Annotated in this window: 58 protein-coding genes and 2 pseudogenes (1 of these 60 only partly in view); 23 read left to right on the forward strand and 37 right to left on the reverse strand. The window is 63.1% G+C overall.

The window, feature by feature from the left end; genetic code table 11:
• Together AWB67_RS16630 and AWB67_RS16635 are read left to right on the forward strand one after the other, a co-directional pair.
• A pseudogene (locus tag AWB67_RS16630) lies at positions 1-276 on the forward strand (dihydroxy-acid dehydratase domain-containing protein); the annotation flags it as partial.
• Between the two features lie 26 nt (positions 277-302).
• Positions 303-1,232 carry a dihydrodipicolinate synthase family protein gene (locus tag AWB67_RS16635; protein ID WP_235025194.1) on the forward strand — a complete coding sequence of 310 codons (930 nt, stop codon included), beginning with the start codon at positions 303-305 and terminating at the stop codon, positions 1,230-1,232.
• Positions 1,233-1,521: 289 nt separating this feature from the next.
• Here AWB67_RS16635 and AWB67_RS16645 read toward each other — a convergent pair whose 3' ends face one another.
• From AWB67_RS16645 to AWB67_RS16670, 6 genes are all read right to left on the reverse strand, one after another.
• Positions 1,522-2,202, reverse strand: a complete 681-nt coding sequence (locus AWB67_RS16645) for an alpha/beta fold hydrolase (RefSeq protein WP_087657358.1) — start codon at positions 2,200-2,202, stop codon at positions 1,522-1,524.
• Between the two features lie 88 nt (positions 2,203-2,290).
• The gene (locus tag AWB67_RS16650; RefSeq protein ID WP_087657460.1) at positions 2,291-3,544 is read right to left on the reverse strand and encodes an MFS transporter; all 1,254 of its coding nucleotides are present in this window, start codon (positions 3,542-3,544) and stop codon (positions 2,291-2,293) included.
• Positions 3,545-3,616: 72 nt separating this feature from the next.
• Positions 3,617-4,717, reverse strand: a complete 1,101-nt coding sequence (locus tag AWB67_RS16655; RefSeq protein WP_087657359.1) for a porin — start codon at positions 4,715-4,717, stop codon at positions 3,617-3,619.
• A 22-nt stretch (positions 4,718-4,739) separates the two neighbouring features.
• Positions 4,740-6,356 (reverse strand): bifunctional 3-(3-hydroxy-phenyl)propionate/3-hydroxycinnamic acid hydroxylase MhpA, encoded by a 1,617-nt coding sequence (gene mhpA / locus AWB67_RS16660; protein ID WP_087657360.1) that lies wholly within the window; start codon positions 6,354-6,356, stop codon positions 4,740-4,742.
• Positions 6,357-6,445: 89 nt separating this feature from the next.
• Positions 6,446-7,384: a VOC family protein gene (locus AWB67_RS16665; RefSeq protein WP_087657361.1), complete on the reverse strand. Its 939-nt coding sequence runs from the start codon at positions 7,382-7,384 to the stop codon at positions 6,446-6,448.
• A gap of 58 nt (positions 7,385-7,442) precedes the next feature.
• Positions 7,443-8,291, reverse strand: coding sequence for a fumarylacetoacetate hydrolase family protein (locus AWB67_RS16670; RefSeq protein WP_087657362.1), 849 nt, complete (start codon positions 8,289-8,291; stop codon positions 7,443-7,445).
• 175 nt (positions 8,292-8,466) lie between these two features.
• On the opposite strand from AWB67_RS16670, the gene AWB67_RS16675 reads away from it, so the two are divergent.
• From AWB67_RS16675 to AWB67_RS16685, 3 genes are all read left to right on the forward strand, one after another.
• Positions 8,467-9,186, forward strand: coding sequence for a TetR/AcrR family transcriptional regulator (locus AWB67_RS16675; RefSeq protein ID WP_087657363.1), 720 nt, complete (start codon positions 8,467-8,469; stop codon positions 9,184-9,186).
• A 664-nt stretch (positions 9,187-9,850) separates the two neighbouring features.
• Positions 9,851-10,903, forward strand: a complete 1,053-nt coding sequence (locus AWB67_RS16680) for a sugar-transfer associated ATP-grasp domain-containing protein (protein WP_235025196.1) — start codon at positions 9,851-9,853, stop codon at positions 10,901-10,903.
• Between the two features lie 49 nt (positions 10,904-10,952).
• Positions 10,953-12,221, forward strand: coding sequence for a flippase (locus AWB67_RS16685; protein ID WP_087657364.1), 1,269 nt, complete (start codon positions 10,953-10,955; stop codon positions 12,219-12,221).
• Between the two features lie 8 nt (positions 12,222-12,229).
• On the opposite strand, the gene AWB67_RS16690 is transcribed toward AWB67_RS16685, so the two are convergent.
• Entirely contained in the window at positions 12,230-13,348 is a 1,119-nt protein-coding gene (locus AWB67_RS16690) for a succinylglutamate desuccinylase/aspartoacylase family protein (RefSeq protein ID WP_087657365.1), read from the reverse strand.
• 23 nt (positions 13,349-13,371) lie between these two features.
• Positions 13,372-14,157, reverse strand: coding sequence for a transporter substrate-binding domain-containing protein (locus AWB67_RS16695; RefSeq protein ID WP_087657366.1), 786 nt, complete (start codon positions 14,155-14,157; stop codon positions 13,372-13,374).
• Between the two features lie 126 nt (positions 14,158-14,283).
• On the opposite strand from AWB67_RS16695, the gene AWB67_RS16700 reads away from it, so the two are divergent.
• Positions 14,284-15,219: a LysR substrate-binding domain-containing protein gene (locus AWB67_RS16700; protein ID WP_087657367.1), complete on the forward strand. Its 936-nt coding sequence runs from the start codon at positions 14,284-14,286 to the stop codon at positions 15,217-15,219.
• Here the strand turns inward: AWB67_RS16700 and AWB67_RS16705 are convergent.
• The 15 genes from AWB67_RS16705 to AWB67_RS16775 form a co-directional block, all read right to left on the reverse strand.
• Positions 15,193-15,702, reverse strand: a complete 510-nt coding sequence (locus tag AWB67_RS16705; RefSeq protein WP_087657368.1) for a DUF6496 domain-containing protein — start codon at positions 15,700-15,702, stop codon at positions 15,193-15,195. The two genes, AWB67_RS16700 and AWB67_RS16705, sit on opposite strands and share 27 nt — an antisense overlap.
• Before the next feature lie 88 nt (positions 15,703-15,790).
• Positions 15,791-17,551: a TadE/TadG family type IV pilus assembly protein gene (locus AWB67_RS16710; RefSeq protein WP_235025197.1), complete on the reverse strand. Its 1,761-nt coding sequence runs from the start codon at positions 17,549-17,551 to the stop codon at positions 15,791-15,793.
• Positions 17,548-18,222: a TadE/TadG family type IV pilus assembly protein gene (locus AWB67_RS16715; RefSeq protein ID WP_087657369.1), complete on the reverse strand. Its 675-nt coding sequence runs from the start codon at positions 18,220-18,222 to the stop codon at positions 17,548-17,550. Before AWB67_RS16715 ends, AWB67_RS16710 begins: the two co-directional genes overlap by 4 nt.
• A complete protein-coding gene (locus AWB67_RS16720) occupies positions 18,219-18,716 on the reverse strand; it encodes a TadE/TadG family type IV pilus assembly protein (RefSeq protein ID WP_235025198.1) in 498 nt (165 codons plus the stop codon). The genes AWB67_RS16715 and AWB67_RS16720 overlap by 4 nt, the downstream gene beginning before the upstream one ends.
• Positions 18,713-19,570 (reverse strand): tetratricopeptide repeat protein, encoded by an 858-nt coding sequence (locus AWB67_RS16725; protein ID WP_087657370.1) that lies wholly within the window; start codon positions 19,568-19,570, stop codon positions 18,713-18,715. Before AWB67_RS16725 ends, AWB67_RS16720 begins: the two co-directional genes overlap by 4 nt.
• A 2-nt stretch (positions 19,571-19,572) precedes the next feature.
• On the reverse strand, positions 19,573-20,535 hold the full coding sequence (locus AWB67_RS16730; RefSeq protein WP_087657371.1) for a type II secretion system F family protein: 963 nt from the start codon (positions 20,533-20,535) through the stop codon (positions 19,573-19,575).
• A 7-nt stretch (positions 20,536-20,542) separates the two neighbouring features.
• Positions 20,543-21,517 (reverse strand): type II secretion system F family protein, encoded by a 975-nt coding sequence (locus tag AWB67_RS16735; protein ID WP_087657372.1) that lies wholly within the window; start codon positions 21,515-21,517, stop codon positions 20,543-20,545.
• Positions 21,514-22,938 carry a TadA family conjugal transfer-associated ATPase gene (locus tag AWB67_RS16740; RefSeq protein WP_087657373.1) on the reverse strand — a complete coding sequence of 475 codons (1,425 nt, stop codon included), beginning with the start codon at positions 22,936-22,938 and terminating at the stop codon, positions 21,514-21,516. Before AWB67_RS16740 ends, AWB67_RS16735 begins: the two co-directional genes overlap by 4 nt.
• A complete protein-coding gene (locus AWB67_RS16745; protein WP_087657374.1) occupies positions 22,938-24,158 on the reverse strand; it encodes a CpaE/TadZ family protein in 1,221 nt (406 codons plus the stop codon). The genes AWB67_RS16740 and AWB67_RS16745 overlap by 1 nt, the downstream gene beginning before the upstream one ends.
• A gap of 28 nt (positions 24,159-24,186) precedes the next feature.
• Complete coding sequence (locus tag AWB67_RS16750) at positions 24,187-24,561, reverse strand: CpaD family pilus assembly lipoprotein (protein WP_087657375.1); 375 nt, start codon at positions 24,559-24,561, stop codon at positions 24,187-24,189.
• 10 nt (positions 24,562-24,571) lie between these two features.
• Entirely contained in the window at positions 24,572-26,137 is a 1,566-nt protein-coding gene (locus AWB67_RS16755) for a type II and III secretion system protein family protein (RefSeq protein ID WP_235025199.1), read from the reverse strand.
• Positions 26,138-26,173: 36 nt separating this feature from the next.
• Positions 26,174-27,130 (reverse strand): Flp pilus assembly protein CpaB, encoded by a 957-nt coding sequence (cpaB, locus tag AWB67_RS16760; RefSeq protein ID WP_087657376.1) that lies wholly within the window; start codon positions 27,128-27,130, stop codon positions 26,174-26,176.
• A gap of 12 nt (positions 27,131-27,142) precedes the next feature.
• Positions 27,143-27,652, reverse strand: a complete 510-nt coding sequence (locus AWB67_RS16765; protein WP_087657377.1) for an A24 family peptidase — start codon at positions 27,650-27,652, stop codon at positions 27,143-27,145.
• A gap of 75 nt (positions 27,653-27,727) precedes the next feature.
• On the reverse strand, positions 27,728-27,913 hold the full coding sequence (locus AWB67_RS16770; protein ID WP_087657378.1) for a Flp family type IVb pilin: 186 nt from the start codon (positions 27,911-27,913) through the stop codon (positions 27,728-27,730).
• Positions 27,914-28,411: 498 nt separating this feature from the next.
• Positions 28,412-28,834 (reverse strand): low affinity iron permease family protein, encoded by a 423-nt coding sequence (locus AWB67_RS16775; protein WP_087657379.1) that lies wholly within the window; start codon positions 28,832-28,834, stop codon positions 28,412-28,414.
• A 15-nt stretch (positions 28,835-28,849) separates the two neighbouring features.
• On the opposite strand from AWB67_RS16775, the gene AWB67_RS16780 reads away from it, so the two are divergent.
• Positions 28,850-29,449, forward strand: coding sequence for a DNA-3-methyladenine glycosylase (locus tag AWB67_RS16780; RefSeq protein WP_087657380.1), 600 nt, complete (start codon positions 28,850-28,852; stop codon positions 29,447-29,449).
• Here the strand turns inward: AWB67_RS16780 and AWB67_RS16785 are convergent.
• Genes AWB67_RS16785 through AWB67_RS16800 form a run of 4 tightly spaced genes read right to left on the reverse strand, consistent with a single transcriptional unit; the run spans position 29,446 to position 34,072 of the window.
• Positions 29,446-30,648, reverse strand: a complete 1,203-nt coding sequence (locus AWB67_RS16785; RefSeq protein WP_087657381.1) for an ABC transporter substrate-binding protein — start codon at positions 30,646-30,648, stop codon at positions 29,446-29,448. The genes AWB67_RS16780 and AWB67_RS16785 overlap by 4 nt on opposite strands.
• A 48-nt stretch (positions 30,649-30,696) precedes the next feature.
• The gene (locus AWB67_RS16790) at positions 30,697-31,416 is read right to left on the reverse strand and encodes an ABC transporter ATP-binding protein (protein ID WP_087657382.1); all 720 of its coding nucleotides are present in this window, start codon (positions 31,414-31,416) and stop codon (positions 30,697-30,699) included.
• Complete coding sequence (locus AWB67_RS16795) at positions 31,413-32,198, reverse strand: ABC transporter ATP-binding protein (RefSeq protein WP_087657383.1); 786 nt, start codon at positions 32,196-32,198, stop codon at positions 31,413-31,415. The genes AWB67_RS16790 and AWB67_RS16795 overlap by 4 nt, the downstream gene beginning before the upstream one ends.
• The gene (locus AWB67_RS16800) at positions 32,195-34,072 is read right to left on the reverse strand and encodes an ABC transporter permease (protein WP_087657384.1); all 1,878 of its coding nucleotides are present in this window, start codon (positions 34,070-34,072) and stop codon (positions 32,195-32,197) included. Before AWB67_RS16800 ends, AWB67_RS16795 begins: the two co-directional genes overlap by 4 nt.
• 581 nt (positions 34,073-34,653) lie before the next feature.
• Between AWB67_RS16800 and AWB67_RS16810 the strand changes: the two genes are divergently transcribed.
• Genes AWB67_RS16810 through AWB67_RS16820 form a run of 3 tightly spaced genes read left to right on the forward strand, consistent with a single transcriptional unit; the run spans position 34,654 to position 38,136 of the window.
• On the forward strand, positions 34,654-35,391 hold the full coding sequence (locus tag AWB67_RS16810; RefSeq protein ID WP_087657386.1) for a gamma-glutamyl-gamma-aminobutyrate hydrolase family protein: 738 nt from the start codon (positions 34,654-34,656) through the stop codon (positions 35,389-35,391).
• 4 nt (positions 35,392-35,395) lie between these two features.
• The gene (locus AWB67_RS16815) at positions 35,396-36,730 is read left to right on the forward strand and encodes a glutamine synthetase family protein (RefSeq protein WP_087657387.1); all 1,335 of its coding nucleotides are present in this window, start codon (positions 35,396-35,398) and stop codon (positions 36,728-36,730) included.
• Positions 36,731-36,747: 17 nt separating this feature from the next.
• Positions 36,748-38,136: an aspartate aminotransferase family protein gene (locus AWB67_RS16820; RefSeq protein ID WP_087657388.1), complete on the forward strand. Its 1,389-nt coding sequence runs from the start codon at positions 36,748-36,750 to the stop codon at positions 38,134-38,136.
• Positions 38,137-38,140: 4 nt separating this feature from the next.
• Here AWB67_RS16820 and AWB67_RS16825 read toward each other — a convergent pair whose 3' ends face one another.
• Complete coding sequence (locus tag AWB67_RS16825) at positions 38,141-38,773, reverse strand: TetR/AcrR family transcriptional regulator (protein WP_087657389.1); 633 nt, start codon at positions 38,771-38,773, stop codon at positions 38,141-38,143.
• Between the two features lie 118 nt (positions 38,774-38,891).
• Between AWB67_RS16825 and AWB67_RS16830 the strand changes: the two genes are divergently transcribed.
• The 4 genes from AWB67_RS16830 to folE all read left to right on the forward strand — a co-directional run bounded on the left by AWB67_RS16830 (position 38,892) and on the right by folE (position 40,752).
• Positions 38,892-39,314 (forward strand): YybH family protein, encoded by a 423-nt coding sequence (locus AWB67_RS16830; protein WP_087657390.1) that lies wholly within the window; start codon positions 38,892-38,894, stop codon positions 39,312-39,314.
• A gap of 14 nt (positions 39,315-39,328) precedes the next feature.
• Positions 39,329-39,760, forward strand: coding sequence for a VOC family protein (locus tag AWB67_RS16835; RefSeq protein ID WP_087657391.1), 432 nt, complete (start codon positions 39,329-39,331; stop codon positions 39,758-39,760).
• Entirely contained in the window at positions 39,729-40,034 is a 306-nt protein-coding gene (locus AWB67_RS16840) for a hypothetical protein (RefSeq protein ID WP_235025202.1), read from the forward strand. Before AWB67_RS16835 ends, AWB67_RS16840 begins: the two co-directional genes overlap by 32 nt.
• A gap of 67 nt (positions 40,035-40,101) precedes the next feature.
• Positions 40,102-40,752: a GTP cyclohydrolase I FolE gene (gene folE, locus AWB67_RS16845; RefSeq protein WP_087657466.1), complete on the forward strand. Its 651-nt coding sequence runs from the start codon at positions 40,102-40,104 to the stop codon at positions 40,750-40,752.
• A 1-nt stretch (position 40,753) separates the two neighbouring features.
• Here folE and epsC read toward each other — a convergent pair whose 3' ends face one another.
• Both epsC and AWB67_RS16855 read right to left on the reverse strand, forming a co-directional pair.
• A complete protein-coding gene (gene epsC / locus AWB67_RS16850; protein ID WP_087657392.1) occupies positions 40,754-41,722 on the reverse strand; it encodes a serine O-acetyltransferase EpsC in 969 nt (322 codons plus the stop codon).
• A 184-nt stretch (positions 41,723-41,906) separates the two neighbouring features.
• Positions 41,907-42,140, reverse strand: coding sequence for a hypothetical protein (locus tag AWB67_RS16855; protein WP_087657393.1), 234 nt, complete (start codon positions 42,138-42,140; stop codon positions 41,907-41,909).
• A gap of 288 nt (positions 42,141-42,428) precedes the next feature.
• Here AWB67_RS16855 and AWB67_RS16860 point away from each other — a divergent pair, with 288 nt between their 5' ends.
• Positions 42,429-43,043, forward strand: coding sequence for a DUF3005 domain-containing protein (locus AWB67_RS16860; RefSeq protein ID WP_235025200.1), 615 nt, complete (start codon positions 42,429-42,431; stop codon positions 43,041-43,043).
• A 65-nt stretch (positions 43,044-43,108) separates the two neighbouring features.
• Here the strand turns inward: AWB67_RS16860 and AWB67_RS41445 are convergent, their stop codons facing one another.
• On the reverse strand, positions 43,109-43,264 hold the full coding sequence (locus AWB67_RS41445; RefSeq protein ID WP_200822247.1) for a hypothetical protein: 156 nt from the start codon (positions 43,262-43,264) through the stop codon (positions 43,109-43,111).
• Between the two features lie 147 nt (positions 43,265-43,411).
• Between AWB67_RS41445 and AWB67_RS16865 the strand changes: the two genes are divergently transcribed.
• The 3 genes from AWB67_RS16865 (at position 43,412) to AWB67_RS16875 (ending at position 45,034) form a co-directional block, all read left to right on the forward strand.
• Positions 43,412-43,870, forward strand: coding sequence for a hypothetical protein (locus AWB67_RS16865; protein ID WP_200822248.1), 459 nt, complete (start codon positions 43,412-43,414; stop codon positions 43,868-43,870).
• Positions 43,871-43,972: 102 nt separating this feature from the next.
• The gene (locus AWB67_RS16870) at positions 43,973-44,572 is read left to right on the forward strand and encodes a short chain dehydrogenase (RefSeq protein ID WP_087657394.1); all 600 of its coding nucleotides are present in this window, start codon (positions 43,973-43,975) and stop codon (positions 44,570-44,572) included.
• 42 nt (positions 44,573-44,614) lie between these two features.
• A complete protein-coding gene (locus tag AWB67_RS16875; RefSeq protein ID WP_087657395.1) occupies positions 44,615-45,034 on the forward strand; it encodes a GNAT family N-acetyltransferase in 420 nt (139 codons plus the stop codon).
• A gap of 7 nt (positions 45,035-45,041) precedes the next feature.
• Here AWB67_RS16875 and AWB67_RS16880 read toward each other — a convergent pair whose 3' ends face one another.
• Positions 45,042-45,362: a YnfA family protein gene (locus AWB67_RS16880; RefSeq protein ID WP_087657396.1), complete on the reverse strand. Its 321-nt coding sequence runs from the start codon at positions 45,360-45,362 to the stop codon at positions 45,042-45,044.
• Between the two features lie 133 nt (positions 45,363-45,495).
• Between AWB67_RS16880 and AWB67_RS16885 the strand changes: the two genes are divergently transcribed.
• Positions 45,496-46,779, forward strand: a complete 1,284-nt coding sequence (locus tag AWB67_RS16885; protein WP_087657469.1) for an MATE family efflux transporter — start codon at positions 45,496-45,498, stop codon at positions 46,777-46,779.
• A 75-nt stretch (positions 46,780-46,854) separates the two neighbouring features.
• On the opposite strand, the gene yfcF is transcribed toward AWB67_RS16885, so the two are convergent.
• Positions 46,855-47,487, reverse strand: coding sequence for a glutathione transferase (gene yfcF, locus AWB67_RS16890; protein WP_087657397.1), 633 nt, complete (start codon positions 47,485-47,487; stop codon positions 46,855-46,857).
• 185 nt (positions 47,488-47,672) lie between these two features.
• Positions 47,673-48,716, reverse strand: a pseudogene (locus AWB67_RS16895) (alpha/beta fold hydrolase).
• Positions 48,717-48,850: 134 nt separating this feature from the next.
• Here AWB67_RS16895 and AWB67_RS16900 point away from each other — a divergent pair.
• The 3 genes from AWB67_RS16900 to AWB67_RS16910 are packed head-to-tail and all read left to right on the forward strand — an operon-like array spanning position 48,851 to position 50,409.
• Positions 48,851-49,612: a DNA/RNA non-specific endonuclease gene (locus AWB67_RS16900; protein WP_087657398.1), complete on the forward strand. Its 762-nt coding sequence runs from the start codon at positions 48,851-48,853 to the stop codon at positions 49,610-49,612.
• A complete protein-coding gene (locus AWB67_RS16905; protein WP_087657399.1) occupies positions 49,605-49,865 on the forward strand; it encodes a hypothetical protein in 261 nt (86 codons plus the stop codon). The genes AWB67_RS16900 and AWB67_RS16905 overlap by 8 nt, the downstream gene beginning before the upstream one ends.
• Before the next feature lie 28 nt (positions 49,866-49,893).
• Positions 49,894-50,409, forward strand: a complete 516-nt coding sequence (locus AWB67_RS16910; protein WP_087657400.1) for a methylated-DNA--[protein]-cysteine S-methyltransferase — start codon at positions 49,894-49,896, stop codon at positions 50,407-50,409.
• A 91-nt stretch (positions 50,410-50,500) separates the two neighbouring features.
• On the opposite strand, the gene AWB67_RS16915 is transcribed toward AWB67_RS16910, so the two are convergent.
• From AWB67_RS16915 to AWB67_RS16925, 3 genes are all read right to left on the reverse strand, one after another.
• Positions 50,501-51,208 (reverse strand): OmpA family protein, encoded by a 708-nt coding sequence (locus AWB67_RS16915; RefSeq protein ID WP_087657401.1) that lies wholly within the window; start codon positions 51,206-51,208, stop codon positions 50,501-50,503.
• Between the two features lie 300 nt (positions 51,209-51,508).
• Positions 51,509-52,180: a DUF2968 domain-containing protein gene (locus AWB67_RS16920; RefSeq protein WP_087657402.1), complete on the reverse strand. Its 672-nt coding sequence runs from the start codon at positions 52,178-52,180 to the stop codon at positions 51,509-51,511.
• Positions 52,181-52,314: 134 nt separating this feature from the next.
• The gene (locus tag AWB67_RS16925; RefSeq protein WP_087657403.1) at positions 52,315-52,599 is read right to left on the reverse strand and encodes a hypothetical protein; all 285 of its coding nucleotides are present in this window, start codon (positions 52,597-52,599) and stop codon (positions 52,315-52,317) included.
• A gap of 376 nt (positions 52,600-52,975) precedes the next feature.
• On the opposite strand from AWB67_RS16925, the gene AWB67_RS16930 reads away from it, so the two are divergent.
• Positions 52,976-54,462 carry the 5' portion of an ATPase domain-containing protein gene (locus AWB67_RS16930; RefSeq protein ID WP_087657404.1) on the forward strand. Its footprint extends 25 nt past the window's final position, so the window shows 1,487 of its 1,512 coding nt (coding positions 1-1,487); it begins with the start codon at positions 52,976-52,978; the stop codon falls past the right edge of the window.

A 54,462-nucleotide genomic window follows, 5' to 3' on the forward strand; every position in this document is an offset into this window, starting at 1 on the left:
GTGCTGCACGTCTCGCCGGAAGCGGCGGCGGGCGGACCGCTCGCGTTCGTGCAGACCGGCGACATGATCGAACTCGACGTCGACGCGCGCCGTCTGCATCTGGAAGTCACCGACGAAGAACTCGCGCGTCGCCGTGCTGCCTGGCAGCCGCCGACGCCGCCCGCCCGCGGTTACTACAAGCTCTACGTCGAACACGTGTTGCAAGCGGATCAGGGCGCGGACCTCGACTTTCTGGTCGGATCGAGCGGCGCTCCGGTGCCGCGCGACTCCCACTGAACCAAACTTGACGGCAAATGACATCAATGGCACCTGACACCCATTCTTCCCCGAGCGGGATCTGGCCCGTACTCTATGCATATTTCGACGCCCGTAACCAATTGGATCGCCAGGCACTGCGCACGCAGATCGATGCGACGATCGCGGCTGGCGCGCGGAGCATCGTCATACTCGGTCTCGCGACAGAAGTACATCGGCTCACGCTCGATGAGAAACATCAACTGATCGACTGGACCAGCGCAGACCTCGCAGCACGCGTACCGCTCGTCGTCACGATCACGGGCGACACCGTGGATGCGCAAGTCGCACTGGCTGATTACGCTGTCGAGCGTGGCGCTTCGTGGTTGATTCTTCAGCCGCCTTCGATGCGAGACAAGCCGGAGTCGTTCTACTTCGACTTCTTCGCTGCGGTGATGCAGCGCACACGCGTTCCGGTCGGCATCCAGAACGCGCCGGAATACCTCGGCGTCGGTCTGTCGGCGGAATCGATTGTGGCGCTTGCGAGTCGATGTCCGAATTTTCGCCTGCTCAAAGGCGAGGGACCTGCGACCACCATTGAGCGCACCATCGACCGACTGCACGCGCTCGGTCATACGCTGCCGGTATTCAATGGCAGGGGTGGACAGGAACTTGTCGACAACCTGCGCGCCGGATGCGCCGGACTGATCGTTGCGCCGGACACATTCGACTGGCAGGTCGCGATACAACAGGCGTTCGCTGACGGGCGCGAGCAAAGAGCCGAAGCACTGTATGCCCAGACTCTACCGGCGATTGTCTTCGTGATGCAATCACTCGACGCTCTCACGTGTTACGGCAAGAGAATTGCAGCATGGCGAATGGGTTTCGATGTGCAGCACGATCGCGGCGTCGCACCCACCGCGTTCGGACTGGAATGTGCACGGCGCCTTGCAATGAGGCTGGGCACCTTCAAGTCTCAGAACGCTGATTTCCCGTGAGTCTGAGCGGTCCGCGTCCTTCCAGCATGTCAGGATTGCGGATCGCGAGCGCGTCCGTCGTTTTGTCCGTAGAAATCGTTCAACGCGCCAACTATGGAATTGAAGAATGCGGGGTCCAGCGCATGCCCCATTGCATCGATCACGTGCAATCGCGCACCCGGGATGACCGACGCAGCCCATCTGGCATGCTCGACGGGGAAAATCGGGTCGTCGCTGCCTTGAATGACAAGCACCGGCAGTTTGATCGATGCGAGTTCGTCGGGAGTGAGCGCTGGCGTCCGTTTCTGTGCTAACGCATGATTGCTATTGTTCGCGAGCGTGGGCGACAGTCCGTCGTTACGCGACAGGGCAGTTCCGCGAACGCACGACCTAGCGCCTGCCAGGCGCCTTCATCGAAAGGCGACCGAGGACCGGCGGCGAGTCGAAAGTTTTCGACGAATCGCTCTACGACTTGGCTGATGGTGGTTGGCGCGTTCGCGTTGAGCGCGACCACCTTTGCGACATAGTCGGGCGACGGACGAGGAAGTTCGCCCTCCCTTGCATCCGAGCCTGCGAACGCGTCGTTCTTTGGTCGCAAATCCGCCGACGACATCATGACGGCAAGGCTCAGCAAACGTTGAGGCCGCTTGATAGCCATCCGGTATCCGATGACCCCACCTTGAGATAACCCGATGACATGGGGCCGACTCACTCCAATGCCATCCAGAAGCGCAAACGCATCTTCGACGAGGTCGTCCAGCGTGTATGGCGCCTGGTTAAAGTCGACATACGTCGAGAGCCCCGTATCACGGGCGTCGAAACGTATCGCATATAGACCGGACGCCGCAAGCATCGCGCAGAATTCGTCGGGCCAGACGAGTCCCGGTGCGCTGTTTCCCATCACCAGAAGCGCCGCGGGGTCCATACGCGAACCGAATGCTTCGTAGTAAAGCTCCACTCCGGTGGCGCGAATCGCGTTTTTTCCTGGCATCCAGCCCTCCCTGTATGCTCGATTTGGAGCGCCCGTGCCTCGGTGAAACGATCGGACCGCCGAGGCTAAGTATGAACGCATCACGCGATCAGTCCAATGCGACGGCTGGTGCCTGCACGCTCCTCCGCGACGGTGCTGTCTCCTTCAGACTGAGCGCCACGACAAACCCTATCGCGAGCGCGGCCAACCCGAGATGCATGATGTACTGAATGCCGAAATGCTTCGCGATGTAACCCGCTATCGCCGGGGCAAGTCCGCCTCCGAACACTTCGCCGATGCCGACCACCAGCCCTGAAGCCGTCGACATCAACTTCGCCGGCACCGATTCCGCGCTCAAGGGTCCCACTGTCAGCGTGATCATGCTGAAGACGAAAAGAAGCGTGAGCGTTAGGTACGTGAAAAGCATCGACGGGCTCGCACCGGTTCGCATGAGAAGGAACAGGAAGACGGCCGCGCCGACTACCGAGAAGATCATGACCGGCTTTCTGCCCAGTCTATCGGAAAGAGCCGGCATCACGAGGGTGCCAAGCGTGCCGCCGAAACCGATCGCCGAAAGCACGTAGCCCATCTGCTGCATGCTCAGGTGGAGATAGTCGATCAGGTAGCTTGGGAAAAGCGCGCTAAGTACGACGAGGCACGTCAGCCAGCACAACATGCCGACGATGTTCAACGGTATGTTCCGATAGCGAAAAACATCGGTCCACTTGTGGGTGATGGCATCGTGCGTCGCCGTGTGCGGTGCAGCGGACGAAGCTTGAGTATTGCGCAACACCTTGAACATCAGGTAAGCAACCAGCAAACCAGGAATCGATACCACCGCGAAAATCCAGTGCCACGGCAGAACTTTGAGCAACTGCGTGACGAGGATCGGCGCGATGCCCAAACCAAAGAGCGGCAGCGCCATCTGCTGAATGCCGATGTTGCGCCCGTGACGCGTGGGCCTGGATGCGTCGAGAGTCGCGATAATGCTCGCGGGCGTGTACGCGCCCTCGGCAAAGCCCATCACGGCGCGTATCAGGATTAGCGAGCCGACGCCTGTTGCTAAACCACTCAAGCCCGCCAGCAACGAAAACACGATGATCGCCGGAATGATGACCTTGCGGTGGCCTATGCGATCGGACAGGTTGCCCATGAACATCGCCGAGATGCCCCATGCGACGGCGAGCGCGCCGGTGATGTGCCCGAGATCCTGATAGTCCAAATGCAGATCCGTCATCATGACGGGAAAGAGCGGCATGATCATGAATCGATCGATGCCGACCAGTCCGAAGCCAAGAGATAGTAAGGCCAAGGCTTTCCACTCATAGGCGGTATCCCACCTTGAACCGGTGTTGTGTTCCATGTGTGTAGTCTCCAAATCGTTGAGCGGCGGCGGCACGACGAATTCGCGCACGCTTTATGAACGCAATACGTGTCAAAAAGAAGTCTGCAAGCCGAGGCGGCCGATGACCTGATGCGTAGTGCTCGATTGACCCGCACCGTTGATCCAGGCGTTGTGTCCGCCTTCGACGTCGCCGCCCGTCCACTGATAGACCGCTTCGGCGTACAACGTCGTGCGCTTGGAGAGGAGATACTGGGCTACGCTCGTGACTTGCTGAGCCCTGTTGTGGCTCAGTTGCGCGTTGCCCTTCATGTACTGATAGTTCGCGCCGAACCGAATGTCCGGCATGAAGGTGTACAGCCCTCCGACCTGAACCGCCTGGACTACACCGCCCGTCAGCGTATTGCGCGTGTTGGTATAGAGCGCGTTGAGATACACGTCGTCGATGCTCTGACTGAGCCCGCCTCCAAAATTGCGGATTCCGTCGTGGCCTTCGTTCAACGCCGCGTACTTGGTTTCGTTGTAAGCAGCCGCGATACCGAAGCCGCCAATCGAGTAGTTCACGCCGAAGCCGATCGTGTTGTTAGCGGAAAACGATCCGGGCGTATTACCGAAGCCGTAGAGTGCACCAAGCCTTAAACCAGCGAAGGTCGCCGATACGATCTTGACTGAGTTCGACACGCGTGACGTTCCGCCGGTCTGGTCGAAGTCGAACGAGCCGGTCGGATTCTGGGGAATGCCGAGCGCGGCAAAAGGCCCCTGGCGCATGTTGTAAAGGCCGCCATAGGTGAAGGCTCCATCCAGTCTCGCGGGCGGGAAGAAGAGGAAATCAGCCATCAGGTTGTATTGCTGGCCGAACGTTATGCGCCCCACGTCGTCCTTCGACAGACCGACGAAAGCCTGTCGGTTGAAGTCGGCGTTCGGTCCCGGGATGCCCCCGCCGCTGTTCACCGAAAACTGTGACGCAAGCTCAAAGAGGGTCTTGTAGCCTCCGCCCAGATCTTCGACGCCACGGATGCCCCAGATGCTGGGCGTCCAGATCGAATCGTCGGCTTTGAAGTTGTGGCTGCCGTTTTCGTTGCTCACATAGCTCACGCCGACGTCGAGAATGCCGAACAGCGTCACGCTGCTTTGCGCTTGGGCGTGCGGGGTGAGCGCGCATGCAGCGGCCAGCGCGCTTAGTGTCTTCCTCATGTTCTCTTCCTCTTGTTTGAAGTCAGAAGACAGTCGCTTCTGCGTTCTCGTCGATCGAAAGCCGCGACACGAGATCGCTCAACAACGCCGGCAGTTGCTCGAGTGTCTTCACGCCGCCGAAGATGTAAAAGTCGGGCCGCACGACGATGGCTTTAACGCCGTGCTCATCGAAGAACTGCTTGTACTTGCCGCTGACGTCGAGCAGCACCCGGTCCTTGACCGCTTTGTCCGCGTCGGTCGTGATGCCGATCGAGCGCCCGCCGATGGCAGCAAGAGCCGCCTTGCCTTGCGCGTCGAGATACCGGTTCGGGTGTGCATCGAGCGCGATGACGTGAAACCCGTTGGGCACTGCGTCGTCGTAGCGGGATGCTTCGCCGAGGTTGCTTACCTGGCCATGAACGCTCAGCAGTCCGGCCACGCTTTCGCAGGCGAATCCAGGGTCCTTGCAGATCAGGCCATCGGTCAGGCCCGGGAACGGCGGCAGCGGAGGCACGTCGCCCGCGAGATACGCTTCGTCGCGCCGAGCCGCCTCTTTCTTGTCCGAGATGCAGACGACCTGACCCATCGCGATGGATGCATCGATCACCGCACGCACTTGCGGACGACGCTCAGGCGTATACCCTTCGAGCACACGATCCGATGAAATGCCCTTGAGGATCAGGTCGAAACGCCAAGCGAGATTGCATGCGTCCCGGACGCCGGAGCACATGCCCTGTCCCATGAACGGCGGCATTTGGTGGGCAGCGTCGCCCGCGAGCACCACGCGCCCGCTATGCCAGTTTCTCGCGATCAGCGAGCGGAACTTGTAGACGGCATAGCGCACGAGCGTTGCGTTCTCTGGCGTGACCCAAGGCGAAAGCAGTTCCCACACCTTCTCCGGCTTTTGCAGGTCTTCGATCGATTCGTGCGGCAGACGCATGAACTCCCAGCGACGGAAGCCCGGGCCGCCCGGCACCATCGTCGTCGGCCGCGCCGGGTTGCACCACTGGCCGATATCGGGCACGTCGAGCTTCACGCCATCGTTCGGCTTCAGATCGATGACGAGCCAGTCTTCCTGGAAGCCGAGATCATCGAAATCGATCTTCTGCGACTTGCGGACGAAGCTGTTCGCGCCGTCGGCCCCGACGATGTAGCGTGCGCGCACCGTCTGCGTCTCGCCGGTTGGGTCCCAACTCGCGCCGTTCATCACGCCGCGACGCAGGGTCAATTCGCAGCAATCGGACAACTGCCGCAGTTCGGTTGCTTCCCAGCCTTGTTGCACGGAGACATTCGGAAGCGACTTTGCCTTCTTGTCCAGCAGCGCTTCGAGCGATGGCTGATTGAAGAGGTAGCCCACCGGGCCATCGCTGATCGATTCCGCCGACCAGTCGATTTCGACGAGCGTCTTCCAGTCCGCGTTGAACCACTGATACTTGGACGAAGGTTGCGAGATGCGCTCGACCTCTTCTCCCATATCCATCGCATGAAATACGCGGCGAATCTCGTGGTCGTGAAATACCGCACGCGGAAGCGGATACAGCGAAGGCCAGCGATCGAAGACCGCGACGTTATAGCCGCGTTCTCCAAGGAGAATTGAGAGAGACTGCCCGACCGGTCCGTATCCAACAATCGCGACGTCGAGGATGGTTTGATCTGTCATTTCGGTTCACCTGCGGAAAAAAGAGCGAGTTGTGCCCTGGCGCCGGATGAACCGGCAGCCATCGAATCGATGCAAAGGGTGTGAAGCGATCAGTCTTCTGAAACGACGCCGGCTTCGGTGTTATGGATGAAGTCGTCGGGGACCGGCGGGCCCCACAAATAGAGCGAGTCTTCCGGCGCGAAGTCGCCAGCGGCCCACGCCTGGCCTGCAGACACGAAATCGATGTCGGCGGAGTACTCGCAGAACGAACCCCACGGGTCCTGGACGTAGTGGAAGTAGTTCGAGCCCAGCACGTGTCTGCCGGTACCCCAGCCCTTTGTAAAGCCGGCCGCGGCCATCTGCGATGCACCTTGACCGACGAGGTTCACGTTGTCGACGTCCCAAGCCGCGTGGTGCCAGCCGCGCGCGCTGCTCTTGGCGAACGCAACCAGATGATGGTCGCTGCCATGCGGCGCATGTGTGAACGCGATGATGTCGAGCGACTTGTCCGACAAACGCAGGCCGAGCGCCTTGCCATAGAAATCGAGCGCGCCAAGTACGTCGGGCGAGAAGAGCAACACATGCGAAAGACGCCTCGGACGCACGGTCTTCGCTTCCGAGCGCATGTGCGCACCGCGCTGGTCCGCGTTGCTCGATGCGACGACGCATGGTTCCTTATGGAATGGCGTCGTCTTCGGTCCGATCTTTACCTGGATCAGGTTGCCGTCCGGATCGCGGAACCAGACGTCTTGATTGGGTGATGCAACCAGGTCCGCGCCTGCCGCCTCGACCTGTTCGCGGATCGCTGCGAAATCCTCTTCGAAGCAGTTGAAACTCAAATACGCCAGCGACTTTCTCGACGCAGGGAAGATGCGCGCCCAGCGATGTCCATCGGCTGCGCGCAGTTCAAGTTCTTTGTCCGTCGCTGCCACGTCGAGACCGAACGCTTCGAAAAAGCGCCCGGCGTCAGCCAGCGAGGGAACGTTGAGCGCAAAGTGATCGATCGAGTGAACACTCGCGGATGCGGATGCTACGGTAGGGTCGCTCATGACTGTGTCTCCATGTTCGATAAGCGCCGGCTCTGCGTCCGGCTTCGCGGACGAGGAATTAGTGTGCGGCTTCGTCAGCGATGACATTGCGCAGGGTGCCGATCTTCTCGACCGACACTTCGCATACGTCTCCCGCTTTCATCAGAAGCCGCGGCGTGCGAGCCCAGCCAATGCCTGACGGCGTACCGGTCACGATCACGTCACCCGGTTCGAGCGTGATGGCTTCGCTGATCACGCTGATGAGCGTCGCGACGTCGAAGACCATGTCGTCGGTGCTGGCCGACTGAACCACTTCACCGTTCACGCGCGTTTCCAGCAGCAAGCCTTTCGCGCCTGCGGGCAACTCGTCGGCGGTAACGAGATCGGGACCGAATGCGCCCGTGCCATCGAAATTCTTGCCGACGGTCCACTGCGGTGTCTTGAACTGATACTCGCGCACCGAGCCGTCGTTGAAGAGCGCATAGCCCGCTACGTGCGAGAGCGCGTCTGCCTTCGAAATATGGCGGCCTCCCTTGCCTAACACGACGGCGACCTCGCCTTCGTAATCGAGGCCTTCGGAATCGGTCACATTCGGACGAATCATCGGCTGCTCGTGCGCGATGAGACTCGTGTTGACGCGCAGGAACAGGGTCGGGTAATCAGGCTGTTCGTACTTGCTTTCCTTCGTGTGGTCGGCGTAGTTCAAACCCACGCAAACGATCTTCGGCGGCTTTTGCAGCGGCGGAAGGTACTTCAGGCCGGCGGCAGGCACTTTGTCCTCCGTTGCGTTTGTCTTCGCATACTCATCGAGACGGACGCCGCGAGCGAGGAGCGACTCCAGCGACTCGTCGCCGATGACGCGCACATAATCTCCTTCCCGAACGCCGAGGGTTGCCTTGCCATTCCTTTCGAAACTGACGAACCGCATATCTGCCTCCTGTGACCCGAGCGAAAAGACGACTCGGGATTGCTGAATCTCGTGTTGACGAATTTGTCAGTTCCAATTTTATGCAAAATGACAATCTCGTCAATATGAATCAACATAGGACAAACCCGCAGGGCGCTCGCGCTGCTAAAATCAAACCAGATCAACGGGACAGCCAATGGAAGCGACAGAATCGAGTGAAAATCATCGAACTCGCGTGGGTGCGTTGCGACGGGAAAAGACCCGCATTCGTCTGATCGAAAGTGCGTTGGCGGTTTTTGCCGAGAAGGGAGCGGACGCCCCGACGATCGACGATTTCATCGCAGCGGCGGGAGTCGCACGCGGGACGTTCTACAACTACTTCCGCACGACTGCAGAACTCCTGTCGGCGGTGGCAGGCGAAAGCAGCGATGAAGTGCTCGCGGTCATCGATCCGCTCGTGCGCGCGATCGATGATCCGGCGCAGCGCGTGGTAGTGGGTTCGCGGCTTTATATGGGGATGGCGGCACGGTATCCGCTGTGGGGCGCGTTCATCACGCGGGTGGGCACGAAACGGGGATCGCGAGGCCGCTTGCTCGACGAGTACCTCACGCGAGATCTGCAGATGGCTGTCGATGCCGGTCGATTCGACGTAGCGGATGTGGTTGTCGCGCGCGATATTGCGCTCGGCTCGATCATGTACGGCATCGAAACGTTGCTATCTGGCGACGCGCCTGTCGACTACTCCGAGCAATCGATGTTTGCGCTCATGCGCGCCTTTGGCATCGGAGCGAAGGAAGCCAGAAAACTCGCCTTTGCGCCGATCGCCGATCCTTCAGCACCACGCGGTGCCATCTTCGAACGAGTCGACGCATTGGCAAACGAAGACGGTGAACAACCTGATGACGCGACGAGTTAGAGCGCATACCGACGATGCCACCTTGTATGTCGCATACATTCCAGAACTCCCCTGTCTATTCCATCGCCTGATCGGAGCGCTTCTGCCTGGTCCATCGCTTACGTCATTAACACGCTCCTCGTGGAAACGAACAGAGCCGCGTTATGCGCTTTCACGATCAATAAAAATAACCACGCCCCTTTCTTTCCGTGGGCTTTCTGGTCAATAACGCGAAGTCATGACGACTTCGCCAAGTAGACGTAAGGCTGAATCACATTCGGTCGAGTCGGAACGTCCGAGGCCACCAAGCTAACGTTTGCTTGAATGCTTTTTGTTGCATCACATGCCATAGCGAATTTCTTATCATCGTCGGCGCACAGACTGGAGCGAAGAAGTGTGTTAAACACTCGCATGCGCTGATGTTCGATACGACAGTGCGCCTGCGCTAAACATTCGCCGCTTGAACATCTCCGCACGGCTCCCTTGGTCGGACCTGAAGCAACGACGCGTTGTTAGCTCTCGATCGCGCGGAATATGCGATGCGCACTGCTCCGCGCATGCTCGCGGAGCCGCGCCGCGATCACGTCATGTCGTGACGCTGCATCGACCTCGATGAAGGCACAATCAAGCGCTCGGGCCAAAGAATGTTTCATCAGACAACAACCTTCTTAGAGGTGACAACGCTGTGCAAGTCAAGCGCCTCGTTAAGCATTCGTGGGAGAACCTCTCACGTCGAAGATTCGACTGGAAGCATCATGTGGAAGCGGGCAAGATCCTCCGCGCCATCGAAGAGAAGCATGGCAAGACCGATCCTGCTCAAATGCGGCTAGCGGATGCCTACGCCCGCGATGTCTTCGGCGACACGTGCTATGCGCCCTGGCTTCACGCCTACACGGCCTTTAACCGGACCTTCAAGGAAGGCTGGATCCCGGACAACTATTACGGCTGGGTCGTCGTGCCGAAGATGAAGGGCATGTATGGCAAGATCTCTCACCTGAAGCCGCTTGCGAGACTGCTCTTTCACGATGACGTGTTTCCGGACATCGGCTACTACGTGAACGGCATGTTCTTCTCCGCCGATCACGTTGCGATTCCCGACGCGAAGGTGGCAGAGTCGTTGTTCTCCAGGACGGATACGGTCGTCTTCAAACTAGACCAGTCTTCGCAGGGACGCGGCGTCTTCTTCCTGAACCGCGCGAACTTCGACGTGGCGCGCATCAAGCAACTGGGCAACGGCGTACTGCAACGATTCATCGTCCAGCATGAGTCGTTTCGCCAGTTTGCGTCGAAGGCGGTCGCGACGGTACGTCTCACCACCGTCGTCGACAATGCGGGCGATATCTCGCTGCGCGCCTGCTTCCTTCGACTCGGCCGGACCACCGATTCATTCATCCGCCCCGACAGCGAAATCTGCGTCCCTGCCGATCTCGCAAGCGGACGGTTAAATCGCGAGGGATATTCAAGCGACTGGATCGGTGTCGACGCGCATCCCGATTCCAGGACGCGATTCGAAGGCGTGACGCTACCAGCATACGAGCAGTGCGTGCGCAAGGTGATCGAGTTGCATGCAAAGGTGCCGTACGCGCGCTGCATAGGTTGGGATGTGACCGTCGATGCCGACGAGCAAGTCATGCTGATGGAGTGGAACGCGGAACACAACGACGTCAAGTTCAGCGAAGCCACGCAAGGACCTTGTTTTTCCGACCTCAAGTGGGAAAAGCTGAAGCTGGGCGCATAGTCGATACTTCACATACGGCATCATTTGATGCCGAGGACAAAACCGTTCAATGGCTTCATTCAAGAGGAACTTCACGATCCTGATGACGTTGCAGGTGTCCACTTACCTGGCACCGCTTCTGACTCTGCCGTGGCTCGCGCGCGTGCTCGGTCCGAACGAATACGGACGTCTTTCATTCGCGCTGGCGTTCACCGCTTACTTCATCACGCTGACGAATTTCAGCTTCTCGCTCACGGCCACGCCGAAAATATCGATCAACCGGGACGACCGCGCGACGCGTTCGCGAGTCTTCTGGGAAACGATGTCGGCGCAGGTACTGCTCGTGGTCAGCAGCTTTCTCGTACTGCTGGCGCTGACGTTCACCGTGCCCCAGCTCGCCGAGAACCGTGACCTGCTTCTGACCGGCTTCGGCATGGCCGTCGGTGCGATGCTGATTCCGACATGGTACTTCCAGGGTGTGGAAGATCTCGCGCCGATCAGCATTTTCGTGTTCGCGGGCCGTGCGCTCAGCGTGCCCGCGATGTATCTGTTCGTGCGTCATCGCGACGATGTCTACATCGCGATGCTGGTCAACACGCTGGTGCCGCTGTTGTCCGGCATCGCGATCTGCACGTTCCTCTATTTCCGCCGCGAGATCGACTTCGTGCCGGTGTCGGTCAAGGCTGCGCTGGCACGGCTGAGGGAAGGATGGAGCGTGTTCATCGCGACGTCGCTCGTCGAGATCTATGCGTCGAGCAATATCGTGCTGCTGACGCTCATGGCGGGCAACGTGGCGGGCGGCTACTTCGCCGCGGGCGACAAGCTCATCCGCGCGGCGCTCGGGATGTTGCAGCCGCTGAGAACCGCCGCTTATCCGCGCGTGAGCTTTCTGATGCATCACGCGCGCGACGAAGCGTTCGTCTTTTTGCGCAAGATGTTCGTCCTGCAGGGCGGCATCGCGTCGATGATCTCGCTATGCATTTTCTTCGGCGCGCCGCTCGCAGTGAAGCTGCTCTACGGGCCGCAATACGAGCCTACCGTCGACGTGCTGCGATGGATGGCGTTCGTACCGCTAATGTCGAGCCTGTCCGATCTGTTTGGCGTTCAGACCATGCTTCCGCTCGGCATGAACTCGGCATTCAGCCGTGTGCTGATCGCATCGGCCGTGCTCAACTTCGGCTTGCTCGCGGTGCTTGCGAAGCTGTTCGGCGAACAAGGCGCCGCCGCGACGGCGCTGATCGTCGAAACATCGATTGCGGCGGCGATGGCGTTGACGCTGCATCTCGAAGGCGTGCAGTTTCTTAGGCGCCCTGCCACGACCGAAAGCGCGGAATCGTGATCGGCCTTCTAAGCCCCGATCAACACCCCGGTCCGGAACGCCTTCTCGCCTGAAACGCGCCCCATCGGCGCGCCCGCATACGCGAACCGGATCGCCCGCCGCATGTAGAACACGCCATCGTTTTTGGCATACAGCGTCGTCACTTCATCGGTCAGCGGATCGACGATATCGAACACGGGATCGCCCGCCTTCAAACGCGCCCCGACCCCCGCACGATAAACCACCACCCCGCTCACCGGCGCGACGAACTGCTCGCTGCCGGCAAGCGGCGTCGCCGGGTGCAGCAGCGCCGGCATCTCGCGCGCCTCGCCTTCGATCACCCCGCGCCGCACAAGAAACTCGACGATCGCATCCGCATCCTCACGCGCCGTCTCGTACGACACGTCGCGCTGTCCGCGATGCTCGACCGTCACCGCGACGTTCGGCGCTGCGAGCGGCATCTCGCCGAGCAGCGCGCGCACTTCGTTCCACAGCAGCGTGTGAATCTCGTCGAACGATTGGCCGCCCGAATCGGTCGCGAGCAGCACGCCATTCGCACCGATGTAGCGCGCAAGCGGCTCGACCTCCGGCCAGCTCGCCGGGCTCGTGTACAGATGCATCGTCGCTTCGAGCGAGCAATGCAGGTCGAGGATGACATCGGCATCGGAGGCAAGCGTGAGCAGCGTCAGGCGCAGCGATTCGAATTCGTTCTTCGCCGTGCTTTCGGCCAGCATGTCGCGCAATGCGCGCCGCAAAAGCCGCGTGTTCTCCCTTGCATCGCGCGTCCACTTCGGACCGATGCGCGTGACCAGCGCCGCAGCGGTCGGCATCGGAAAACTGCGGTTGAAGTTGTGGCCGCTATTCGCCTCGAAGCGTCCGAGGAACTGTCCGAGCACGTGCTGCGAGAGCCCGACCGGATTCGCCACCGGCACGAGCACCACTTCACCGCGCAAGCGCCTATCGGCTTCGAGTTTCTTCAGACGCTGCTTGAGCTGCCACGCGGTCAGCATCGCGGGCGTTTCGTCGGCGTGAAGCGACGCCTGTACATAAACCTTCTCGCCCGCGCCCGGCGTGCCGAAGTGAAAGCTGACGAGTTCGCGCTGGGTTCCTAACGTCGTCGAAACGAGCGGCGTGCGTTGCGTTTGCATCGATGATCCTTGAATGGAGAGCGTCAGTCGCCGTAGACGTCGAAGTCGAAATACTTGCGGGCGATCTTCTGGTATGTGCCGTCGGCGCGCATGTCGGAGACCGCGCGATCGACCTTCGCCTTGAGCGCCGTGTCGTCCTGCCGCAGGCCCATGCCGACGCCGTGATCGCCCATCGAAAGCGGCTCGCCGACGAACGCGAACCCCGTCCCGCGCGATGTCTTCAGGAAGCCGTGCTCAGCTTCCACCGAGCCGAGCAGCGCGGCGTCGATGCGCCCCGCGACGAGGTCGTTGAACACGCCCTCCTGGCTCTGATAAGCGACCACTTCGACGCCGCCCGGCTGCCAGTTCTTGAGCGCATACGTTTCGAACTGGCTGCCGCTCTGCACGCCGATGCGCTTGCCGCGCAGCCCCTGCGCGCTCGCGGTGATCGATGCGCCGCTTTTCGCGATCAGCCGCGACTTGAACTGGAACAGCTTCGTGGAAAACGCGATCTGCTTCATGCGCTTGTCGGTGATTGCCATCGACGACATGATCCCGTCGATCTTGCGCGCCTGCAGCGCCGGGATCATCCCCGAGAACTCGAGCTCGACCCACTCGCAGTGCATCGCGATGCGGCGGCAGATTTCATCGCCGAGATCGACGTCGAAGCCGGCAACGTGCCCGTCCGGCGTCTTCACGTCCATCGGCGGATAGCCGGGATCGATCCCGAGGCGCAGTGCGTTGGAGTCTTTGGCGAAAGCGAAGGCGGGCGACGCGGCAAGAACCGCGGCGAGCGTCGAAGTCATCAGAAGCGAGGTGAGTTTGGTCATCGAAGGGAGCCGGCTGGTTTTTTGAGAAGTCGCCAACCGATAGTAAGGCGGCAAAACGCCACTAAAAAGGCCCGATTTGCTTATCATGATCACTTTTCGAGATCACTCGACGAGGGCGGCCGAATCGTGGAATTGACGCTTGCACAGTTGCGCATGTTCATCGCGGTGGCGGAAGCGGGCAGCCTGCGCGCGGCGGCGCGGAGTTTAAATGTCGCGCAGAGCGGCGTGACACAGCAGTTACGCAAGCTCGAAGCGAGCGTCGGCGGGCCGCTTTTCGAGCGCGGCCATCGCGGCGCGCGGCTCACCGCGATTGGCGAACGCTTGCGGCTGCGCGCCGACGTGATTCTCGGCGAGTGTCTGCGCACAGAAGAGGAGATGCGGCAGTTGCGCGGCGAATCAACGGGACAGGTGGCGCTCGGCCTTGCCGCCGAAGCAACGATGCGGCTCTTTCCCGCGCTGCTTGCGAGTTTTCGGGAGCGCTGCCCGCGCATCGACGTGCATCTGACGAGCGCGACCTCGCGCGTGCTGACGTCATGGGTACGCGACGGCAGCCTCGATTTCGCGCTGGCACTCGTCTCGCAGGAAGCGGACGTGCACGATCTGGAGACCACGCGTCTGTTCGATTCGGAGGTCGCTGTGATCGCGCGGCGCGGTCACCCACTCGCCAACGCGCGCACCCTCGCCGAGTTGAGCGATGCAGAATGGGTCAGCACGCGGCCGCGCAGGGTCGTATCGACGGCGAACCGCTTGTCGATGCTCTTCGACACCGCCGGGCTCGACGCGCCGCGCATCGCTGCGACGACCGAAGCCGTGTTCGACACGATGCACTGCGTCGCGAACTCCGACTATCTCGCGCTGGAACCGGCGCGACTAGCGGAGCATGCGTTCTTCCGCGAGCACGTCACCGTTGTGCCGATCGCCGAGCACGCGGCAAGCACGCCGGTCTGCCTGCTGCGCCGCGCGGGCGTGCCGCTCACGCCCGCCGCGCAGGAGCTCGCGACGATGGCGGTCTCGTTCGCGCGGATGTTGCCGGCTTCAGCGCGACGCGTGCCGTCGGCCTGAACTGCTCGCGCCCTTCGCGGCAGCGGCCTTGCGGCGCGTCGCCCAGCCCTTCTTCGCGGCGGCGGAACGGTCGGCAGCGGAACGGCGCGATGCGCTTGCATGCGCCTGCCGCGAGAGCGCGGTATGCGACGCGGCCTTCGTGCCTTCGCGCTTGAGCACGCGTGTGGCGACGGCCGAGCGCTTGCTCTTCGACTCCGTGCTCGCGCTCTTCTTGGTCTTGTGCGGGCCCGCGGCGGTATCCTTCGCGGCCTTCTTGCGCGTGGCTTCGGACGTGGCGCCCTTATTCGGCGCCTTCACGCCGACGCCTGAGCGCCGCGCTTCCGACAGGCCGATCGCGATCGCCTGCTTGGCCGACTTCGCGCCGTGCCTGCCCTCGCGAATATGGTCGATTTGTTCCTCGACGAAGGCGCCGGCCTGCGTGCTCGGCGATTTGCCTGCGCGCTTGGCGGCGTGGGCGCGCTCCACGGTTTTCTTCTCGGGCATGTCGACTCTCCTTAAAGAGTTCAGGTTGACCTGCACGGAAGGGCGCAGCAACACGCGTGCCCGCGACTTGCATCACGGGCACGGGGCTTCATTGCACGAGTCGCAGGATGCCGAGATTGCCCGCGATCTGCTGGAAGATCTGATCGAGCGTCGCGTTGGTCGGCGCGTGATAGTAGTTGCCCGGCGACGCGCAAGACTGCATTACCTGCTGCGCGACGCCGCTCGACGCGTCGGCGCCGAACGTGATCGCGTAGATGATGATGCCGCTGTTCTTCATCGCCGTGCAGACGCCGAGCTGGAACGCGTTGATGTCCGTCACCGACGACATCGACCCGTTCACGAGCGACGTACCATCCGTGCGCGTGAGCGTGGGTGCCTTGAGCACGTTGTTGCCGACACCCGACAAGCCGTTGAACGACGGCATCGGCATGATGCCGCTCGCGCTGCCCGGATCGTTCTGGCCATCTGTCAGCACGATCGCGACGCGCTGCAACGCCTGCGTGGTCTCAGGCCGCGGCAGCGTGGAATCCGTCGAGATCCAGCCGTTGCCGCTGCCCGCCACGGCGTTCGACCAGTCCGACGACAGCATGCGCCAGCCCCACAGCAGGCCGGTCGGAATGATGGTCGAGCCGGCCGCCTTCATCCGCCCGATGGAGGCCGTGAGCGCGTTCGAATCGCGCGTGAGGAAAGTCGCGGGCTCAATGCCGCAGGGGCCGTTGCTCGAACCGGTCGTGTTCGTGTTGCCGTTCTGGTAGACCGTCGTGGTCGTGGGATTGTTCGTGCTCGGCTGGCCCCAGGCGCTTGCGATCGTCGCGCCGTTCTTCGTGCCGCAGTACGTCAGTGAGCCGTTGTTCTGCAGCGTGAGCGGGCCGCCCATGTTGGTCGCGGTGCTGACCACCTTGCAACTATTGCCGTTGTCGTAGGTCGTGACCTTGAAGCCCGTGCTCGGCACGTTGTAGTAGAACGGCGTGAAGCCCGGCACGCTCTTCGGCGCGTAGGCCTTCGGATACAGGTTGCCCGATGCGTCGCGCGGCTCGACCGGGCAGCCGTCCCAACCCGATTGCGTGACCTTGGAATTGTCCGCGAGCGAGACGTTCAGCGGGTTGTAAGTGAACGACGGCGTGAGCCAGCTTCCGCCCGACGTCAGCGAATTGCTGACGTTCACCATCGTCGTGAACGGCACGAGGCCGACGTAAGAATCGTTCGACGATTGATTGAAGAGCGCCGTCACGAGGTTCGTCGCCGCGGCGCGCAGCCCCGCGATCTTCGTGCCCTGTGTCTTGTCGCTGCTCGCGTAGTCGGACATCGAGCCAGTGTTGTCGAGCACCATCACCAGTTCGAGCGTGCTCTTCGGCAAGCGCAGCGCCGCGTTCGACGCCGTGACGGTGCCGACGGTCGGCATATCGCCCGTGCCAGTGCCGTTGCCCGAGCCGCCCGTCGTGTCGCTGCCGAAGATGTACGGCGCCATGAGCGGCATCGAACCAGACGCCGACAGCTTGATCGTCTGCCCCGTCGCGGGCGAGCCGGTGACCGTCGGGACGAACTTGTTGTCGGGCATCACGAGGTCGAGATAACCCTTCGGCATGTTGGCGTCGTAGTAGGCGCGTGCGTCCTTCTGCCAGTTCGCGAGATCGGTGCCGGTCGTCGTGGCGTAGTGCGAGAGATCGGCACCCGCCGAGAGCGTCGCGACGTCGAGCGCCATCTGCATACGCGCCTGCGTCATCTCGTAGTGGATCATGTCCATCGTGGTCGCCATCGAGCCGATCATCAGGCTCGCGCACACCGCGAACAACATCGTGACGGCGCCATCGTCGCCTTTAAAGAGCGTTTTCGTTGCAGCTTTCCTCATGACGCCGCCTTGAGCAACAGCGGCTGGCCGTCGCGCTGGCGCACGTAGACGCGCGTGTAGATCGTCTGCGTGCCGGGGGCCTTCGTCCAGAACGGCGCGGTCATCGCGAACGGCGTGTACGTGTAGAACACTTCGACGACGATTGCCGAGTCGCCGCTGCGAAACGGCCACGTCTTCGGCAGGATGTTCGTGGACGTGACCCGCGAGGTCATGCCGGAAGCCGCCCACGGTGCCTTGCGCTGCCACGTGATCTGCGGCGTGCCCGCTCCCCACGACTGGGCGGGCGTCGTGAGCGGCGTCGTGCAGCCGGTCGTCTGGTCGCACACGGAGGTCACGACGACCCCGCCCTTCGCCTGCAGCGTATTGGGCGCCGCGATCAGCGTGGCCGCCTTCCAGATCGAGCCGAGGGTGTTCGAGTTGCTGGTCGAGGTGTCGTCGATGACCTGCTGCATCTGGCCGATCGAATCGGCGAGCGTGAACGCCGTGCGCTCTACGATGCTCACCGCGCGCATGTACAGGTACAACTCCGTGAAGCCGAGCAGCACGAGCAGCAAGAGCGGAACGACGATGACGAACTCGATCGCCACGTTACCGCGTTCGGAGCGCCAGAAGCGGTGCACGAAGCGGCGCACGAACGGCCGCAGCCGTTTGGTTTCAGACGTGCTTTTCATTTTTCGTTTTGCACGAGATAGTTGCGTTGGAACGTCATCGACTTCACGCCGAAAAGCTTTGGAATGCCCGAGAAGCCCGGAATGGTCACGGCGATGTTGTACGACACGACATCGCCGAGATTGCCCATGTTCGCCTGGTAGTTGCTGGTACCGACGTTGCTGTAGGTGCCGTAGTTGAGCGTGGAGATGCTCACCGTGCCGCCAATGTTCTGCCAGCGGCCCACGATGGCCATCACGATGCGCTTCGCCTGATCATCGCGCGTGCCGCTCGCCGGATTGACGGTCGTCAGGCCGACGCGCGAGGCCGCCTGCGCCGCGATCTGCACCGACGCATCGACGATCATGTCGAGCGCGAGTTCCACCGTGCCGAGCGTCAGGAAGATCACGACCGGCCCGACGAGCGCGAATTCGATGGAGGACATGCCCCGGCTGTCGCGAGCGATGCGCGCGAGGCAGCCCTGGCGGCGCCGGTCGAGGAGCGGCTTCATCTTCATCGCACGCTTGCGGCCGGAATCGCTGCGACCTTGGCGGGCGTCGCTTGCGCGGAAGGCTGCGTCATGCGCGTGCGCTGGATCTCGTAGTAGCGCAGGTTGTCCTGCACCGACGCCTTCGGCAAATCGTGCGAGAGGATTTCCGCCGCCGCTTCCGTATTGCCGAGCAGGCCGTACGCGAGCGCGAGGTTCTGCCGTGCCTGCGGCGGCGCTGCCGGATAGCGCGTCACGTCGAGCAGCACGTTCGCCCCTTCGCGCGGATTGCCGGCGAGAATCAGCGAAAGGCCGAGGTTCACGCTCAGCACCGGATCGCCGGGATTGGTCTTGAGCGCCTGGCGCAGCACCGACTGCGCGAGCGCGTGATCGCCCTGCAAATCGAGTGCGGCGCCGAGGCCCGCGGCTGCCAGCGGATCGTTCGGCGAGACGGTCAGGACGCGCTTATAGGTCGCGATGGCATCGTCGAAACGGCGCTGATGGATCGCCACGCGCGCGATGCCGATGAGCGGCGCCGTCGCGTTCGGATCGCTCTGGCTCGCGCGCTGATAGTAGACGCCGGCACGCGTGAAATCGCCCACCGCATAGAGCGTGTTGCCGAGTCCGGTCAGGCCCGGCACCGACTTCGGATCGGCCTGCACGGCCTTCTCGAAGAGGCTCGTCGCGAGTTCGAGGTTGCCGGAATCGAGCGCCGTATCCGCGATGCGCAGTTCGCTCATCGTATTCGGCGCCGTGTTGCGCGTGATGGGCCGGGCGGTATCGGAGACCTGGCGGGTCGTCGTCGTGCAGGCGGCGAATGCGAGCACGATCGATGCGCCACAGGCCAGCGTCACGACGCGGCGGAAAAGTTCGGTTGAGTTCATTGTTATTGCCCCGCGACGAAAGCGAGAAGTTGAATGACGGCCGGGCCGGCTGCGATCGCGATGATCGCGGGGAGAATGAAAAGCATCATCGGCACGACCATCTTCGGTGCGAGCTTTGCGGCCTTTTCTTCGAGCGACACGATATGCGCGAGCCGCTCGGTGCGCGAGAGCGTGCGCAGTGCCTGCGTGATCGGCGTGCCGTAGCGCATCGATTGGGTGAGCGTGGAAATGAGCGCGCGGATCGACGGCAGGTCGATGCGTTCGGCAAGCGCCTGCAGTGCGCGCGTGCTGTCGCCGGAGAGCTTGAGCTCGTCGGCGGTGAGCGAGAATTCGTCGGAGAGCGGCGGGCAGATCGACTTCAGTTCGTCCGCGACGCGCCGGATACTTACGCCGAGGCTGTTACCCGCGTTGGTGCAGATCACGAGCAGGTCGAGCGCATCGGGCAGGCACCCCGCCATCGCCTTGCGGCGGCGCGCCGCGCGAAACGCGACCACGTACTCCGGCAGAATCATGCCGACGATGAACACCATCAGCATCGCGATGCCGCGCGCCGCCGGATACTCGCCGATCATCGGAATGTGCGAGCCCATCATCACGGTGAGCGCCGCGCAGATCAGCCCGACGCAAAACTTGATCGCGAGCAGGATCGAGACGGCCACGTTGCTGCGATAGCCGCTGCGCACCATTTCCTTTTGCAGCTTCAACCGGTACTTGGCATCGAAGAGCGGAATCTTGTCGCCGATTCGCGCGAGCCGGCGCAGGAGGCGCGTGCGAAAGCCTGCGTCTTCGCCTGCGTCCTCGAGTTCCGCGCGATCGCTGCGATGCGTGAGCGCGGCAAGACGCGCGCGCTCCGCGATCCGGCCACGCCGTCCGCCGTGCTTCGTCGCCCACCACACGGCCAGCACCGCGAACAGTGCGAACAGCATCAGCAGGTTGATCAGTGTTTCGGCGTTATCTTGCGTCATCGTGGTATCAGCGCGAGGTATCGAGTTTGGACATCTTGGTGATCACGACGATGCCCATCACGATCGAAATGACCCCGAACGTCAGCAGCTTGTTGCCTGCTTCCGTGTCGAACAGGACCATCAGGTAGTCGTGGTTGGCGAAGTACATCGAGAGCATGATGACGACCGGGATCGCCGCAAGGATCTTCGTCGTGATGCGCGCTTCGCCGGTCAGCGCCTTCGTCTTCTGGCGAATCTCGCGGCGCGTGCGCACGATTCCCGCGAGGTTTTCCAGCGTCTCGCCGAGTTGCCCGCCGGTTTCGCGCTGCAGCAAAAGACACACGCAAAAGAACGAGAAGTCGGCGACCTGAATGCGGCCCACGGCAACCGCGAGCACTTCCTCGAGATCGAGCCCGACCTGCAGCGAGTCGCCCATCAGCTTGAACTCGGTGCTCAGCGGCTCGGGACATTCGCTCGCCGCCGAGGCAATCACCTGCGTCACCGGCACGCCCGCGCGCACGGCCCGCACGATCAGATCGATCACGTCGGGGAAGGCATCTAGAAAGCGCTTGCGAAAGCGGTCGACGAGAAAGCGGTACGCCTGCACGACGGCGGCCGCTGGCAGTCCGAGCATGAGCAGCGGCGTGGCGAAATCGGGCAGCGGCATGAAGTGCACCATCAGCAGCGCGACGATTTCGCCCACGATCCCCGCGCCGATCACGATCTGCACGCCGCGCGCGGCCGCGACCGTCTTCAGGCGCACGAGCTTCGGGCCGAACCAGCGGCTCAGGATGTTGTCGTGGCGGCTCACCTTGAAGAGATCGTTGTCGCTCTTGGCGCCTTCCTTGCCGCGCACGACCTGTGTCACGAACGACTGCTGCATGCGCGTGCGGATGCGTGCATGCGGCTGGTGGTTGCGCATGTCCTGCACGGTCAGCCACATCACGCCGAGCAGGATCACGCCGATGAACGAACAGATCGTGATGAGGTTGACGAGGTTCATGGCGTCATTGCTTCGAGCAAAGCGGCTTCGAGGCCGTAGTACGCGGCGCGCGCGGAGAACGCCGGCCGTACCGATGCCGATTCGTACGTACCCTTCACTTCCTCGCTATACGCGCTGGCGTCGTAGCGGAACGTGAAGAGATCCTGCGTGATGATCACGTCGCCTTCCATGCCTACGAGTTCGGTGATGCGCGTCACGCGTCGCATGCCGTCGCGCATCCGTTCGATCTGCACGATCAGATGTACCGCGCTCGCGATCTGCCGGCGGATCGAGAGCAGCGGCAGGTTGCCGTTCGCCATCATCACCATGCTCTCCAGACGCGTGATGCCGTCGCGCGGCGTGTTCGCGTGGATCGTCGTCATCGAACCGTCGTGGCCGGTGTTCATTGCCTGCAGCACGTCGAAGGCTTCGGGGCCGCGCGTTTCGCCGAGGATGATGCGATCGGGTCGCATCCGCAGCGCGTTACGCACGAGGTCGCGCTGCGTGACGGCGCCGAGTCCTTCGGCATTCTCGGGCCGCGTTTCGAGGCTCACGACGTGCGGCTGCACGAGCTGCAATTCGGCCGCATCCTCGATCGTCACGGTGCGCTCGCCCAGGCCGATGAAGTGCGACAGCGCGTTGAGCAGCGTCGTCTTGCCCGAGCCTGTACCGCCCGACACGATCACGTTCAGGCGGCAAGTGCTCGCGAGTTTGAGCACGGTCGCCATCGCGAGCGACATGTTGCCCTGCTGCGCCATCCGGTGCAGCGTGATGTTGCGCTTGGAAAACTTACGAATGGAGATCGACGCGCCGTGAATCGCGAGCGGCGGCAGCACGACGTTGACCCGGCTGCCGTCGGCGAGACGGGCATCGACCATCGGGCTGCTTTCGTCGACGCGGCGCCCCACGCCCGCCGCGATCCGCTGCGCGACGTTGATCACGTGCGCGTTGTCGCGGAACTTGCAAGACGTCAGTTCGAGCCGGCCATGGCGTTCCACATAGACCTGGTCGGGCCCGTTCACGAGCACGTCGGTGATGGTTTCATCGGCGAGAAGCGGCTCGATCGGACCGAGGCCGAACATGTCGTTGAGCAATTCCCCGACGATCTGCCCCTGCTCCGACAGCGTGATGTTCAGCCGTTCGCGTTCGGCGACTTCCAGCACGAGTTGCTCGACGGCGGGCTTCATCTGCTCGCGCGTCTTGCCGACCGCCGCCGACGCGTTCATCGCGCTGAACACGCCGTTGCGGATCAGCTTGAAGAGGTCGGAACGGACCAGCGTCTCGTTACCTTCCGACGCCGCCGAACGCGACGCAGGCGGCGCCACCGGTTGAGCGGGTGCGGCCGGCGCCGGCTCGGCCAGCGCGAGCGCGGCGCCCGCCTGCGCCACGCTGGATGGGTCGATCGCCGGCTGCGGCCGGGAAGCCTGCTTCTGCCCGAACATTATTTCCTCCTCAGCTTGAGCTTCTGGAGGAACGTGCGCTCGGCTGCCGCATGCTGTCCGGTGAGGTCGCTCGCGATGCGCGCGATGGCCTGGTTGAAGCCCGTCGGCGATTTTTCGAGCGGCGCCTCGCCAAGGTTTTCGGCGGTGGCGATTGCCTTCGATTCGAACTGCACTTCGTGCAGCACCGTGCGTCCGACGGCCGACATGAAGTCGGTCGGCTGCACCTTGCCCGCGGTCGCGGCGTTCGGGTTGTTCAAAAGGAGCGAGGTCGGCGGATTGTTGTCCCGGTCTTCGATGTAGCGCAGCAGGCGTATCGTCTCGCGCGTCGAATGCACGGAGCGGTCCACCACGAGATACACGCGCGACGCATGATCGAAGGCTTCCTGCGCGAGCGTATCGGCGGGGTTGCCGACATCGAGGATCACGTAATGGAAGCTGTCGCACAGCAACTCGATCACGCGCGTCAAGGCGCCCGGCTCGAAGTCCTTCGCGGTGCCGTAGTCGAGATCGGCGGACAGCACATACAGGCGGCTGCCCTTCGCGACCAGCGTGCGCTCCACGTATTGTGGATCGAGCCGCCGCACGTTTTGCAGCACGTCGATCAGGCCGTTGTTGCTCTGCATGCCGAGCATGCCGTTCGCCGCGCCGCCGTGCATATTCAGGTCGACGTAGGCGACTCGCCGGTGCGTGTCCTCGGCGAGGTGGCGCGCGAGATTCAGGCCGAGCGTCGTCACGCCCACGCCGCCGCGCGTGCCGGCGAACGCGATGGTCTTGCCCGCGCGCGCGAGCGTCACCGGGCTCACCTTGCCCTCCGCCACGTTCACCGTGCGCTTGAGGAGCTCGACCGTGAGCGGCTTGACGAGATAGTCGCGCACGCCGAGCTTGAGCAGGCTGCGAAAAAGGCCCACGTCGTTGCGTTCGCCGAGCGCCACCACCTGCACCGACGGCTCGCAGACTTCCGCGAGGCGCCCGAGGTCCGAGAGCGGCATCACCGAATCCTGCAGGTCGACGAGCAGGAAGAGCGGCGAGCGCTCGATCTTCGACAGGTGCGCGATCGCATCGTCGACGTTGCCGATCGCGATATGCGCGTGCGGCATCGCCTGTTCGAGCACGAAGGTCTTCAGCACCTGCTCGGTCTTTCGATCCGCGACGAACGCGATGAAATCGGCGATCCGCACTCCGGTCTTCGGCTTGAGGAAACTCAGTTCTGTCGTGCTCATGGTGTTCTTCTTCTTCGAGTGTGGCGCGTTACTTGGAATCGCGCGACGTCGTGGCGTCGAGCGGGATCACGCGACCCAGTTCATAGCGGCGCACCGCGCTCGCCGCGACGGCGGCATCGGCCGGGCCGAGCGTTTGCGGCTTCACGATGTCCTCGGGGTGCGCCAACTGCGCGGCGAGATTCGTGTAGGTCGCGCAGCCCCATTGCATGCTCGGGCGGCGGATGCCGCCGTCCGTCAAAAGCGAAGGTTGCGCCAGGCTCGCGCAGTCGGGCGGCACGGCGCCGTGGCCGTCGTAGTTGATGACCGTCTCGTTGGGCATGCCGCGCGGCGGCTTGAAGCAGCCGCTCGCACCGGCCGCGAACGCGCAGGCGAGAAGAAGCGAAAGAAGTCTCGTGTGTTTCATGGCTGGGCGCTCAATAGACATATCCGGCCGCGCCGACGAGACGCGGTTGACCAGCAGCCGGCGGCTCGTCGCCGGACTGGTGCGTGAAGCTGTATTCGACGTCGCTGCTCGGCGAGGTCAGCGACTCGAGCGGCGAGCGCAGCTTCGCAGGATCGGTCGGCTCGACGAGGTACGGCGTCACCATGATCACGAGTTCGGTCTTGTTGTTCTGGTAGTTCGACGACGAGAAGAGCTTGCCCAGCACCGGAATCGACCCGACGCCCGGTACCTGCGAAATGATGTCGGTCGTGTTGCTCTGCAAAAGGCCGCCGATCGCGAAGCTCTGTCCGCTCGCGAGTTCCACCGTCGTATCCGCGCGGCGCACCGAGAGGCCCGGCACCGTGATGCCGCCTGTCGTCACGCTCACGGACGTATCGATCTGGCTCACTTCCGGACGCACCTTCAGGCTGATGCGGTGTTCGCTGAGCACTGTCGGCGTGAAGTCGAGCTTGACGCCGAACTGCTTGAATTCGACCGAGATCGCACCGTTCGTCTGCGAGACCGGGATCGGGAATTCGCCGCCAGCGAGAAAGCTCGCTGTCTGGCCCGACAGCGCAACGAGGTTCGGCTCGGCGAGCACGGTCAGCAAGCCTTCCTGGTTCAGCGCATCGACGAGCGCGCGGATATCGACGTTGCCCGTCCTGAACGCGCCGAACATCGAATAGGCGTTGTTGGTCGGCAGGTTCACCGGATATGTCACGCCGCCGGCACCGTTCGCGAGCGGCTGGTTCAGGTTGTAGATCGGGCGGCCGCTGAAAAGGCCGCCGTAGAAATTGCCGACCGCGCTGCCCATCGCCTGCCAGTTGATGCCAAGTTGCTGCGTGACGTTGCGGTCCACTTCCGTGATTCGCACGCGCAATTGCACTTGCAGCGGCCGGTCGATCGTCATGCGGTTGATCAGCGTTTCCTTCTCGGCGAGATAGGGTGTCACGGCCTGCACGATGGCGTCGGCATCGGACGAGTTGGACACCTGGCCCGTCAGCAGCAGTGAGCCCTGCCCCGTGGTCAACTGCACGTTCAGGTTCGGAAAGCGCGACGAGATCATGTTGCGTACCGCGATCATGTCGCGCGAGACCACGACCGTGCGTTGCAGGAGCGTGCGGTTGTTCGCGCCGAGCACGTAGACCGTCGTCATGCCGGTCTTCTTGCCGAGGACGAACACCGCTCTCGGCGACGGGGCCTGCACGTCCGCGATGCTCGGATCGGCGACGAACACCGAGGTCGCGTCTTCGTTCAGGTTCAGCATCGTGCCCTTGCCGGCATCGAGGGAAAGCGGGCCCTGCATGCTGGCGGGCAGCGGCGGCGGGTTGACCATGCCGCTCGACGACGACGCCCTGGGCGCCTGCGTCGGCACGCGCACCTGCGCCATCTGTACGGACGGCTCGGGATGGTAGGCCGGCGCGCTATCCATCGAAGGAAGGCCGATGGCGGCGGGCTGCGCCGCGAGCGCCGCGGCGCCGGGCATCAGCGCCGCGCACGCCAAAGCGAGCGCGATGCGCGCGGCTTCGGTGCGGCTCGAACTGGACTGCGTTTTCATGACTTTCTTGTCCTGGCGGTATGAGTCGGCATGGCGTCAGCGCTGCGAGGCGACGGTCGGCAGCGGCGGCGCGCCGTCCGCGGCACCGGTCACCTGCGCGGCGGCCCCGTCGGCTTTCTCGGAGCCGCGATAGATGACCACCGTGCGCGGCACGGGCGGCGGTGCGTTGTTCGTGCTGGCGCTGGCCTTGTGCGAGCGCGGCAGGTCGCGCACTGCGCGCGAGATGTCGCCGGCCCAGATCGGCGAGCGTTCCGACGACGAAGCTGCCGTGACAGCCGCAGCCGGATCGCGCGTGACCGTCGCGAAACTGCGCAGCGCGAGCGAAAGGCTGCCCAGGCGCGCGGCGACCGCGACCACTTCGCCCATGCGCGGCGTCACTTCGAGCGTCACGGTGCGAGCGCGGCTGCCGGTTTCGGGCGCGTCGGTGGCGTTGTTCTTCGGGCGCTTGATCTCCGAGCCGACCGCGAGAACGCGGACATGCTCGACCACCGTTTCGCTCGATACCGCCATGTCCGGCGAATCCGTGCGGCGGTCCATCTGCTGCGTGAGCAGGAGGTCGACGTAATCGCCCGGCTGGATGAGGCCCGCGTTGCCGGACACGTCGTCCACCGCCACCGATACCGCGCGCATCTCGGGCTTGAGCGTTGCCGCGAGGAAGCCGGGGGCGCTCGGCAGGATCACGTCGTCGGCGACGAGCACCGCGCCGCTTGCCACCGGATGGCGCAGCAGCGCGCCCTTCAGGTCCGGTGCGTTCGGCGCGCCGGAGATGATCGCGTTGGGCGGAATCTGCGCGGCGGGCACTTGCTTCCAGACGAGGTCTTCGTCGCGCAAGAGGAGGCCCTGCGGAAGATCGGCGGCGCTGACCTGCACTTTCTCCGTCGTGACGGCGGGCGGTCCGGACGGACGCGTCGCGCTCGCGATGACTACGCGCACGATCAGCGCGATCAAAATCGCACCTACGAGGAGCACGGCAAACTTGATGATGTTGGACATAGGGACGCCGTCCTATCGCGTCAGAAGCAAAGGCAAAAGTGCGGGCAGCACGATGACGAGACCGCCGCCAAGCGCAAGCGCCACGCCGTAAGGCACGCCGCGCGCGCCGGAGAACATCGCCAGTGCCCGCATCGGCTGCGAGCGCTGCGACGGATCCATGTTCCGCGTGGCAAGACTGACCAGGGACACGAGCGTCCCGATCACCGAAATCAGGGTTAGGGCAGCCAGCGAGAGACCCAGGCCTGCCCACAGAAAGATGACGGAGGCGAGCTTCGCATCGCCGCCGCCCAGCATCCGGGCCGCGAACAGCGCGGCGCAGATCAAAAAGACGCCGAGCGCGAGCAGCAGATGCGCGAGGACGTCATCGACGGACATGCCTTGCAGCATCGCATCCGCGAAAAATAGAGCACCGATCGTGAGGACGATGTTCGTCGGCAAGCGCCGCGAACGAACGTCGATGACGGCGAGCCAAAGCAGCACGCACAGTACGACGAGGCGAATGGCAAGCGACAGGATCTGCACGATGGTTACGTTGTGAGTTCGGGGGAAACAAAGGGAGAGCCGGCCAGACAGCGTCCGGACTCCCGACACGTCAGATCAGTTCGCGTTGTTCTGCGAGGTCGTGACCTTGGTGAACAGCGTGCTGAACATCGTGCCGATGCTCGTCTTGAACGTGGCTGCCATGCCGCCGAGAGCGATCACGACGATGCCTGCCAGGACGGCATATTCCATGGCGCTGACGCCGCGTTCGTCGCGGACAAACGCTTTGAAAAGCTTGCGCATTTTTGAAAATCCTTTTACGAGAAGGTAGGTGTGGACCCGATCCAAAACCGAATCGAGTACGCCAATCCTAGCGACTCTTAAAAGAAATAGTCTCGCCATTTGAGGCACAAACTGGCCTCAATTCCCGCGTTTGATTTGCCGCGTTAAAACCGCTAATCGGCAGAAACCGGGAAAACTTTAGGGAGTAGAAATTTGCTTTTTCGCCTTTTGCCGGCAAAACCGGAAGAGCCCGCCGGGAGCGCCGATTGGCGCCAAACGTTTGCGGCTGGCCAAGCTGCGGCAAGGGTTTTGGCGAAATTCGCGCCGCGTTTTTGTCTTGATTCTTTTTGCGGCGCTTTTACCCCGGTTCACTCGGCAGCGTTAAAGCCGCTTTAAACCGTCCGTCCATGTTTCGTACGGCATTTCCACATTTTATCCCGTAAACACCCGCCATTGGCAAGTGCAATTACGCAGTTTGATTGAAGTTATCGTAAATGCCGCCGATAAACGCCCCGGCTATTACCTTTGCGGTCGATCCACGGAAGGAAGGTCGATTTCCCGGCTCGCGTCGCGCAAGTCGTCGCGGGCGTCTCTCGCGAGCTTTTCGTAGCGCTCGCGAAACCGCGCGAGATCCTTCTCGTCGAGTTCTTCGAGATCGAGCAGCGCGTTATGTGCCTTGTCGACCGCGCGGATCAGCTCGTCGAGCTTGATCTGCATTGCAGCGGTATCGCGATTCTGCGTGTTCTGGATGAGGAAGACCATCAGGAACGTCACGATGGTCGTCGACGTATTGATGACGAGCTGCCACGTATCGCTGAAGTGAAAGAGCGGCCCGGAGATCGCCCACACGATCACGAGCCCCACCGCGATCACGAACGTCGAGGCGTGGCCGGCTATCTGCGCGAGCTTGTTCGAGAACTTGAGGAACCACGAGCTTTTCATGTCCGTTTCTCCGCGATGATCGAGTGGGCGAGCCCGGCTAGAATAAGGCCTGTGACTTTCTCCATCGATTTTTCCGCTCCCTCCGAACACGTCGCGCGCGTTTTGATCGGCGCCGTGGTGACGCTCGACGACGTTGGCGGACGCATCGTCGAAACCGAGGCGTACGACCGCGAAGACCCGGCCTCGCACACCTTCTCAGGCTTAACGCCGCGTAACGCGGTCATGTTCGGGCCGCCCGCGCACGTGTACGTGTATCGCTCCTACGGCATCCACTGGTGCCTGAACTTCGTGTGCCGCGAGGCCGGCCACGGCGCCGGGGTGCTGATCCGCGCGATCGAGCCGCTGCACGGTATCGACGTGATGCGCGAACGGCGCGGGCTCGAACCGCTCAAGCTGCTGTGCTCGGGGCCGGGGCGTTTGGCTCAGGCGCTCGGCATCACGCATCGAAACAACGGGATGTCGTTGCTCGAACCGCCGTTTAGTGTCGAAGCGGCGAGCAGCGAAGTCGATATCGTCACCGGCCCGCGCATCGGGATAACGAAGGCGATGGACGTGCCCTGGCGCTTCGGGCTTGCAGGGTCAAAGTACGTCAGCAAGCCGTTTCCGAAAGCTTAATCGGCCGGACGCAGCTTCTTCACTTCGTCGTCCGACGGCTGCACGCTCGCACCGTCGATGTAACGATACGACGTCATCACGCCCTTCCCGTCTTTCAGCGCCGTCACGCCGACATACGCGCCCATCGTCGATTGATTGTCCTGCGGGCGGTACGTGATCGGCCCGAACGGCGAATCGACGACGAGGCCCTTGAACGCCGCGGCGAGCTTGTCCGAATCGGCGGACCCGGCCTTCTTCAAACCGTTCGCGAGCGACATCATCGCCGTATAGCCGACCACCGACCCGAGCCGCGGATAGTCGTGATACTTCGCGCGATAGTCGGCGACGAACTTCTTGTTGGCCGGCGTATCGATCGAATACCAGGGATAGCCCGTCACGATCCAGCCCGCGGGCGCCTCCGCGCCGAGCGGATCGAGGTAGTCGGGCTCACCCGTCAGCAGCGACACGACCGCGCGATCCTTGAAGAGCCCGCGCGTGTTGCCTTCGCGCACGAACTTGCCGAGGTCGGCGCTGAAGAGCACGTTGAAAATCGCATCGGGCTTCGCATCGGCGAGCGCCTGCGTGACGGCGCCCGCATCGACGTTGCCGAGCGGGGTCGCCTGCTCGGTCACGAACTCGACGTCCGGTTGCGCCGCCTTCAAGAGCCGCTTGAACGTGGCGACCGCCGACTGCCCATACTCGTAGTTCGGATACACGAGCGCCCAGCGCTTCTTCTTGAGCTTCGCGGCCTCGGGCACGAGCATCGCGACCTGCATGTAGGTGGACGGCCGCAGACGATACGTGTACTTGTTGCCGTCCTGCCAGACGATCTTGTCGGTAAGCGGCTCGGCGGCGAGGAAGAAGATGCGCCGCTGCTTCGCGTAGTCGGTCAGCGCGAGACCCGTGTTCGACAGATAGCCGCCGAACAGCAGCTTCACCTGCTCGCGCGCGACGAGTTCCTGCGCGACGCGGATCGTATCGCCCGGATTGCCGTTGTCATCGCGCGAAACGACTTCGAGCTGATTGCCGTTGACGCCGCCCGCCGCGTTGATCTGATCGAGCGCGAGGTTCCAGCCGTTCTTGTACGGCACGAGAAACGCCGGTTGCGCCTTGTAGCTGTTGATCTCGCCGATTTTGATCGTCTCGGCCCGTGCGCCGAATGCCGCGCACGAGGCCGTCGCGATGACCGTCAGGCGAAGAAGCGTTGCCGCGCGCATCATGGAAATCTCTCCGTTAAATATTCGGTTAAAACGCGATTGTGCCAGCGCTCATACGCTCAGGTAATCGCGCCGCAGCGCTTCGTCGCGCGCGAGTTCGTCCATCGTCCCGCTGAAGCGAACCTGTCCTTTTTCCAGCACGTAGGCGCGATCGCTGACGAGTTCGGCGAAATGCAGATTCTGCTCGGACAGCAGGATCGACAACCCCTCGCGCTTCAGTTCGAGAATCATGTTCGCCATCTGCTCTACGATTACCGGCGCAACGCCCTCCGACGGTTCATCGAGCAGCACGAGATGCGGATTGCCCATCAGTGTGCGCGAGACGGTGAGCATCTGCTGCTCGCCGCCGCTCATGCGGCTCGCGAGACGCTCGCGCATCTCGCCGAGATTCGGGAACAGGCGAAAAAGCTTCTCGGGCGTCCACACAGGCGCGCCTTCGCGCGGCGGCTGGCGGCCGGTGTCGAGGTTCTCCATCACGGTGAGGTCGCCGAACACGCGCCGGTCCTCCGGCACGAAGCCGAGCCCGAGTCGCGCGATGCGATACGGCTGCCATCCGCCGATCTCGTGTTCCCTGAAGCCAACCGTGCCCGACGTGCGCGACATCAGCCCCATGACGGCTTTCATCGTCGTCGATTTGCCCGCGCCGTTGCGGCCCATCAGCGCCACGACTTCGCCGCGCCCCACTTCGAAACCGACGTCGAACAGCACCTGCGCGCGGCCGTAGAACGCGTTCAGGCCGGAGACGGTGAGCATCGGTTGATCGCCCCTCATCGCCTGACTCCGCCAGCGAAAGTCGCGCGCGGCGTGAACGACTTGCCGGTGCCGAGATACACCTCCTGCACGTGCGCGTGATTGCGCACGGTCTCCGCGTCGCCCTGCGCGATCAGCTTGCCGCGCGCGAGCACGATCAGCTTGTCGGCGTATTCGAACACCACGTCCATGCTGTGCTCCGTGAAGAGCACGCCGATGTTGCGTTCCTTCACGAGCTGCTTCGTCAGTGCCATCAGTTCGTTGCGCTCCTTCGGCGCCATGCCCGCGGTGGGTTCGTCCATCAGCAAGAGCTTCGGCTGGTTCGACAGCGCGATCGCCAGCTCGACGCGCTTCACGTCGCCATACGCGAGCACGCCGCATGCGCGCCGCGCATGGCCCGCCATGCCGACCTGTTCGAGCAGCGCCATCGCTTCATCGGTATGCGATGCCGACGCAGGTTTCCACAAGCCGAACAGGCGCCCATCGCGCGATGCAAGTGCCATCTGCACATTCTCGATGACGGTCATCGAGTTGAACGTCGCCGCGATCTGGAACGTGCGCCCGACGCCGAGCCGCCAGATGTCACGCGGACGCATGCCGGCGGTTTCCTGGTTGTTGAAGCGGATCGATCCCGAGGTCGGCTTCAACTGGCCGTTGACCATGTTGAAGCAGGTGGACTTGCCCGCGCCGTTCGGACCAATCAGCGCGACGAGCCGCCCGGCGGGGACTTCAAACGTGACGCCATCGACGGCCTTGAATCCATCGAACGATTTGGAGAGGTTGCCGACGCGAAGCAGCATCACTCGGCCTCCGCGAATCGTTCGCGCACGAAGCCGACGATACCCTGCGGGAACGCGATCACGAGCAGCAGGATCGCGGCGCCGAGGAGCGCCTGCCAGTAGTCGGTCTGACGCGCGACCGTGTCTTCGAGCCACGTGAACACCGCGGCGCCGACGATCGGCCCAGTGAGCGTCTGCACGCCGCCGAGCAGCACCATCACGAGGCCGTCGACGGAGCGCCCGACGCTGATCACGTCCGGCGAGATGTTGCCCTTCGAGAATGCATAGAGCGAACCCGCGAGGCCGCAGAAAACCGACGCGATCACGAACGCGGTCCACTGGATGCGCTGTACGTCGATGCCGATGGCCTCGGCACGCAGCGTCGAATCGCGCGAGGCGCGCATCGCGTGGCCGAGCGGCGCGAAGAGCATGCGTCGCAGCAACCACACGCCGGCCACGACGAAGATCAACGTCACGTAGTAATACGCGATGGGCGAACTCAGCCAAGGCGAAGGCCACAGACCGAGGATGCCATTGCTGCCGCCCGTCACTGCATCCCACTGGAACACGACCGACCACACGATCTGCGCAAACGCGAGGGTAAGCATCGCGAGATAGACGCCCGATAGCCGCACGCAGAACCAGCCGAACACGATTGCACCGAGCGCCGCGAGCAGCGGGCCGAACACGAGCGCGAGCTCCATCGGCCACGAGAACACTTTGAGGAAGAGCGCCGCGCCGTATGCGCCGAGCCCGAAATACGCGGCATGCCCGAACGAATGCATGCCACCCGGCCCCATGATGAAGTGCAGGCTCGTGGCGAACAGCACGGCGATCATGATCTCGACGAGCAGCACGGGCAGATACGGAAACTGTCCGGCCAGAAGCGGCGCGAGCGCGAGCAGCAGCACGACGATCGCAGCGCCCCGTTTCAGGCGCTTGCTTGCTGGACGCAACGGCGTTTCAGCGGCGCCCATCGCACGCACGGCGGTTTGCGCGCGTCCGAATAGACCCCACGGCCGCACGACGAGCACGATCGCCATGACGACGAACTCCGCGACGAGCGTGAACTTGCTCAGCGAAAAGTCGATGCCGAACACCGACACATGTCCAATGCCGATAAGCAAAGCCTTGATCTCCGCGATCAGCAGCGCCGCAACGAACGCGCCCGGAATCGACCCCATGCCGCCGACCACGACGACCACGAACGCGTTACCGATCGTATCGAGATCGAGCGAGAGGTTTGCCGACATGCGCGGCACCTGCAACGCGCCGCCGAGCCCGGCGAGAAACGCGCCCGCGAAGAACACGCTGGTGAAGAGCCACGCCTGATTGATGCCGAGCGCGCCGAGCATCTCGCGGTCGCTCGTCGCCGCTCGCACGAGCGTGCCCCAGCGCGTGCGCGTGAGCGCATACCAGAGCGCGCCGAGCACGAGCGGACCGGTGACGATCAGCACGACGTTGTATGCGGGCAGTTGATGGCCGAGCAATTCGACGGCGCCTGCAAGATGTGGCGCGCGCGGGCCGAAGATATCCTGCGGCCCCCAGATGTAGAGCGCGGCGTCGCGGAAGATCAGCACGAGCGCGAACGTCGCGAGCAGATGGAACAACTCGGGCGCCTGATAGATCCGCCGCAGCACGATTATCTCGACGAGCGCGCCGAGCACCGCGATCACGAATGCTGCCGCTACTACCGAAAGCCAGAAGCCGGCGACCGTCGAGCCGAAGCGGTTCGCGAGGCTGCACGCGACATACACGCCGAGCATGTAGAACGAGCCATGCGCGAAGTTGACGATTCGGGTCACGCCGAAGATCAGCGAGAGGCCCGAGGCGACGAGAAAGAGCGCGCAGGCATCGGCGAGTCCGTTGACGAGTTGTACAGCCAGGTTGGAAAGCATCGGCTCTGTGGCGATTGGCGAAAGAGGCGTAATTATCGATGAAATGTTTCCTGCGGTGTCGCGGTTGCCGAATAAGCATCACAGGCTGCTGGAAAAAACGTATTGACGATGATATTGGCTCGTATATCCTGAATGACAGGGAATCGTCAGCCTGAACTGTGACACCGCCCTGCACCCTCAACATCCGAGTGAAATCGTGAGAGTCCGAAGCCCGTTGGTCATATGGAGCAGAAGCCAGTACGCGGGCCATCCCCGTGCTGAGTGCTCCATCATCGGTCGCTGCGGCAAGCTACTCGATCGCCGCTTCCAGTCCGCCTTCACCATTCTGTCGCGCCGCTCCGTGCGACGCCACAACTCCGTCGCCGCACGCGCGTTCATCGCGGTTCATTGCGTCGGCGTGTCGTCGCTGCTGCCGTAGCGCCTCTCAAGCCTCGCCTTTCCCTTCGTCGTTCGATTCGTTTATCGCGCTTGAGCGTGCGCTTCGTCGCGTCTGCTCGACGCTGACGATCGATCGTTATTTCCAGCGGTTTTGCCACGCGCAAATGCCGGGGCGAAGTGCTGTCCACTTATTAAAAGCTGTTATGAGAACACTACCTGTCATCGGCATTAGCGCCGATCGAACGATGATCGGCGCGCATCCCTCGCACGTCGCGGGAGAAAAGTACATCACGGCGATCGTCGAGGGCGCAAAGGCGCTCGCCTTCGTGCTGCCCGCGCTGGGCGCAAGGCAACCCATCGACGCCGTGCTCGCAGCCGTCGATGGCCTGCTCTTCACCGGCAGCTATTCGAACGTCGAGCCGCATCGTTATGGCGCTGCTGCGAGCGCTCCCGGTACGCAGCACGATCCCGCACGCGATGCAACCACGCTGCCGCTGATGCGCGCGGCAATCGACCGCGGCGTGCCTGTCCTTGCGATCTGCCGGGGCTTTCAGGAGATGAACGTCGTCTTCGGCGGCACGCTGAATGAGGACATTCACGAAGCGCATCGCGAGCGCAAGGACGATCCGCTCGACGCGCAATACGGTCCGTCGCATCCGGTCGAAATCAGCGCGGGCGGCATGTTGCACCGTTTGAGCGGCCTGCGCGAAGCACGCGTGAATTCGCTGCATACGCAAGGCATCGACCGCTTAGGCGACGGTCTCGAAGTCGAGGCCGTCGCGCCCGACGGCGTCATCGAAGCGATCAGCGTCAAGCACGCGAAGAACTTCGCGCTCGCGCTGCAATGGCACCCCGAATGGAAGCACGCCGACGATCCGCTCTCGCGCGCGATCTTCCGCGCTTTCGGCGACGCTTGCCGCACCACTTCAACCCAAGGATGAAGCCATGCAATACATCGACGAGTTTCTGAAGAAGCATCGCATCACCGAGATCGAGGCGATCATCCCCGACATGGCCGGCACCGCGCGCGGCAAGATCATTCCGCGCAGCAAGTTCGAATCGGGCGAGTCGATGCGGCTGCCGCAAGCCGTGATGATCCAGACCGTCACCGGCGACTATCCCGCCGACGGCAGCTTCACCGGCGTCACCGATCCCGACATGGTCTGCGTGCCCGATCCATCGACGATTCGCCTGATCCCGTGGGCCGTCGATCCGACCGCGCAGGTGATTCACGATTGCGTCCACTTCGACGGCACGCCCGTCGCGATCTCGCCGCGCCGCGTGCTGCGCCAGGTGCTGGAGAAGTACGCGGCGAAGGGCTGGAAGCCGGTCGTCGCGCCCGAACTGGAGTTCTTTCTCGTCGACATGAACAAGGACCCGGACCTGCCGCTGCAACCGCCGATCGGCAGAACGGGGCGACCCGAAACGGGACGTCAGGCGTATTCGATCGAGGCCGTGAACGAGTTCGATCCGTTGTTCGAAGACATCTACGAGTATTGCGACGTGCAGGAACTCGAAGTCGATACGCTGATCCACGAGGTCGGCGCGGCGCAGATGGAGATCAACTTCCTGCATGGCGATCCACTCAATCTCGCGGACCGCGTGTTTCTCTTCAAGCGCACGGTGCGCGAGGCCGCGCTGCGCCACAAGATGTACGCGACGTTCATGGCGAAGCCGATGGAAAACGAACCGGGCTCGGCGATGCACGTGCACCAGAGCCTCGTCGATGCCGAGAGCGGGCGAAATCTCTTCACCGGCCGCGACGGCGAAGCGACCGCGCTCTTTCACGGTTATCTCGCGGGGCTGCAGAAATACACGCCCGCGCTGATGCCGATCTTCGCGCCGTACATCAATTCGTATCGTCGGCTGTCGCGCTTCATGGCTGCACCGATCAACGTGCAATGGGGCTACGACAACCGCACCGTCGGCTTTCGCATTCCGCATTCGGCGCCGGCCGCGCGGCGTATCGAGAACCGCATTCCGGGCGTCGACTGCAATCCGTATCTCGCGATCGCGGCGACGCTCGCCGCGGGCTATCTCGGCATGACGCAGCATCTCGAACCGACAGAGCCGCTCGCCAGCGACGGCTACGCGCTCGCGTATCAGTTGCCGCGCAATCTTGAAGAAGGGCTCACTTTGATGGGCGCGTGCGAGCCGCTTGCAGAGATGCTCGGCGAGAAGTTCGTGCGCGCGTATCTCGCGCTGAAGGAAACCGAATTCGAAGCGTTCTTTCGCGTGATCAGTTCGTGGGAACGCAAGCATTTGCTATTGCACGTCTAAGACAACGAGAGACCACCATGAACGACAGAATCGCTTTGAAACAGGCGCGCACCACCGCCGAATACCGCGCGCTCGACGCCGCGCATCACATCCATCCGTTCTCCGACATGGGCGCGCTCAACCGCGCGGGCAGCCGCGTGATCGTGAAGGCTGATGGCGTGTATCTATGGGACTCGGACGGCAATCGCATGATCGACGGCATGGCGGGCCTGTGGTGCGTGAACGTGGGCTACGGCCGCCGCGAACTGGCCGATGCCGCGTATCGTCAGATGCAGGAATTGCCCTTCTACAACACGTTCTTCAAGACGACGCATCCGCCCGTCATTGAACTATCGGCCTTGCTCGCCGAGCTCACGCCCGCGCCGTTCAATCACTTCTTCTATTGCAACAGCGGCTCGGAAGGCAACGATACGATGCTGCGTATCGTGCATCGTTACTGGGCCGCGCTCGGCCAGCCGCAGAAGAAAATCGTGATCTCGCGCAGGAACGGCTATCACGGTTCGACGATCGCGGGCGGCACGCTCGGCGGCATGGACTACATGCACGAGCAGATGCCGTCGACGGTGCCGAACATCGTCCATATCGATCAGCCGTACTGGTTCGGCGAAGGCGGCGACACGACGCCCGACGAGTTCGGCCTCGCGCGCGCACGCCAGCTTGAGGCGGCAATCCTCGAAGCGGGTGCGGAGAACGTCGCGGCGTTCGTCGGCGAACCGTTCCAGGGCGCGGGCGGCGTGATCTTTCCGCCGCGAACGTACTGGCCGGAGATTCAGCGCATCTGCCGCAAGTACGACGTGCTGCTCGCCGCCGACGAAGTCATCGGAGGATTCGGGCGCACCGGCGAATGGTTCGCGAATCAGCACTTCGGCTTCGAGCCTGATCTCATGACGCTGGCTAAGGGGCTTACCAGCGGCTACGTGCCGATGGGCGCGGTGGGTCTGCATGATCGCGTGGCGCGCGTGATCGTCGAGAACGGCGAGTTCAATCACGGGCTCACGTATTCGGGGCATCCGGTCGCGGCGGCGGTGGCAGTCGCGAATCTCACGCTGCTGCGCGACGAAGGCATCATCGAGCGCGTGAAGCACGACACCGGCCCGTACTTTCAAAAGCGCTTGCGCGAGACGTTCGAAGCACATCCGATCGTCGGCGAAATCAGCGGCGTTGGATTGGTCGCGGGGATACAGCTTGCCGAGGAGCCGCGCACCAGGAAGCGCTTCGCGAACGGCGGTGACGTGGGCACGATGTGCCGCGACTTCTGCTTCAACGGCAACCTCGTGATGCGCGCGACCGGCGATCGCATGCTGCTCTCGCCGCCGCTCGTCATATCGCATTCGGAAATCGACGAGATCATGGCGAAGGCGAAGACCGCGATCGACTCAACCGCTCGGCAGCTCGGCCTGCTGTGACGCTCTAAATGCCCTTCTCGACCATGTCGAGAAGGCGCTCGCCCAAAGTTGCAGCCTGCGCGCGATCGAGCCGCTGCAACGGCCCTTCGATCAGCAGCATCGCGAAGCCATGCACCGCCGACCACGCGAGGTATTCCGCATCGGCGCGCCGCTCGGCGGGCATCACGCCGGCCTCGACCATGCGGTCGAGCGCCGCGCCCAGCAACTGGAACGGATCGAGCCCGCTCTCTCCCGCACTCGCAGGATCGTGCGTGCCCCACTCTGCCTTCGGTGCGGCGAACGCGGTGCGAAAAAGCCCCGTCTGCGTCTGCGCGAATCGCAGATAACCCGTGCCGACCGCCCGCAAGCTCGCGCGCGCCCCGTCAGCGCGACGGCGTTTTTTCGGCAGCGCGGCAAGCTCGGCTTCCATCGCCACCGCCACCGCCGAAAGCGCCGCTGCGCGCACCGCGACGAGCAGTTCGTGGCGACTCGCGAAGTGCCGATAAGCAGCGTTCGGCACGACGCCCGCGCGCCGCGTGGCTTCGCGCAGGACGACGGCGTCCGGGCCGCCGTCGCGCGCAAGTTCGATGCCCGCGTCGAGCAACGCTCGGCGCAAGTCGCCGTGTCGATACGTGCTGCGTGGCTTCGCTTTTGTCATATTGTTCTTGTTAAAGCTTTCGCATGTGGACGCCGTCCATTATCTCTGCTATTTTTTGTGGACGGTGTACACAAATCGAAAAATGCCTTGTTTTACAGGGTTTTTCAAGGAGACGATCATGGTCGAGTCAAACGGAAGCGAGCGCGACGAAGCGCGCATCCGCGAAATCATCGAGGAATGGCGGCAGGCAGTGGTCGCGAAAGACGTGAACGCGCTGATCCGTCACTATGCAAGCGATGTCGTCGTGTTCGATATCGTGCCGCCTGCGTCCTTTACCGGCACGGAGCGCTATCGCGAGCACTGGCAGGGCTGGTTCGATTCGATGAAAGGACCGTTCTCGTTCGAGATGCCCGACGTGAAAGTGGCGGCGAGCGGTGACATCGCTTTTGCGCACAGCGTGAATCGCGTGGTCGTCGGCGAGCAGGACAATCTGACTCGGGGCACCGCGTGTTTTCGCAGGATCGACGGCGAATGGCGCGTGGTGCACGAACACGTATCGATGCCGCTCAATATGGACATGGACCCCGACGACCATTCATAACCCAAGGAGTAGACATGCTGGTACAACCCTATCTGTTCTTCGAAGGCCGTTGCGAGGAAGCGCTCGCGTTCTACACGGAAAAGCTCGGCGCGCAACCGGCGATGATGATGCGCTACAAGGAAGGCCCACCGGAGAACAACGCCTGCAACAGCCGCCCCGAGATGGCGGAGAAGATCATGCATGCGTCGTTTCGTGTCGGCGAGTCGGTGATCATGGCGTCCGACGGCATGTGCTCCGGCAAGCCGAATTTCCAGGGCGTGTCGCTGTCGCTGACCGTAGAGGACATCGAAAAGGCCGAGCAGTGTTTCAACGCGCTCGCCGATGGCGGACAAGTGCAACTGCCGCTCACGCAGACGTTTTTCGCCAAGCGCTTCGGCATGGTCGCGGACAAGTTCGGCCTGTCGTGGATGGTGCTTGGCGGCATGGAAGAGCACCACCCGCAGTAAGCGCTACGGGAACACACTGTCACTCTCAAGCATTGGCGCGCTTCGTGCATATGGATGCGCGAAGCCGTATTCCCTTTGGACCGCCACTCGTTCACAGGAAGACCGCATCGCCCAGCGCAAAGGCCAGAAGCAGAAGGCCGACGAGCAGCAGGGCGGCTTGATGGCGCAGGAAGGCACGCAGCCCGACAAGGACCACAGCAGCGGCAAGCTGACCGAAGAAGGAAAGGAAGCCTGGCGTACGGGCTCGGGCATCGACGGCGGCGGAAAGACCTGACCGGCCTGTCGGAATCTCGAAACATGGAACAATGGCCCTCTTCAACCAAGAGGAACAGGAGTCTTCGATGAGCGTCTCGGGCAAAACCACCCCTTCCGCTTCGGACATGCCGGCGGGTTCCGCCGATCGTCCCAGCCGCGAAGAAGCCGAAGCCGCCGTGCGCATCTTGCTGCGCTGGGCCGGCGACGATCCGCGCCGCGAAGGTCTGCGCGATACGCCAGCGCGCGTCATCCGCGCGTATGAGGAATTCTTCCGGGGCTACGAGCAGGACCCGCGCGAAATCCTCCAGCGCACTTTCTCGGAGGTCCAGGGCTACGACGAGATGATTGTCCTCAAGGACATCCGCTTCGAGAGCTACTGCGAGCATCACATGGTGCCGATCATCGGGCGCGCGCACGTCGCGTATCTGCCGAGCAAGCGCGTCGTCGGCATTTCGAAGCTGGCGCGGCTCGTCGATGCCTTCGCCAAGCGCCTGCAGATTCAGGAAAAGATGACCGCGCAAATCGCCGACACGCTCGATGAAGTGCTGCAACCGCTCGGCGTCGGCGTGATTCTGGAGGCTGCACATCAGTGCATGTCGACGCGCGGCGTGCACAAGGCGGGCGCGTCGATGGTCACGTCGCGCATGCTCGGCGCTTTCCGCGACGATCCGTCGACACGTCGCGAATTTCTCGCGATCGTCGGCAATCAGAACGCCTACAGCGTCTCGAACACCTGAGTCAGGCGCCGTAGCTGTGGTGCCCGTTGTCCGGCGGCTCGGCGCCAGCGCCTTCGCGTACCTTCCCCTGTGACACATTGCTCCCCGGCGGCACACTGTGCGTAAGCCACACGTTGCCGCCGATCACCGAGCCGCGTCCGATCGTCACGCGGCCGAGAATCGTCGCGCCCGCGTAGATCACGACGTCGTCCTCGACGATCGGATGGCGCGCGTTGCCCTTCACGAGCGTGCCGTCGCTGCTCGACGGAAAGCTCTTTGCGCCGAGCGTCACCGCCTGATACACACGCACCCGCTCGCCGATGATCGCCGTCTCGCCGATCACCACGCCCGTGCCGTGATCGATGAAAAAGCTCGGGCCGATGGTCGCGCCCGGATGGATGTCGATGCCGGTCGCCGAGTGCGCGATCTCGTTGATGAAGCGCGCGAGGAGCGGCACGCCCAAGCGATGCAGCGCATGCGCGAGCCGGTGATGCGTCATCGCCCAGACGCCCGGATAGCACAGAAGAATCTCCGTGATGTGCTGCGCGGCCGGGTCGCCGGTGAACGCGGCCTGGATGTCGGAGACGAGCAGCGCGCGGATCGCCGGCAACTGCGTGCCGAACTCGCGCGCGATGTCGAACGCGTGATTACTCAACTCCGCGTCGCTCGAGTCCCGGTACTGAGGCAGAAAGCGCAGCGCGCGGCGCATCTGCTCGTGCAGCAGACGCAGCGTGCTTTCGAGCGTCTGGCCGACGTAGTAGTCGACGCTTTCGTCGGTCAGATCGGGCGCGCCGTAGTGCGTCGGAAAGAGCGCCGAGCGCAGGCCGTTGACGATCCGCACGATCGCGTCGCGCGACGGCAATTCACGAATGCCGAGCGGATGGCGCGTGCGATGCAAGTCCTCGCGCGATGCCCGCAGGCCGGCGACGATTTCAGCCAGTCCCCACTCGCGGGACGGATCGTTGGGAGGCGATGACAGTTTGTTCGGCATGGTGGCGATAGACGGAGAGGACGATTCGCCTGGAGCGGCGCGTTGGAAACAGTGTCCCAAGATTAACCGTTTTTCGCGGATCGCTGTGACAGCGCCGGTTTCGCAGCCGGTTTGGAGCCGCTTCCGCAGCCGCTTGAGCGGCGCGTCTCACGCGGGCTTGCGCTGAGCTTTCAGAGAGACGCGTTCAGACGGTGATGTTGCTCGCATCGATCCATCGGACGGCCCAGTCGCGCGCGTGTGCGATCGCTTCGTCCGGATTGCGGAAGCGCAGTTCCGACGGAAAGAAGCGGTTCGCGACGAGTTCGCCATCGCTCGATCGCGAGATCACGACGTAGGGCTGAAAGCTGCCATCTCCGGCCCGGGCGGGCGCACAATTGAGCAGATAGCCGCGATGTGAAAAGGCAGCATCGTGTTGCATGAGTCACCTGTGTGAAAGTGCCCTGCTAATTCGATTTGGCAGCGCTCCTGCACAGTGGCAAAGCCCGTTGACTTATGGCGCGTGAGACGCGCGACCTTGATAAAGCATGGGACTTGAGCGCTGGCAGGTCCAAATCATACTCTGTAGAAAACGTGCCTTGGGTTGAAAAACGTTCGTGATTTCTAATGGTAATCTGAAGGTTCGCTCCGACAAGGCTCACGGGTCCGTCGCTATAAAGCCGGAACGAGTCTTGCAAGCGCATCCCCTCGTTTGGCTGAACAGGAGCGCATGATGAGCAACGCAAAGAACGACGAAACGCAGGACAAGCAGGCGCAACGGGCAGCCGATAGCCCGATCAAGAAGCCCGAGACCGAGACGGCTCACGTCAAGCTCCAGGATGCCGCGAAGGCCGCGAGCGGGCAGGAAGCGGGGCTCGGGCAGGCGAGCGGCGAACGGCCCTCGAAGCCTGCGGCTGCCGCTGATACGAAGGCGGGATTCCATCATCCAATCGGGCTAGACGTGCTCAACGACGGCTCGCTCGACGACACCGTCGACACCGACGGCAAGAACCGCGATGCGAAGCGCGAGATGGAGATGCGTGAGCGCGAACCGGACGCCATCATCACGTCGAATGCCACGCTCGTGAACTTCGTCGGCGAGATGGGTGATGGCCTCGGCGGCTTCGACAGCCGTCCCGCGCGCAACGGCCTCTTGCTCGCGCTGGAGCGCGGCTATCTGATGATCGACAAGGGCATGGTCGCGCCGCCAGTTCGCGAGATCGAAGGGAAGCTGCGCTTCGAAGGACGCGATCCGCATGGGCACACGCTGCGCGGGCGCAAGCACTATGCGCTCAATCACATGCGGCCGTCGCGGCTGATCGAGTTGCAGCGGCGGGAAAAGTAACCTTTTTCCGACTGATCAAAGCGTAGGGGCCGCAAAATTCGCGGCCCCTTTATTCTCAAGGCGAATCACTCCGCCTTCTTGCCCTTCTCATCCTCGCTTTCGATGCGTGTCACGCCGCCCGTCGCAGGCGGATCGCTCGCGGGGAAACTGTCCTCGACGGCCTTGTCCACGTCCTCTTCGTCGCGTTCGGAATGCGGGTTCTGCTCTTTCGTGTCGCTCATTGCGGGCTCCTTTGCCGTGTGACGAATGGTGTCGTCCATCCGTCGAGCAACCGCCGTTCCACCAGGCGCGAGGAGCAGGCACGAGTTGTGCGCATGCCCTCCCGGATTCCAAAAATTATCGGGCCGACCAACCTTGGGGAGCAGGACATGAGTGCTGTGAACGCGTATTCCCGCGACGCCGTCAGTGCCATCGAAACGAATCGTGCAGCGGCGTGGATCGCGCGCCTCATGCGCGGCGAGCGTCACGCCGCCGCGCTCACGAGCCTAGCGCTCGCCTATGCTCTTTCCTGGGCGGAACTCTGTTTGTCGCTGCTGATCGGCCTTCCCGCCGATGCTGCGGGCGGCCATCCATTCGCGGCATCGGTCGTGGCGCGGGTGCTGGTCGGCGTGCTGTATCTGTGCGTCGCGGCGCGCTTGCAGTGGGCGCGCTGGGTGACGGCCGCGCTGGGCTTCGCATCGGTGGCGCTCGTCGCGCCCACGCTCGCGCTCCAGTGGCAGGTTTTCCCCGCGGCGGCGGTCGTGTCAGGGCTGGCGGTGGTCTGCAAGCTGAGCGCTTCGCTGTTTCTTCTCGCTCCGGCGGACCGCGCAGTAACCCAGGCAGCATAAGGATTCAAAACCGCTGGTTGGTAAAGCTCCAATGAGACGCGGCTTTGTTTCGCCGCGCCGCCCGCGCACAATGGCTCATTCCCTTTCGAGTGAGCCAAAGCCATGAAAATCGCTGTGATCGGTGCAACCGGCACCGTCGGCCGGGCCGTCTTCGCGGAACTCGCAAAGCGCCACGAGACGTTCGAAATCGGCGCGACGCGCGGCGCGCATCGCGTGGATCTGACCGACATCGACAGCATCCGCCGCCTGTTCGACTCCATCGGCCGCGTCGACGCGATCGTCGCCGCTGCCGGCCACGTCCACTTCGGCCCGCTCGTCGACATGACGCCCGCGCAGTTCCGCCGCGGCCTCGACGACAAGCTGATGGGTCAGGTCAACCTCGTCCTCACCGCGCGCGACTACCTGAACGACGGCGGCTCGTTCACGCTGACGAGCGGTATCGTCGGCGCGGAGGTGATTCTCCAGGGCGCGAGCGCGGCTGCCGTGAACGGCGCGATCGAGGGTTTCGTGCGGGGCGCTGCGATTGAACTGCCGCGCGGACTGCGCATCAACGCCGTCAGCCCGACGATGCTCGAAGAAGCCGCCGAGAGTTTCGGCCCGTACTTCCGGGGCTTCGAGCCGGCGCCGGGCGCGCGCGTCGCGCTGGCGTACAGCCGAAGCGTGGAAGGCGCGGAGACCGGACGCGTGTACAAGGTGCATTGACCTCGCTTATGCTCGAACCCGGCCAGAACCGGGAGCGCATCGATGCAATGGACGAAGGACGAATACCGCGTGACGACGAACGTCGACGAATTCCAGTTCGACGTCATCCACCGCTATTTGAGCGAAGTCGCGTACTGGTCGCCGGGGATTGCACGCGCGAGGGTCGAGCGCGCGGCGCGGCGATCGCTCGCGTTTGGCCTGTTCGAGCGCGACGCGCAGATCGGCTACGCGCGCATGATCACCGATGCCACGACCTTCGCCTATCTCGCCGACGTCTTCGTGCTGGCCGGGCATCAGGGCAAGGGGCTCGGCACGTGGCTGATGGCGTGCATCCTGTCGCACGAGGATTTGCAAGACCTGCGGCGCATGATGCTCGTCACCTCCGACGCGCATGGCCTCTACGCGAAATTCGGCTTCACCGCGCCGGCCAATCCCGAGCGGATCATGGAACGCAAGCCCTGACGCGCCTTTACCCGCGCGGCTGGAACGCGATCACACCCATGCCGGCGAGCGCGATCGCCGCGCCGGCCAAGTCCCACACGGTCGGCCGAATGCGATCGACCGCCCACAGCCAGCCAATCGCCACGCCGATATACACGCCCCCGTACGCCGCATAGACGCGCCCGGCAGCGGTGGCGTGCAGTGTCAGCAGCCACGCGAACAGCGCGAGCGAGAACGCCCCCGGCACGAGCAGCCACGGCGAGCCGCCCTCCTTCAGCCATCGATACGGAAAATAGCAGCCGACGATCTCCGCGATCGCCGTCACGACGTAGAGCAGGAAGGTTTTCATAGGCGCACATTATCGTCCGTGGAAATCGTGCGCGGTTGCATCACAATAGCGCCTTCGCCGCCTCCACCTAGTCCAATTGACCACTCCCCTCGATCCACCGCCGCTGCCCGTGCGCTGGCATCGCCGCGTGCTGATGCTTGCGTTTCCGATCGTCGTCGCGAATCTGACGCAGCCGATCCTCGGTGCCGTCGATACTGCCGTCGCCGGGCATCTCGACGGCCCGCAGTATCTGGGCGGCGTCGCGCTGGGCGGGCTCGTCTTCAGCTTCGTGTTGTGGGGCTTCGGCTTCCTGCGCATGGGCACGACGGGCCTCGCCGCGCAAGCATTCGGCGCCCGCGACGACGACGCCCTGCGCGCCACGCTCCTGCGCGCGCTGCTGCTCGCCGCCGCGATCGGCTTAGTGGTGCTCGCCGTGCAGACGCCGCTGATCGCGTTCGGCGTCGGCGCGCTCGGTGGCAGCGAGGCCGTGCAGGCGACCGCGCGCCTCTATTGCCACGCGCGCATCTGGGCGGCGCCTTTCGCGCTTGCCAACTACGTCGTGCTGGGCTACCTGCTCGGCTGCCAGCGCGTGCGGCTCGCGCTCCTCACGCAGGTGTTCATCAACGCGATAAACATCGTCGCGGTGCTGCTTTTCGTCTATCGATTCGACTGGGGGATCGCGGGCATCGGCGCCGCGACCGCCGCCGCGGACGCCTGCGGGTTCGCGCTGGGCATGGCGATATTGTGGCAACTGCGTCCGCGCGGGCTCGCGCCGCTCGCGTGGAGCGCGCTCTCCGATCCGCATGCGTTGAAGCGCCTCGTCGCGATCAATCGCGATATTTTCGTGCGCACGCTGTGTCTGCTCGGCGCGTTCGGCTGGTTCGCGCACCTCGGCGCGCGCGAAGGCGACGCGATTCTCGCCGCGAACGCGCTGCTGCTCAATTTCCAGACGTTCATGGCGTTCGGACTCGATGGCATCGCGCACGCGGCCGAGGCGCTCGTCGGCGCGGCGACGGGCGCGCGCGACCGGCATGCGTTCCGGCAGGCCGTGAAGGTGACGATGTTCTGGTCGATGATCGGCGCGGCGGGGTTTTCGCTGGTGTACTGGGCGGGCGGCGCGTGGATCGTCGGCTTGCTGACCGACCAGGCTTCGATCCGCGCCGCCGCGTTGCAGTATCTGCCGTGGGCGGCGGCGTTGCCGTTGGCGTCGGTGGCGGGCTTCCAGCTCGACGGCGTGTTCATCGGCGCGACGCGCACGCGTGAGCTGATGCTGGCGATGACGGTGTCATCTGCGGTCTTCCTGCTGGCGGCGTGGGCGCTGGCGGGGCCGTTCGGGAACCACGGGCTGTGGCTCGCGATGACGGTTTTTATGGTCGCGCGTGGGGTGACGCTGGGGGTGCAGTTGCCGGGGGTCGAGCGGAGGACTGGTTTGGGTTAGAACGGGCGGCGAGTTCCGCTTGGAACTGCGCCTCGCATCTCCCACCCGCTAAACCACACTAAAAGCACCTGCATTTCACAGCGGAGGGCGCTTCAGGGCGAGCCAACGTTGAATAGACGGCCTCTGCCAATGATGCGCGGCGTAGCCGGCAAATCTTCCCGGTACCGGATCACCATTCAGCACGAGCCGGTTCAGCATTAGCGCAACGTCGGCGTCCGCTATACACCATTCTCCAAAGAGGTTCGGCGAATGGTCGGTGAGCAATATCTCGCAAGCAGAAAACAGTTTCGCAGCGGCCGTTCGTGCTGAAGCAGATAGGGGCGCGGCGGGAGCGCCGTAAAAGACCACCTCGGTGGAGCGCTCTTGCCGGATGGGCAACAGATCGCTTCGCAGCCACGCTTGGACTTGACGTGCCCGAGCGCGGCTGATCGGATCTTTGGGGTACAGCAAGGTGCCCGGAAAAACCTCGTCGAGGTACTCCGTTATTGCAGAGGACTCGGACAATGCGAAACCGTCGTGAATCAGCGTAGGCACTCGCTGCGTGATTGAACGCGCTGCATATTCGGGTTCGAGGTTTGCATGTTGGGCCAGGTCGACGCTTACAAGCTCAAACGACAACCCCTTTTCATGAAGGGCCACGAACGCCGACATCGCATAGGGACTTGCGAATTGAGCATCGGCGTAGAGGCGCAGATTCGTTGATGGCAAAGCGGACTCCTGTCATCTCAAGCAACGAAAACGATTGTCAACGATCCACGCGTCGATGTCGATTGTCCGCGCGTGGCCGACTACAGCCTGTCCACAAGCGCTCTCCCTGGAAATCCGCGAAGCCGTTTCACCTGGCCGCGAACGACGCAGGAGTACGGTGGCGGACGAGAAAGCCGCTTGAACCCTCAGCGGTTCGTCGGCGCCTTCGCCAGCCCCTCCAGCAACGCCTTATGAAACGCCGCCGGGTCCTGCATCTGCGGCGCATGTCCGAGCTCCGGAAACTCGACGAGCTTCGCCCCCGCGATCCTTTCCGCCGCCAATTTCGCCAGATCGGGGTAGCGTCCGAGCGTAGGGCGAACCTCCGGCGGCGCGAAATCCTTGCCGATCGCGGTCGTGTCCTTGTCGCCGATCAGAAGCAGCGTCGGCGTGCGCAACTGGTCGAATTCATACACGACCGGCTGCGTATAGATCATGTCGTAGAGCAGCGCCGAGTTCCAGGCGACCACTTCCTTCCCCGATCCGCGTTACATGCCCGCGAGCATCTGCACCCACGGCTCGTAGTCCGCGCGCCAGTTTCCCGCGTAATACGTGCTCTGCTCATAGCGACGAATGCCGTCGGCGCTGGTCTTCAGCTCGCGCGCGTACCAGTCGTCGATCGAAATCGACGGCACGCCTTTCGCCTTCCAGTCCTCCAGCCCGATCGGATTGACGAGCACGAGTTGCTCCGTCTCGCGCGGATACATCAGCGCATAGCGCACGGCGATCATGCCGCCCGTCGAATGCGCGACGAGCGTCGCCTCCGTCACGTTGAGCGCCTGGAGCAGCGCGTGCGTGTTGCGCGCGAGTTGCTGGAAGCTGTACTGATAGCGCACGGGCTTCGTCGACTTGCAGAAGCCGATCTGATCCGGCGCGATCACACGATAACCCGCGTCGGTCAATGTCTCGATCGTCTGACGCCACGTCGCCGCGCAGAAGTTCTTGCCGTGCAGCAGCACCGCCGTGCGACCGTTCGGACGCGCCGGATGCACGTCCATGTAGGCCATCTTCACCACTTGCCGCTGCGACGTGATTGCGAACTGCGCGACCGGATACGGGTAATCGAAGCCTTGCAGCTCGGGGCCGTACACGGGGCCGTCGTTGCCGGTGGGTTGCGACGCGGGTTCGTCGGCGTGGGCGTGAAGCGCAGCGACAGCGATCAAAGCAGAAAACAAGCGGCTCTTGAAGGTCATGGAAGCGATCGAAGTGGGCGAACTCGGTGCGGAAGATTCTATCGCGCGTGGTTTTTGATCGCCTGCGCGCGCTAAAGTCTTATACTTTGCGGCCATCATTTGCCGCGCGTCTCAAGCGCCCTCAAGCCCCGAGCATGACAACACGCCTCAAGGCATTCGTCGCCGCGCTTCTTTGCGCCTCGTCCCTCACCGCCGCCGCCAGCGACTGCGCGCAATTCAGCCCCGGCGGCCAGCCGCCCGTCGTCGTCAACCAGAAGATGCGCGCGGCCACGCAGGAACTCTGCTATTCCGACTTCGCCGTTCTGCACTCCGGCGTGACGAAAGGACCGCTCTGGTCGGCGGAACACCTGACGGCCGAACACGTCGACGACGCCAAGAACAACACGCGCACCAATCGCTTCTTCGCCGAGCGCAAGCTGCCGCCCGGAGAGAGCGCGCAACTCTCCGATTACAAGAAGAGCGGCTACGATCGCGGGCACATGAGCCCCGCCGGCGACCGCTGGAGCAAGAAAGGCATGTCCGAATCCTTTTCGCTTGCGAACATCGTGCCGCAAAATCCGTCGAATAACCGGCGCATCTGGTCGCGCATCGAGGAAGCGGTGCGGCGTCTGACGGAAGAATCGGGCGATGCCTACGTCGTGACCGGGCCGCTGTTCTCGGGCGGTGAACTGCAGACGATCGGCGAATCGCGCGTGTTCGTGCCGACGCAGCTCTACAAGGTCGTGTATCTGCCCGCGCGCGAATTGTCCTTCGCGGTCGTCGTCGACAACAGCGCGCCGACCAAGGACTACACGGTCAAGACCGTGCACGAACTCGAGACGATGAGCGGGCTGCGGTTTCCCGGCATCCCCGAGTCGCTGAAAGACAAACGAATTGGAGGACTGAAAGGTGTTTAAACCATTTGCCAACGATACCGACGCGCTCAACGTCAACGGCGACGCGTTCACGGTCACCAACGGCAAGACGCGCATCGCGATCGCTGCCGATATCGAGATTCCCCGCGACAAGACCGGCCTCACGACGGCGCTCGCGTTGCAAAAGGCGGTAAACGCAATCGTCGATGCGTTGCAGAAGGACGCCGCGCTGCCCGCCAAACTCGCAGACGAACCCGCCGCGCCTGCTGCCAAGACCGACAATCCGTTCATCTGACGCGACGCATCGCAAGCCGGGACGTGAAATGATCGAATGCCATGTGGCGCCGAGTCCGCTCGGGCACATCCTGTACCGCTCCGAGGGCGACAGCCTGACGGGCCTCTTCTTCGTCGGACAGAAGCATTTTCCGGCGGGTATCGCGCAGCCGACGCTCTCGGAGGGCGCGCCACTGCCGCGCGTGATCGAGGAAGCGCGCAAACAGGTCGACGAGTATTTCGCCGGCGAGCGGCGCGCGTTTTCGGTGAAGCTGCGGCTAGAGGGCACGGCATTCCAGCAGCGCGTGTGGAGCGCGCTGCGCGAAATCGCTTTCGGCGACGCCTGGACCTACGGCGATCTCGCGCGGCACCTCGGCTTGCCGGCGGCAGCTTCGCGCGCGGTGGGCGGTGCGAACGGGCGCAATCCGGTGGCGATCATCGTTCCGTGCCATCGGGTGATCGGCGGCGACGGCACCTTGACGGGCTATGCGGGCGGTATCGAACGCAAACAGCATTTGCTGACGCTCGAAGGCGGTCCGGGGCGCGCGCAGCTCACGCTCTTCTGAATCCAAGCGACTGAGCACACAAAACAAAAACCCCGCAAGCCTTTTGGGCTTGCGGGGTTTTTTGCGTCATGCGGACAATCCGCGATTCAGCTTATTGCTGCGTGCTGACGCTTACTTCGACGCGGCGATTCTGCGCGCGCCCAGCCGTCGTCGCGTTCGATGCCACCGGATTCGATGCGCCGAAGCCTTGCGCCGAGTAGTTCTGCGAACGCAGGCCGTGGCTCTTCAGGTACGACATGACCGACTGCGCGCGGCGCTCGGAAAGCTTCTGGTTATGCGAAGCCGAACCCGTCGAGTCCGTGTAGCCGGCGACGTGCACCGACTTGAACGTCACGTTCTGACCAGCCTGGATGAACTGGTCGAGCGTGTCCGTGGCTTTCGCCGTCAGCGTGGCGCTGTCGGTTGCGAAGTTCGCGTCGCCGCTCAGGTTGATCTGGCGCGGCATTTCCGGCGCCGGTTGCTGAGCCGGCTCGGGTGCCGGCGCCGGCGCCGGTGCGGCGGTTTGCGGCGCGCCGCACTGGAACGTGACGATACGCGGATCGTTCGCGTCTTCGTTCGGCGCGAGCAGGCGTTCCATCGTGTCGAGCTTGTACGCGGGCTGGTCGCCGCAGACCTTCTGCGCAGCCGAGACGCACGCGGCGACTGTTTCGAACGCGCCGTGGCATTCCGCGCGATACGCCTTCATGCCGTTCGCCGTCTGGATCTGATACACGTTGAACGTCGGACCCTGGGCGGCGGTGGTGCAACCGGCGATCACGCCGATCGAGAGAATACTTGCGACTACTAGTTTTTTGGACATCCTGGTTACCGTTCTGAAATTACTCTATGACTGAAAAAATCGAGACAAATACGCACTGCAGGGGCACCGACGACAACCCGATCTTCACAGCCACCCTATTCGCCTCATGCCGACGACCCAGATCTCGAAATAATCGGGAATCCGAAAATCGCGCGGAATCTTAGCACGGGGTATACAGCGCTTTTCACGCGAAAACTCTTAAAGCGGAGCGTGCGTTTGCACCGCGTTGCTCACCTCTTGCGAGCGGCGCGCTTAATTGAAAAAGCGCTCGCCGCTATCTCGAATTAGCCTGCCCTGGAGTCACTTGGAAGGCGTCGGCAGATCGCCTTCCTGCTGCTTCTGCAGATCCTGCACGCGCGCCTGCAATGCGCGCAGTTGCGCCTGCGCCGCCGCCTGTTCGTTGCGCAGCGCGCGGATCGCTTCCTGTTGCTGTTGCTGCCGATCGGCGACCTGGCTTTGCTGCGCCCGCGCGACTTCGAGGTCGGCCTGCAGGCGGCTCGCCCGGTTTTGCTGCGTCGCGATCAGGCGGTCCGCGTACGATTTCTCCGCTTCCAGTTTAATGCGGCGGATTTCGGTATCGGAAAGCTGCATCGTCGATTTGGCGAAATCCGCATATACCGTTTCAGCGCGCGCATCATTTTGTGTCTTGATTACGCGCCAGAATTTCTTTTGCTGAAACATTGCGACGTAGTAAAGCATTTCGTCGGGGTAGTACAAGAGGCTCGCGCCATAACTGCCGTTATAAGTCGTGCGCAATTCCCGGACTTTTCCGTCGCGAATCATTTGCTGTAACTCGGTTATATCGCCGGTTGCGGGGGTTGGCGAGTCGTCGGTAGTGCCTGATAGCACGTCGCGGCGCATGCCTGTGTCCCCGAGCGCATTGCTGGCCGGGCCTGCGGCGATTGCGCCCGCAGTCGACAGCAACAATCCTGCGACCACGGCGGCTTCCCTGAAGATCGATTTGTAATTCATTGAGTGTCCGTGTCCGCTTAAAGAGAAAAGCATGGTCTTTTGGATTATGGCGACTGGAAACGTCGAATTCCAGATTTAAGTGAGCGCTACCGGCTGGCTGGATCGGTTTTTAACCGGAAGTTAATGTCCGGCGCTTAAAGCGCTTCGCCCGGCGCCCACAGGTCCCGGTGTGCAATTTCCGAATCCGTGGGCTGCCATTTCTCACGTTCCATAAAGAAGCGCAGATCGACGGGCGTTTCCGGCAGACGCTTGAAAATCTCGCGGTCGGCCTTGAAGCGGAATGGAGCGGCGGCGAGGATGCCGGCATCGGGAAGTCCGTCGGCGGCGGCGGGCGACGGCGTGGAAGCCGGCGACGGCAGATTGACGAAAACGCCCGACGTAAAGATCGCGGCGGCAACAGCGGCGTGAGACACGGACATGGTGTGGGTCGATGCTGAAACCCGCGCGCTCGAGAATTCAAGAGAATATTCCGACACGCACCGGGCAAATTAAGGAAGAGACGCGGTTTGAAACTGCTAAAACACGAGGGCCCTAATGAGACCATCGACGGGTTGAGACCGGCATCGGAGCCATCCCAATTGATCCGACCAAACCAGCGGCACCGGGCGCAAAAAATGCTGCACATCCCGACCAACACCGAATGCAGTGTGAAAGGCGGCGGTCAGTCGGTCGACATCAAGCGTCACGAAAACGCGCCGATCGAGCGGCCAAGCCCTGCCGAAACGCGACACTCGCCGTGCTGTCGTCCATAATTCGCGTTCACGCAAGCGCCCTGCCACAAAAAAAGACACATTCATGATCAAAGACGACACGCCATCGACCCCGCCGCCCGACGAGCCGGCGATCGATACGACCAATATCACGACCGGCGTCCCCGGCTTCGACGACATTCTCGGCGGCGGCCTCGTGGAGGGCGGCCTGTACCTGATCGAAGGCATGGCGGGCGCGGGCAAGACGATCCTGTCCTCGCAGATCGGTTTCCACCGCGTGGCCCAGGGCGACATGGTGCTCTACGTCACGCTGATCGCCGAGTCGCATACGAAGCTGCTGTCGCACCTGAAGCGCCTGTCGTTCTACGATGCCGACGCGATTTCCGACCGCATGCTCTTCGTCTCTGGCTATCACGAGCTGATGCGCGACGGCCTGTCGGGCTTTCTCGCGCTGATCGCGCAGACGATCAAGATGAACCGGCCGCGCTTCATGGTCATCGACGGATTCCGCAGCGCGCGCGAATTCAGCTCGACCGAGCTGGAATTGTCGCAGTTCATCCACGAATTGAGCGCGTTCGTCACGGCCGCGCGCTGCACGACGCTGATCCTCGCGCCCTTGTCCGGCAACGAGCCGCATCCAGAACACACGCTCGTCGACGGCCTGGTCGAGCTGAACCGCTATAGCACCGGCATGCGCCGCGCGCGCGAAATCGAGGTCCACAAGCTGCGCGCGCGCGACCATCTGCTCGGCAAGCATTTCATCAAGATCACTGACGACGGAATCGTCACGTTCCCGCGGCTGGAAGCACGGCCGTCGCTCTTCGAAGGCGCGCCCGACCTCAAGTCGCGGCTCGGTTTCGGCATGCCGGAATTCGACATGATGACGGGCGGCGGCGTCGTGAAAGGGTCGACCACGACGCTGATCGGTCCGTCCGGCGTCGGCAAGACGCTGCTCGCGCTGAAGTTTCTCGAAGCGGGGCTGGAGCGCGGCGAGAAGTGCGTCTACTTCGGTTTCTACGAATCGCCGGAGCGGCTGGTTGCGAAGGCCGAGTCGGTGTCGATCCGGCTCGAGGAAGCGGTGCGCGACGGGCGGCTCACGATCCAGTGGCAGCCGGCGGTCGAACTCGCCATCGACGAACTCGCCGCCGATCTGATGGCGGTCCTCGAGCGGACGAACGCGTCGCGGCTCGTGGTGGACGGCATCGAAGGCTTTCACGATTCGGCGAACCGCGTCGAGCGCTTCGGGCTCTTTCTGAACGCGCTGTCGCACCGGCTGCGCCAGTCCGGCGTCACGACGATCCTGACCGAAGAACTGCCGCTCTACACCGACGCAATCCCCGGCGTGGCGTTGCGCGCCTCTGCCATGACCGAGAACATCGTGCTCCTGCGCTATGTCGAGTCGAACTCGGGGCTGTACCGGATGCTGTCGGTCGTCAAGCAGCGCGAAAGCTCGCACGATTCGGCGATCCGCCGCTTCATCATCGACGAGCGCGGGCTGCACGTAACCGAGGGCTTCATCGGCGCGACGGGCCTTCTGTCGGGACGCGGCTCGATCGGGCCGTCGCTTTCAGT

The organism is Caballeronia terrestris (genome assembly GCF_001544515.1).
Lineage (GTDB): Bacteria > Pseudomonadota > Gammaproteobacteria > Burkholderiales > Burkholderiaceae > Caballeronia > Caballeronia terrestris.

Excerpts from the sequence above, each read along its gene's own strand:
- AWB67_RS16635 (WP_235025194.1), top strand. The coding sequence starts at position 303 with ATGGCACCTGACACCCATTCTTCCCCGAGCGGGATCTGGCCCGTACTC.
- AWB67_RS16645 (WP_087657358.1), bottom strand. The coding sequence starts at position 2,202 with ATGCCAGGAAAAAACGCGATTCGCGCCACCGGAGTGGAGCTTTACTAC.
- AWB67_RS16650 (WP_087657460.1), bottom strand. The coding sequence starts at position 3,544 with ATGGAACACAACACCGGTTCAAGGTGGGATACCGCCTATGAGTGGAAA.
- AWB67_RS16655 (WP_087657359.1), bottom strand. The coding sequence starts at position 4,717 with ATGAGGAAGACACTAAGCGCGCTGGCCGCTGCATGCGCGCTCACCCCG.
- mhpA (WP_087657360.1), bottom strand. The coding sequence starts at position 6,356 with ATGACAGATCAAACCATCCTCGACGTCGCGATTGTTGGATACGGACCG.
- AWB67_RS16665 (WP_087657361.1), bottom strand. The coding sequence starts at position 7,384 with ATGAGCGACCCTACCGTAGCATCCGCATCCGCGAGTGTTCACTCGATC.
- AWB67_RS16670 (WP_087657362.1), bottom strand. The coding sequence starts at position 8,291 with ATGCGGTTCGTCAGTTTCGAAAGGAATGGCAAGGCAACCCTCGGCGTT.
- AWB67_RS16675 (WP_087657363.1), top strand. The coding sequence starts at position 8,467 with ATGGAAGCGACAGAATCGAGTGAAAATCATCGAACTCGCGTGGGTGCG.
- AWB67_RS16685 (WP_087657364.1), top strand. The coding sequence starts at position 10,953 with ATGGCTTCATTCAAGAGGAACTTCACGATCCTGATGACGTTGCAGGTG.
- AWB67_RS16690 (WP_087657365.1), bottom strand. The coding sequence starts at position 13,348 with ATGCAAACGCAACGCACGCCGCTCGTTTCGACGACGTTAGGAACCCAG.
- AWB67_RS16695 (WP_087657366.1), bottom strand. The coding sequence starts at position 14,157 with ATGACCAAACTCACCTCGCTTCTGATGACTTCGACGCTCGCCGCGGTT.
- AWB67_RS16705 (WP_087657368.1), bottom strand. The coding sequence starts at position 15,702 with ATGCCCGAGAAGAAAACCGTGGAGCGCGCCCACGCCGCCAAGCGCGCA.
- AWB67_RS16710 (WP_235025197.1), bottom strand. The coding sequence starts at position 17,551 with ATGAGGAAAGCTGCAACGAAAACGCTCTTTAAAGGCGACGATGGCGCC.
- AWB67_RS16715 (WP_087657369.1), bottom strand. The coding sequence starts at position 18,222 with ATGAAAAGCACGTCTGAAACCAAACGGCTGCGGCCGTTCGTGCGCCGC.
- AWB67_RS16720 (WP_235025198.1), bottom strand. The coding sequence starts at position 18,716 with ATGAAGATGAAGCCGCTCCTCGACCGGCGCCGCCAGGGCTGCCTCGCG.
- AWB67_RS16725 (WP_087657370.1), bottom strand. The coding sequence starts at position 19,570 with ATGAACTCAACCGAACTTTTCCGCCGCGTCGTGACGCTGGCCTGTGGC.
- AWB67_RS16730 (WP_087657371.1), bottom strand. The coding sequence starts at position 20,535 with ATGACGCAAGATAACGCCGAAACACTGATCAACCTGCTGATGCTGTTC.
- AWB67_RS16735 (WP_087657372.1), bottom strand. The coding sequence starts at position 21,517 with ATGAACCTCGTCAACCTCATCACGATCTGTTCGTTCATCGGCGTGATC.
- AWB67_RS16740 (WP_087657373.1), bottom strand. The coding sequence starts at position 22,938 with ATGTTCGGGCAGAAGCAGGCTTCCCGGCCGCAGCCGGCGATCGACCCA.
- AWB67_RS16745 (WP_087657374.1), bottom strand. The coding sequence starts at position 24,158 with ATGAGCACGACAGAACTGAGTTTCCTCAAGCCGAAGACCGGAGTGCGG.
- AWB67_RS16750 (WP_087657375.1), bottom strand. The coding sequence starts at position 24,561 with ATGAAACACACGAGACTTCTTTCGCTTCTTCTCGCCTGCGCGTTCGCG.
- AWB67_RS16755 (WP_235025199.1), bottom strand. The coding sequence starts at position 26,137 with ATGAAAACGCAGTCCAGTTCGAGCCGCACCGAAGCCGCGCGCATCGCG.
- cpaB (WP_087657376.1), bottom strand. The coding sequence starts at position 27,130 with ATGTCCAACATCATCAAGTTTGCCGTGCTCCTCGTAGGTGCGATTTTG.
- AWB67_RS16770 (WP_087657378.1), bottom strand. The coding sequence starts at position 27,913 with ATGCGCAAGCTTTTCAAAGCGTTTGTCCGCGACGAACGCGGCGTCAGC.
- AWB67_RS16775 (WP_087657379.1), bottom strand. The coding sequence starts at position 28,834 with ATGAAAAGCTCGTGGTTCCTCAAGTTCTCGAACAAGCTCGCGCAGATA.
- AWB67_RS16780 (WP_087657380.1), top strand. The coding sequence starts at position 28,850 with ATGATCGAGTGGGCGAGCCCGGCTAGAATAAGGCCTGTGACTTTCTCC.
- AWB67_RS16785 (WP_087657381.1), bottom strand. The coding sequence starts at position 30,648 with ATGATGCGCGCGGCAACGCTTCTTCGCCTGACGGTCATCGCGACGGCC.
- AWB67_RS16790 (WP_087657382.1), bottom strand. The coding sequence starts at position 31,416 with ATGAGGGGCGATCAACCGATGCTCACCGTCTCCGGCCTGAACGCGTTC.
- AWB67_RS16800 (WP_087657384.1), bottom strand. The coding sequence starts at position 34,072 with ATGCTTTCCAACCTGGCTGTACAACTCGTCAACGGACTCGCCGATGCC.
- AWB67_RS16810 (WP_087657386.1), top strand. The coding sequence starts at position 34,654 with ATGAGAACACTACCTGTCATCGGCATTAGCGCCGATCGAACGATGATC.
- AWB67_RS16815 (WP_087657387.1), top strand. The coding sequence starts at position 35,396 with ATGCAATACATCGACGAGTTTCTGAAGAAGCATCGCATCACCGAGATC.
- AWB67_RS16820 (WP_087657388.1), top strand. The coding sequence starts at position 36,748 with ATGAACGACAGAATCGCTTTGAAACAGGCGCGCACCACCGCCGAATAC.
- AWB67_RS16825 (WP_087657389.1), bottom strand. The coding sequence starts at position 38,773 with ATGACAAAAGCGAAGCCACGCAGCACGTATCGACACGGCGACTTGCGC.
- AWB67_RS16830 (WP_087657390.1), top strand. The coding sequence starts at position 38,892 with ATGGTCGAGTCAAACGGAAGCGAGCGCGACGAAGCGCGCATCCGCGAA.
- AWB67_RS16835 (WP_087657391.1), top strand. The coding sequence starts at position 39,329 with ATGCTGGTACAACCCTATCTGTTCTTCGAAGGCCGTTGCGAGGAAGCG.
- folE (WP_087657466.1), top strand. The coding sequence starts at position 40,102 with ATGAGCGTCTCGGGCAAAACCACCCCTTCCGCTTCGGACATGCCGGCG.
- epsC (WP_087657392.1), bottom strand. The coding sequence starts at position 41,722 with ATGCCGAACAAACTGTCATCGCCTCCCAACGATCCGTCCCGCGAGTGG.
- AWB67_RS16855 (WP_087657393.1), bottom strand. The coding sequence starts at position 42,140 with ATGCAACACGATGCTGCCTTTTCACATCGCGGCTATCTGCTCAATTGT.
- AWB67_RS16860 (WP_235025200.1), top strand. The coding sequence starts at position 42,429 with ATGATGAGCAACGCAAAGAACGACGAAACGCAGGACAAGCAGGCGCAA.
- AWB67_RS41445 (WP_200822247.1), bottom strand. The coding sequence starts at position 43,264 with ATGAGCGACACGAAAGAGCAGAACCCGCATTCCGAACGCGACGAAGAG.
- AWB67_RS16865 (WP_200822248.1), top strand. The coding sequence starts at position 43,412 with ATGAGTGCTGTGAACGCGTATTCCCGCGACGCCGTCAGTGCCATCGAA.
- AWB67_RS16870 (WP_087657394.1), top strand. The coding sequence starts at position 43,973 with ATGAAAATCGCTGTGATCGGTGCAACCGGCACCGTCGGCCGGGCCGTC.
- AWB67_RS16875 (WP_087657395.1), top strand. The coding sequence starts at position 44,615 with ATGCAATGGACGAAGGACGAATACCGCGTGACGACGAACGTCGACGAA.
- AWB67_RS16880 (WP_087657396.1), bottom strand. The coding sequence starts at position 45,362 with ATGAAAACCTTCCTGCTCTACGTCGTGACGGCGATCGCGGAGATCGTC.
- AWB67_RS16885 (WP_087657469.1), top strand. The coding sequence starts at position 45,496 with ATGCTTGCGTTTCCGATCGTCGTCGCGAATCTGACGCAGCCGATCCTC.
- AWB67_RS16900 (WP_087657398.1), top strand. The coding sequence starts at position 48,851 with ATGACAACACGCCTCAAGGCATTCGTCGCCGCGCTTCTTTGCGCCTCG.
- AWB67_RS16910 (WP_087657400.1), top strand. The coding sequence starts at position 49,894 with ATGATCGAATGCCATGTGGCGCCGAGTCCGCTCGGGCACATCCTGTAC.
- AWB67_RS16915 (WP_087657401.1), bottom strand. The coding sequence starts at position 51,208 with ATGTCCAAAAAACTAGTAGTCGCAAGTATTCTCTCGATCGGCGTGATC.
- AWB67_RS16920 (WP_087657402.1), bottom strand. The coding sequence starts at position 52,180 with ATGAATTACAAATCGATCTTCAGGGAAGCCGCCGTGGTCGCAGGATTG.
- AWB67_RS16925 (WP_087657403.1), bottom strand. The coding sequence starts at position 52,599 with ATGTCCGTGTCTCACGCCGCTGTTGCCGCCGCGATCTTTACGTCGGGC.